This is a genomic window from Bariatricus sp. TF06-38A (genome assembly GCF_027690675.1).
Taxonomy (GTDB): domain Bacteria; phylum Bacillota; class Clostridia; order Lachnospirales; family Lachnospiraceae; genus Allocoprococcus; species Allocoprococcus comes.
On sequence record NZ_JAQFCE010000009.1, the window covers coordinates 57,672 to 108,983 of the forward strand.

The 51,312-nt window shown below is 43.2% G+C and carries 50 protein-coding genes, 2 tRNA genes, 2 pseudogenes and 1 riboswitch (1 of these 55 cut by a window edge); of the genes and pseudogenes, 45 read left to right on the forward strand and 9 right to left on the reverse strand.

Annotated features, from left to right (window positions below):
* The 6 genes and pseudogenes from PG418_RS08995 to PG418_RS09020 form a co-directional block, all read left to right on the forward strand.
* Positions 1–722 carry the 3' portion of a permease gene (locus PG418_RS08995; RefSeq protein ID WP_055249211.1) on the forward strand. 280 nt of this gene lie to the left of the window's left edge, so only the last 722 of its 1,002 coding nucleotides appear in the window; its start codon lies beyond the left edge, outside the window; its stop codon occupies positions 720–722.
* A gap of 205 nt (positions 723–927) precedes the next feature.
* Complete coding sequence (locus tag PG418_RS09000; RefSeq protein ID WP_055249212.1) at positions 928–1,266, forward strand: ArsR/SmtB family transcription factor; 339 nt, start codon at positions 928–930, stop codon at positions 1,264–1,266.
* Complete coding sequence (locus PG418_RS09005; protein WP_055249214.1) at positions 1,263–2,195, forward strand: CobW family GTP-binding protein; 933 nt, start codon at positions 1,263–1,265, stop codon at positions 2,193–2,195. Before PG418_RS09000 ends, PG418_RS09005 begins: the two co-directional genes overlap by 4 nt.
* A 15-nt stretch (positions 2,196–2,210) precedes the next feature.
* Positions 2,211–2,444, forward strand: a complete 234-nt coding sequence (locus tag PG418_RS09010) for a thioredoxin family protein (protein WP_055249217.1) — start codon at positions 2,211–2,213, stop codon at positions 2,442–2,444.
* Positions 2,445–2,505: 61 nt separating this feature from the next.
* The gene (locus PG418_RS09015; RefSeq protein WP_156330657.1) at positions 2,506–2,667 is read left to right on the forward strand and encodes a response regulator; all 162 of its coding nucleotides are present in this window, start codon (positions 2,506–2,508) and stop codon (positions 2,665–2,667) included.
* Between the two features lie 111 nt (positions 2,668–2,778).
* A pseudogene (locus PG418_RS09020) lies at positions 2,779–3,591 on the forward strand (dipeptidase); the annotation flags it as partial.
* 81 nt (positions 3,592–3,672) lie between these two features.
* Here the strand turns inward: PG418_RS09020 and PG418_RS09025 are convergent.
* Positions 3,673–4,164, reverse strand: coding sequence for a GNAT family N-acetyltransferase (locus PG418_RS09025; protein WP_055249220.1), 492 nt, complete (start codon positions 4,162–4,164; stop codon positions 3,673–3,675).
* A gap of 160 nt (positions 4,165–4,324) precedes the next feature.
* On the opposite strand from PG418_RS09025, the gene PG418_RS09030 reads away from it, so the two are divergent.
* Genes PG418_RS09030 through PG418_RS09040 form a run of 3 tightly spaced genes read left to right on the forward strand, consistent with a single transcriptional unit; the run spans position 4,325 to position 5,269 of the window.
* Entirely contained in the window at positions 4,325–4,459 is a 135-nt protein-coding gene (locus PG418_RS09030; protein ID WP_416387062.1) for a helix-turn-helix domain-containing protein, read from the forward strand.
* Positions 4,459–4,761, forward strand: a complete 303-nt coding sequence (locus PG418_RS09035) for a LysR family transcriptional regulator substrate-binding protein (RefSeq protein ID WP_207642810.1) — start codon at positions 4,459–4,461, stop codon at positions 4,759–4,761. Before PG418_RS09030 ends, PG418_RS09035 begins: the two co-directional genes overlap by 1 nt.
* A gap of 13 nt (positions 4,762–4,774) precedes the next feature.
* Entirely contained in the window at positions 4,775–5,269 is a 495-nt protein-coding gene (locus tag PG418_RS09040; RefSeq protein ID WP_055249225.1) for a nitroreductase family protein, read from the forward strand.
* A gap of 159 nt (positions 5,270–5,428) precedes the next feature.
* Here PG418_RS09040 and PG418_RS09045 read toward each other — a convergent pair whose 3' ends face one another.
* Complete coding sequence (locus PG418_RS09045; protein WP_055249227.1) at positions 5,429–6,568, reverse strand: ROK family protein; 1,140 nt, start codon at positions 6,566–6,568, stop codon at positions 5,429–5,431.
* A 248-nt stretch (positions 6,569–6,816) separates the two neighbouring features.
* Between PG418_RS09045 and PG418_RS09050 the strand changes: the two genes are divergently transcribed.
* From PG418_RS09050 to PG418_RS09080, 7 genes and pseudogenes are all read left to right on the forward strand, one after another.
* The gene (locus PG418_RS09050) at positions 6,817–8,433 is read left to right on the forward strand and encodes a mannitol dehydrogenase family protein (RefSeq protein WP_055249229.1); all 1,617 of its coding nucleotides are present in this window, start codon (positions 6,817–6,819) and stop codon (positions 8,431–8,433) included.
* 66 nt (positions 8,434–8,499) lie between these two features.
* Positions 8,500–8,802: pseudogene (locus tag PG418_RS09055) on the forward strand (GntT/GntP/DsdX family permease); the annotation flags it as partial.
* Between the two features lie 9 nt (positions 8,803–8,811).
* Positions 8,812–10,029: a PfkB family carbohydrate kinase gene (locus PG418_RS09060; protein WP_055249231.1), complete on the forward strand. Its 1,218-nt coding sequence runs from the start codon at positions 8,812–8,814 to the stop codon at positions 10,027–10,029.
* Position 10,030: 1 nt separating this feature from the next.
* Positions 10,031–10,423, forward strand: a complete 393-nt coding sequence (locus tag PG418_RS09065) for a VOC family protein (protein WP_022220878.1) — start codon at positions 10,031–10,033, stop codon at positions 10,421–10,423.
* Between the two features lie 16 nt (positions 10,424–10,439).
* Positions 10,440–10,601, forward strand: a complete 162-nt coding sequence (locus PG418_RS09070; RefSeq protein ID WP_008374334.1) for a hypothetical protein — start codon at positions 10,440–10,442, stop codon at positions 10,599–10,601.
* A gap of 570 nt (positions 10,602–11,171) precedes the next feature.
* A complete protein-coding gene (locus PG418_RS09075; protein ID WP_008374340.1) occupies positions 11,172–11,597 on the forward strand; it encodes an Hsp20/alpha crystallin family protein in 426 nt (141 codons plus the stop codon).
* Between the two features lie 105 nt (positions 11,598–11,702).
* Positions 11,703–12,164: an Hsp20/alpha crystallin family protein gene (locus tag PG418_RS09080; protein WP_008374342.1), complete on the forward strand. Its 462-nt coding sequence runs from the start codon at positions 11,703–11,705 to the stop codon at positions 12,162–12,164.
* Positions 12,165–12,783: 619 nt separating this feature from the next.
* On the opposite strand, the gene PG418_RS09085 is transcribed toward PG418_RS09080, so the two are convergent.
* Positions 12,784–13,812, reverse strand: coding sequence for a YeiH family protein (locus PG418_RS09085; protein ID WP_055249234.1), 1,029 nt, complete (start codon positions 13,810–13,812; stop codon positions 12,784–12,786).
* Positions 13,813–14,038: 226 nt separating this feature from the next.
* On the opposite strand from PG418_RS09085, the gene PG418_RS09090 reads away from it, so the two are divergent.
* Positions 14,039–15,763: an ABC transporter ATP-binding protein gene (locus tag PG418_RS09090; protein WP_055249236.1), complete on the forward strand. Its 1,725-nt coding sequence runs from the start codon at positions 14,039–14,041 to the stop codon at positions 15,761–15,763.
* A 142-nt stretch (positions 15,764–15,905) separates the two neighbouring features.
* On the opposite strand, the gene sdaAA is transcribed toward PG418_RS09090, so the two are convergent.
* Both sdaAA and sdaAB read right to left on the reverse strand, forming a co-directional pair.
* Entirely contained in the window at positions 15,906–16,775 is an 870-nt protein-coding gene (gene sdaAA, locus PG418_RS09095) for an L-serine ammonia-lyase, iron-sulfur-dependent, subunit alpha (protein ID WP_022220880.1), read from the reverse strand.
* A 20-nt stretch (positions 16,776–16,795) separates the two neighbouring features.
* Positions 16,796–17,464 carry an L-serine ammonia-lyase, iron-sulfur-dependent subunit beta gene (sdaAB, locus tag PG418_RS09100; RefSeq protein ID WP_022220881.1) on the reverse strand — a complete coding sequence of 223 codons (669 nt, stop codon included), beginning with the start codon at positions 17,462–17,464 and terminating at the stop codon, positions 16,796–16,798.
* A 143-nt stretch (positions 17,465–17,607) separates the two neighbouring features.
* Here sdaAB and PG418_RS09105 point away from each other — a divergent pair, with 143 nt between their 5' ends.
* Positions 17,608–18,489, forward strand: a complete 882-nt coding sequence (locus PG418_RS09105; protein ID WP_055249238.1) for a LysR family transcriptional regulator — start codon at positions 17,608–17,610, stop codon at positions 18,487–18,489.
* Positions 18,490–18,663: 174 nt separating this feature from the next.
* Positions 18,664–19,842, forward strand: coding sequence for an iron-containing alcohol dehydrogenase (locus PG418_RS09110; RefSeq protein ID WP_022220883.1), 1,179 nt, complete (start codon positions 18,664–18,666; stop codon positions 19,840–19,842).
* 100 nt (positions 19,843–19,942) lie between these two features.
* Here the strand turns inward: PG418_RS09110 and PG418_RS09115 are convergent, their stop codons facing one another.
* A complete protein-coding gene (locus PG418_RS09115; protein ID WP_022220884.1) occupies positions 19,943–20,566 on the reverse strand; it encodes a flavin reductase in 624 nt (207 codons plus the stop codon).
* Between the two features lie 92 nt (positions 20,567–20,658).
* On the reverse strand, positions 20,659–21,933 hold the full coding sequence (locus PG418_RS09120) for an MATE family efflux transporter (protein WP_055249240.1): 1,275 nt from the start codon (positions 21,931–21,933) through the stop codon (positions 20,659–20,661).
* A gap of 178 nt (positions 21,934–22,111) precedes the next feature.
* Positions 22,112–22,226: riboswitch (FMN riboswitch) on the forward strand.
* Positions 22,227–22,554: 328 nt separating this feature from the next.
* Between PG418_RS09120 and ribD the strand changes: the two genes are divergently transcribed.
* The 16 genes from ribD to nrdD all read left to right on the forward strand — a co-directional run bounded on the left by ribD (position 22,555) and on the right by nrdD (position 37,382).
* A complete protein-coding gene (ribD, locus tag PG418_RS09125) occupies positions 22,555–23,667 on the forward strand; it encodes a bifunctional diaminohydroxyphosphoribosylaminopyrimidine deaminase/5-amino-6-(5-phosphoribosylamino)uracil reductase RibD (RefSeq protein WP_022220886.1) in 1,113 nt (370 codons plus the stop codon).
* Positions 23,668–24,315 carry a riboflavin synthase gene (gene ribE, locus PG418_RS09130; protein WP_022220887.1) on the forward strand — a complete coding sequence of 216 codons (648 nt, stop codon included), beginning with the start codon at positions 23,668–23,670 and terminating at the stop codon, positions 24,313–24,315. It abuts the gene before it with no gap.
* Between the two features lie 86 nt (positions 24,316–24,401).
* A complete protein-coding gene (locus PG418_RS09135) occupies positions 24,402–25,622 on the forward strand; it encodes a bifunctional 3,4-dihydroxy-2-butanone-4-phosphate synthase/GTP cyclohydrolase II (protein ID WP_055156442.1) in 1,221 nt (406 codons plus the stop codon).
* A gap of 59 nt (positions 25,623–25,681) precedes the next feature.
* Positions 25,682–26,155, forward strand: a complete 474-nt coding sequence (ribH, locus tag PG418_RS09140) for a 6,7-dimethyl-8-ribityllumazine synthase (RefSeq protein WP_008374369.1) — start codon at positions 25,682–25,684, stop codon at positions 26,153–26,155.
* Positions 26,156–26,322: 167 nt separating this feature from the next.
* Entirely contained in the window at positions 26,323–27,321 is a 999-nt protein-coding gene (gene mgrA / locus PG418_RS09145) for an L-glyceraldehyde 3-phosphate reductase (protein ID WP_055249242.1), read from the forward strand.
* Positions 27,322–27,445: 124 nt separating this feature from the next.
* Positions 27,446–27,516, forward strand: a tRNA-Trp gene (locus PG418_RS09150).
* Between the two features lie 495 nt (positions 27,517–28,011).
* On the forward strand, positions 28,012–28,677 hold the full coding sequence (locus PG418_RS09155) for a F0F1 ATP synthase subunit A (RefSeq protein ID WP_081445281.1): 666 nt from the start codon (positions 28,012–28,014) through the stop codon (positions 28,675–28,677).
* 53 nt (positions 28,678–28,730) lie between these two features.
* Positions 28,731–28,949, forward strand: coding sequence for an ATP synthase F0 subunit C (gene atpE / locus PG418_RS09160; protein ID WP_008374373.1), 219 nt, complete (start codon positions 28,731–28,733; stop codon positions 28,947–28,949).
* 33 nt (positions 28,950–28,982) lie between these two features.
* Positions 28,983–29,477 (forward strand): F0F1 ATP synthase subunit B, encoded by a 495-nt coding sequence (gene atpF, locus PG418_RS09165; RefSeq protein ID WP_022220891.1) that lies wholly within the window; start codon positions 28,983–28,985, stop codon positions 29,475–29,477.
* Positions 29,455–29,991 (forward strand): ATP synthase F1 subunit delta, encoded by a 537-nt coding sequence (atpH, locus tag PG418_RS09170; protein ID WP_055249245.1) that lies wholly within the window; start codon positions 29,455–29,457, stop codon positions 29,989–29,991. Before atpF ends, atpH begins: the two co-directional genes overlap by 23 nt.
* 5 nt (positions 29,992–29,996) lie before the next feature.
* Positions 29,997–31,505, forward strand: a complete 1,509-nt coding sequence (gene atpA, locus PG418_RS09175; protein ID WP_022220892.1) for a F0F1 ATP synthase subunit alpha — start codon at positions 29,997–29,999, stop codon at positions 31,503–31,505.
* Between the two features lies 1 nt (position 31,506).
* Entirely contained in the window at positions 31,507–32,400 is an 894-nt protein-coding gene (gene atpG / locus PG418_RS09180) for an ATP synthase F1 subunit gamma (protein WP_055249247.1), read from the forward strand.
* An 8-nt stretch (positions 32,401–32,408) separates the two neighbouring features.
* The gene (gene atpD, locus PG418_RS09185; RefSeq protein WP_022220893.1) at positions 32,409–33,806 is read left to right on the forward strand and encodes a F0F1 ATP synthase subunit beta; all 1,398 of its coding nucleotides are present in this window, start codon (positions 32,409–32,411) and stop codon (positions 33,804–33,806) included.
* 11 nt (positions 33,807–33,817) lie between these two features.
* On the forward strand, positions 33,818–34,231 hold the full coding sequence (gene atpC / locus PG418_RS09190; protein WP_055249249.1) for an ATP synthase F1 subunit epsilon: 414 nt from the start codon (positions 33,818–33,820) through the stop codon (positions 34,229–34,231).
* 227 nt (positions 34,232–34,458) lie between these two features.
* Positions 34,459–35,052 carry an HD domain-containing protein gene (locus PG418_RS09195; protein ID WP_055249251.1) on the forward strand — a complete coding sequence of 198 codons (594 nt, stop codon included), beginning with the start codon at positions 34,459–34,461 and terminating at the stop codon, positions 35,050–35,052.
* Positions 35,053–35,192: 140 nt separating this feature from the next.
* Entirely contained in the window at positions 35,193–37,382 is a 2,190-nt protein-coding gene (nrdD, locus tag PG418_RS09200; RefSeq protein WP_008374382.1) for an anaerobic ribonucleoside-triphosphate reductase, read from the forward strand.
* A gap of 86 nt (positions 37,383–37,468) precedes the next feature.
* On the opposite strand, the gene PG418_RS09205 is transcribed toward nrdD, so the two are convergent.
* Positions 37,469–37,978 (reverse strand): hypothetical protein, encoded by a 510-nt coding sequence (locus PG418_RS09205; RefSeq protein ID WP_227119935.1) that lies wholly within the window; start codon positions 37,976–37,978, stop codon positions 37,469–37,471.
* A 352-nt stretch (positions 37,979–38,330) separates the two neighbouring features.
* On the opposite strand from PG418_RS09205, the gene nrdG reads away from it, so the two are divergent.
* Both nrdG and PG418_RS09215 read left to right on the forward strand, forming a co-directional pair.
* Complete coding sequence (nrdG, locus tag PG418_RS09210; protein WP_022220109.1) at positions 38,331–38,837, forward strand: anaerobic ribonucleoside-triphosphate reductase activating protein; 507 nt, start codon at positions 38,331–38,333, stop codon at positions 38,835–38,837.
* A gap of 73 nt (positions 38,838–38,910) precedes the next feature.
* Positions 38,911–38,981, forward strand: a tRNA-Trp gene (locus PG418_RS09215).
* Between the two features lie 144 nt (positions 38,982–39,125).
* On the opposite strand, the gene PG418_RS09220 is transcribed toward PG418_RS09215, so the two are convergent.
* Positions 39,126–40,445, reverse strand: coding sequence for a hypothetical protein (locus PG418_RS09220; RefSeq protein ID WP_055156452.1), 1,320 nt, complete (start codon positions 40,443–40,445; stop codon positions 39,126–39,128).
* Positions 40,446–40,725: 280 nt separating this feature from the next.
* On the opposite strand from PG418_RS09220, the gene PG418_RS09225 reads away from it, so the two are divergent.
* The 8 genes from PG418_RS09225 to PG418_RS09260 all read left to right on the forward strand — a co-directional run bounded on the left by PG418_RS09225 (position 40,726) and on the right by PG418_RS09260 (position 51,188).
* Positions 40,726–41,901 (forward strand): M20 family metallopeptidase, encoded by a 1,176-nt coding sequence (locus PG418_RS09225; protein ID WP_498837312.1) that lies wholly within the window; start codon positions 40,726–40,728, stop codon positions 41,899–41,901.
* A 37-nt stretch (positions 41,902–41,938) separates the two neighbouring features.
* Complete coding sequence (locus PG418_RS09230) at positions 41,939–43,387, forward strand: MFS transporter (protein ID WP_204576042.1); 1,449 nt, start codon at positions 41,939–41,941, stop codon at positions 43,385–43,387.
* A gap of 281 nt (positions 43,388–43,668) precedes the next feature.
* Complete coding sequence (thiM, locus tag PG418_RS09235; protein WP_055156458.1) at positions 43,669–44,490, forward strand: hydroxyethylthiazole kinase; 822 nt, start codon at positions 43,669–43,671, stop codon at positions 44,488–44,490.
* Positions 44,477–45,115, forward strand: a complete 639-nt coding sequence (thiE, locus tag PG418_RS09240) for a thiamine phosphate synthase (RefSeq protein ID WP_117556911.1) — start codon at positions 44,477–44,479, stop codon at positions 45,113–45,115. Before thiM ends, thiE begins: the two co-directional genes overlap by 14 nt.
* Positions 45,112–46,137, forward strand: a complete 1,026-nt coding sequence (locus tag PG418_RS09245; RefSeq protein ID WP_173687149.1) for a threonine aldolase family protein — start codon at positions 45,112–45,114, stop codon at positions 46,135–46,137. The genes thiE and PG418_RS09245 overlap by 4 nt, the downstream gene beginning before the upstream one ends.
* A 275-nt stretch (positions 46,138–46,412) precedes the next feature.
* Positions 46,413–46,913 (forward strand): MarR family winged helix-turn-helix transcriptional regulator, encoded by a 501-nt coding sequence (locus PG418_RS09250; RefSeq protein ID WP_368276963.1) that lies wholly within the window; start codon positions 46,413–46,415, stop codon positions 46,911–46,913.
* A gap of 32 nt (positions 46,914–46,945) precedes the next feature.
* Positions 46,946–49,339, forward strand: a complete 2,394-nt coding sequence (locus PG418_RS09255; protein ID WP_498837313.1) for an ABC transporter ATP-binding protein — start codon at positions 46,946–46,948, stop codon at positions 49,337–49,339.
* 1 nt (position 49,340) lies between these two features.
* Positions 49,341–51,188 (forward strand): ABC transporter ATP-binding protein, encoded by a 1,848-nt coding sequence (locus tag PG418_RS09260; RefSeq protein WP_498837314.1) that lies wholly within the window; start codon positions 49,341–49,343, stop codon positions 51,186–51,188.
* Positions 51,189–51,312 lie beyond the last annotated feature (124 nt).

The following is a 51,312-nucleotide window of genomic DNA, read 5'->3' on the forward strand; positions in this document are numbered from 1 at the left end:
CACTTCTTGGAACAGTGACACCGTTCTGTTCCTGTTCATCGATTCCGATCTTTATGGGCTTTACCAGCGCGGGACTGCCGCTCGGAGTTACTTTTTCGTTCCTGATCTCATCTCCGATGGTGGATCTGGGATCGCTGGTTCTTCTGATGAGTGTCTTTGGAGGGAAGATTGCATTTGCCTATGTGATCGTTGGACTTGTCATAGCGGTTATTGGGGGGACGATCATTGAGAAGCTGCATATGGAAGACCAGGTGGCGGATTTTATCCGGCAGGCACCGAATGTGGAAGTAGATTCGCCATCACTTACGGTGGCAGATCGTATGGATTATGCGAAAAATCAGGTTGTGGCTACCGTCAAAAAGGTAGCTCCGTATATCGTTGTCGGAGTGATCATTGGGGCAGCCATCCATAATCTGATTCCGGAGCATATTGTTCGCAGCATTCTCGGAAAGCAGACCTGGTACGCTGTGCCACTGGCAACAGCAGTAGGTGTTCCGATGTACGCAGATATCTTCGGAACCATCCCGGTTGCAGAAAGTCTGCTTGCCAAAGGAGCAGGACTTGGAACGATTCTTTCATTTATGATGGCGGTGACGACACTTTCCCTTCCATCTATGGTAATGCTGTCAAAAGCGATCAAGAAAAAACTGCTCGGAACATTCATTGGGATTGTCTGTATCGGAATAATCATTGTAGGGTATGGGTTTAATGTGATAATATAGGATAGCAAACTCATATGCCGTTCGTGCTTGCACGAAAAGGTATATGAATTTGCTACCCGCCGGACATGAGGAAGGAGCGATTTACGAAGTAAATCAGCGGATTCCGAATGGACGGAGGATTGCGAGAGCAGCTACGCTGCGGGGCAATCCGTAATATTATCAAAAGTAGTGGAGCAAAGTAGTACATTACCCGAGGTGACAAAAAATGCAGATAGATTATGAAAAATATGCCCGTATATTTAAAGTGATGTCGGATCCGAAACGTCTGAAGATCATCGACATGCTATCCGAAGGAGAATTATGCGCATGTAAGATTCTGGAAGAATTTCATATCACACAGCCGACTTTATCACATGATATGAAGCTGATGTGTGATCTGGGAATTGTAAAGGCGCGCAAAGAAGGAAAATGGATGCAGTATTCTCTGGACATAGACGTAATGAATGAGGTTTATAAGACAGTGGGGCATCTGATGATTCCGGGAGATTATGCAGGACTTTTAAATTGCAATTGTAGTACGGAAAAAGGAGAAAATGAATCATGAGTAAAATTAAATTATATTTTCTGACAGGGTTCTTAGGAGCTGGGAAAACGACAATCTTGAGAAATCTGCTGGAAAACATGGAAGGAACAAAGGTTGGGGTAATACAGAATGAACTGGGAAAGATCAGCATTGACGGAACGGTGCTTCAGAATAATGATATCCAGATGATAGAATTGAACAGAGGCTCTATTTTTTGCAGTTGCCTTCGTTTATCCTTTGTGGATGCACTGACGCAGATGGCACAGAAAGGTCTGGAATATGTGTTTGTGGAAAGTTCTGGATTCGGGGACCCGTCTAATGCAGAAGAAATTCTTGCAGCCACAGAAGTAATGGCGCCTGGGGCATATGATTTCAGAGGATGCATTTGCCTGGTGGACTGTTATAATTTTCTGGATCAGATCGGGGATTCAGAGACAATTGATCGTCAGCTTAAACACTGCAATCTTGCGGTTCTGACAAAGGTTGATCTGGTGGACAGTGAGCAGATTGAACAGGTGAAAGACAAAGTGCGTGAAATTAATCCGGTATGCCCAATTACAGAGAGTGCGAATGGAAATATTGACCGTTCGTTTTATGATATGGATCTGATGCTGTATAAATGGGCAGAATGTGAGGATACTACGAATTCATCGAAAAATAAACCAAAAACATTTTCCATGGATTTTACGGGAGAGATCCAGAAGGAAAAGCTGGAAGCCTTTCTTGCAAGGATTGAACCGGATGTATTCCGTGTGAAGGGTTTCTTTAAAGTGGAAAAAGAAGGATGGGAAAAAGTTGATGTAGTCGGAAAGAAACGGGATTATGCGCCTTACGAACCACAGCCGAAGTCTCAGCTTGTCTTTATTTCCAAAATCGGAATCGCACTGATCCGAGAAATCGCGGCGGCGTGGGAGGAATGTGTGGGACTTCCTATGAAACTGAACAATTAAATCTGGAGGCGGGATATGAATATAAAAGTAATTGGAAGCGGCTGCGAGAACTGTGATAAGACGAATGCGGTTGTGAAAGAATGTCTGGAGGAACTTGGAATTGATACGGAGATTGAGAGAGTGACAGATCTGGTTGAGATTGTAAAACTGGGTGTGATGACGGCTCCATCGGTTATGATTGATGGGAAACTGGTGGTTGCAGGGCAGGTTCCTTCAAAGAAGCATATGATGAAAATATTAAAAAAATAAAAGTTTTAAGGCTCGACATTTACACAGGAAGCTGAGACGACGAGGATGATGTATTCGGGAAATGAACAGAGAAGATGCGCAGGCAATACCGATATTTGCAATGACGACGAATGCATTTATTGATGATATCAGTCAGAGTCATGTGGTGGGAATGAATGAACATCTGACCAAGCCGCTGAATATGGAAGATGTAATGGCTTTGATTTACCAGTATTGCAGATAAAAATTGAAAAAAAGAGATAGATATTGATCAGAAGCAAAAAGCGGATCATATCTATCTCTTTTTTTATTCGTTTGGATTGTTTTTGAGTTCATTCAAATAACGGTAGATAATCCATTTGCATATGGGATGCGTCTTTTGGATGTTTTCTATAATGAGATGGAAAAGAACAAAGACAGAATTTCATTTGTAAAAAGTTATCAGGAAATAGAAGATAACATGAAAAATGGAAAGATGTCAGCGCTTTTAACACTGGAAGAAGGCGGCGTATGCATGGGAAATATCCGGCTTCTGAGAGACTTTTACCGGCTGGGTGTCCGGATGATGACTCTGACATGGAACTTCCCGAATGAGCTGGGATTTCCGGCAAAGGTAACAGAAGGAAATCTTAAGGGAACTCTTTTTGACGGAGACGAATACGGACTGACAGAAACTGGAATTGCATTTGTAAAAGAGATGGAACGTCTGGGAATTATCATCGATGTGTCACATCTGAATGACGCTGGAATCAGGGATGTGTTAGAGCATACATCCAAACCGTTTGTGGCTAGTCATTCCAATGCGAAAAAAGTGTGTGGACATCCACGAAATCTGAATGATGATTTGATACAGGCAATTGACGAAAGAGGCGGTGTGATTGGTATCAATTACAGTTCTTCTTTCCTGAGGGACTGGGAAGAAGGCGAAGAAGAGGTAAGTCGGATTGAAGATATGGTAAAACATGTTCTTTACATCAGGGATCTTGCCGGAATTGATTGTATTGGTCTTGGATCGGATTTTGATGGAATTGATGGAGAGTTGGAAATTGCTTCACCGGAGGATCTGCCACTTCTGAAAAAAGCATTGCGGGAAGCAGGACTTAAGGAATCGGAAATAGAAAAGATTTTTTATCAGAATGTTCTCCGTCTCTATAAAGATATTTTGTAAATAGTTTGATCATAAATACAGGGCGCATTTGGCGAAAGCTGAATGCGCCCGCCCTCCGTTATGGAGGAGAGGGTGAGGCATTTAGAGAAGGTAGTAATGCGGGATAATGTCTTCATAAGTGCCATCCGGCATCCGGAAACCTCCCGGAATTGTGCCAAGTTTTTTAAACCCAATTCGTTCATAAAGATGCAGTGCGTGGGTGTTGGTAGCAACAACTGCGTTAAACTGCAGAATACGAAATTGTTTTTCTTTTGCCATTTTCAGACAGTCAAGAACCAGCTTTTCACCGATATACAGCCCGCGGATATTTTTCCGGACAGCATAGCTGGCATTACAGATGTGACCACATCTTCCAACATTATTTGGATGCAGGATATAAAGTCCAAGGATTTCATGGGTTTCGGTATCTTCCGCAATACCGGTATAAGTCTGTTCCAGGAAAAAATGGTTAGCCGCGTCAGCTGTCATTTCAGTATCCTGTGGAAATGCATTTCCATCAGCGACAACCTCATTCCATATCTGTGCTGCAAGGGCAGCGTCTTTACTCTGATAAGCTCTGATCTGAATATTCATATTATAAAATCTCCTTTTCTATTTCCTCTTGAAATTATTTTAAAATATAAATATAATAAAGTAAAACTAGTAATTGTGTAAAATGATTATAGTATTACTTAAAATAAAGATTAAAAGCAAGGGGTGAACGGATGTGGAAAGTGCCAGATGCAAGGCCTTTATGTATGCCGCGGATACAGGCAGTTTTACAAAGGCAGCGGAGAGATTAAATTATACACCATCGGGAGTCAGTCAGCTTGTTGGGACTTTGAGAGAGATTATCCGCTTATTAATTGTGAGACAGATTCTTTTATAATGCCGGCACTCGGAAGAGATGATGATGTGGTTTCACTGTTTGACAGAAATGGAATTGTGCCAAATATTCATTTTACAACACTGGAGAATTTTGCAACAATGGCAATGATTGAAAAGGGACTTGGAATGAGTGTGATGAATAATCTGATCACGGAAAAATGGAATTGTGATGTAGTGAAGATTCCGGTAGATCCACCATCAAGGATCACACTTGGACTTGCAGTTCCATCGTATAAACAGGCATCACCTGCGGTGAAAAGATTTATCAAATATGCGGTTGAGAGACTGAAAAAGATAGAATAGAGGAGAACAGAAAATGGCAGATTTATTTCATCGTGTAAGTATCAGAAAATATCAGGACAGACCAGTGGAGAAGGAAAAGATTATGGAAATCCTCCGCGCGGCAATGGCAGCGCCGTCTGCAAAGAACCAGCAGCCGTGGGAATTCTATGTAATTACCAAAAAAGATACACTGGAAAAGTTATCAAAGGCAAGTCCGTATGCAGGGATGACAGCGAATGCACCGGTGGCAATCGTATCAGCATATCGGAAAGACTGTGCAGTTCCATGCTATGCGGATATTGATATGAGTATTGCAATGGAGAACTTATGGCTCAAGACAGATGAGATCGGACTTGGCGGAGTCTGGCTTGGAATTGCTCCGATCGAAGAGCGTATGAAAGAAGTGGAAGAGATTGTTGGGATTCCGGACGATCAAAGAGCATTTGCAATCTTTCCACTTGGATATCCGGCAGAAGAAAGAGCGCAGCAAGACAGATTTGATGAAAGCAGGATTCATTTTGATGCGTAGAAGCTCTGTGAAAATGTTTAGGTAAAACATAAGAAAGCAGGACAGATATTTGATATCCTTATTCCTGAAAATGGGAAAAAAGTGATAGATGATATCTGTCCTGTTTGTGTATACGATGAGCCAAGTGCAGATCGAGTAGGGGGTCAGCCTACTCGATGATTACGACACAACCGGCGTCAGAAACTCCTTGATGTAATAAAGTGCTGCGCCGATTGCTGGTGTGTATTGTCCGTGATTCCCTACCAGAAGCTGATCTTCGGTCATCTGAAAGAGAGAACTTTCATTGACTTTATTTAGCAGATACTGCATATCCGCATCCAGAAAATACGGTGCAAGATATCCACTGATGATTACCGGACTGTCGATCACAAGGTTCAGATTGCGGATCGCAAATGCAAGATGGTCAAGATAGTCTCTCCAGATTTGTGTAAGATTCAGAGAATGTGTCTGATGAAGGAGATTAAAAAATTCTTGGACCGGCATACCGGCAGCAGCTTTCAGAGCATTTGCAGAGCAGTAAGTTTCCAGGCAACCGTGGTTGCCACAATAGCACTCCGGTCCATCTGGATCAATGCAGATATGCTCGATCAGACCACTGCGCATATGATTTCCCTGGTGGACTTCATGACCGGTGATGATCGCACCGCCAAGGTTTGGATTCAGCAGGAAAATGAGTGCACTGTCAAGCTGTGGGTGGTTCCAGAGTTCCAGATCCGCAGCAGCTTTGGAGTCGTGCTCCAGATGGCACGGGTACGGAAGCCGGGAGGAAAAATCCGAGAGCTGCATATTTGCATTTCCCATAATATCGCCGTAGGTTACAACAGTTCCATCCGGGGAGATGATTCCCTGTGTGGCAATCGAAATTCCCACGATTTTCCCGGGATCATAATGATTCGTCTGAATAAACAACTCTACATTTGCAGCCAGAGCGGTATAGTAGGCATCGCTGTTCTCATATGGAAGCTCGATTGTTTCTGTTGCAATTGCATCTCCATACAAATTCACGGCTACGATATGAAACATATCTTTTAATATTCCAAGTCCGATTGAAATACGGAAATCTTCAACAATTCTTATAATCTGGGCTTTCCGCCCTCCGGTTGATTCAAAATATCCATTTCGGCTGATCAGGCCATCATTTTCCAGTTCATTTAAATTCTGACTGACGGTAGAAAGTCCCATCTGCAGATCCTGGACAATCTGAAGTTTGGAAGCTTCTTTCTGATTGTAGATGTATTGATAGACCTTATCACGATTTATTTTTTTCAGAGTGATTGTGGTCATTCCTTTTTCACGCATGTTATTCTCCTTTGCTTACTTATATGTGAATCATACACATAAGATCTGGATTCATTTTAGTATAGATGCTGATAGAAAACAAGTTTACAGATGGACTTTGTGAAAAATATATAAAAATTAAATTATAAAATTGTATTTTTTGTCAATAGACAATTGCATATCCTGGTTATATACTACACTTACAACTTAGATATAAACGTAAGTCAAAAACATAACTAAAAAGAAAAAGTGAATCAGGAGGTAACAAAATGAAGTTAACAATCAAAGGAATCAAAGACCGTGCTGCATGGGAGAAGGCAGGAATTGCACTTCCGGGATATGATGTGGAGAAGATATCTGAAAAAGCAAAAGAAGAACCGGGATGGGTTCATTTTGGAATCGGTAATATTTTCCGTATTTTTATCGGTGGAATTGCAGACGGACTTCTGGAAGAAGGTGTACTGGACAGAGGAATCACCTGTGTAGAGACATTTGACTATGACGTAGTAGATAAAATTTATGATCCATATGACAATCTGGGACTGAGCGTAATTCTGCATGGGGACGGAACACGTGAATATAAAGTACTCGGATCCCTTGCAGAAGCAGTAAAAGCACAGTCTTCTGATTTGGCACAGTGGAACCGCCTGAAAGAGATCTTTACAAGCAAATCTCTTCAGATGGTATCCTTTACAATTACCGAAAAAGGATATGCTCTGCAGAAAGCAGACGGAACCTGGTTTCCATTCGTGGAAGCGGACATTAAGAACGGACCGGACAAAGCGACAGGAGCCATGGCAGTACTGGTAGCAATGCTTTATGAAAGATTCAAAGCAGGAAGATATCCAATTGCACTGGTATCTATGGATAACTGTTCCAAGAATGGTGCAAAACTCCGTGAATCTGTTCTTACAATGGCAGAAGAGTGGAAGAAGCAGGGATTTGTAGATGATGATTTCATTACATATGTAAGTGATGAAAAAGTCGTTGCCTTCCCATGGACCATGATCGACAAGATCACTCCACGTCCGAGCGAACAGATTGCAGATGATCTTGAAGCTCTCGGTGTGGAAAAAATGCAGCCGGTCATCACCGGAAAGAAGACTTACATTGCTCCATTTGTAAATGCAGAAAAACCGCAATATTTGGTCATTGAAGATAGTTTTCCGAACGGACGCCCGGCACTGGAAAAAGGATTTGGAGTTTATATGGCGGACAGAAATACAGTAAATCTTTCGGAACGAATGAAAGTAACGGTATGCTTAAATCCGGTTCATTCAGCCACAGGTCCGCTTGGTGTCGTACTTGGATATGATCTGTTCGCACATATGCTTAATACCAATGAAGATATGATGAAGATGGCAAGAATGGTTGCTTATGACGAAGGACTTCCGGTAGTGGCAGATCCTGGAATCCTTTCTCCACAGGCATTTGTGGATGAACTTTTTAATGACCGTTTTCCGAATGAATATCTGGGAGATACAAATCTCCGTCTTGCAGTTGATGTGTCACAGATGGTTGGTATCCGTTTTGGCGAGACGGTAAAAGCTTATGTGGCAAAATACGGAGATGCATCAAAACTGACAGCAATTCCGCTTGGTATTGCAGGCTGGCTCAGATATATGCTGGCAGTTGATGATGAAGGAAACAAATTCGAACTGGCACCGGATCCGATGAATGAAGAAATCGGAGAACAGCTTGGTGACATCGTAGTTGGAAAGCCGGAGACATTGAAAGACCAGCTGAAACCGATCCTGTCCAATGAACGTCTGTTCTTTACCGATCTTTACAAAGATGGTGTCGGTGAAAAGATTGAAGAAATGTTTCGTGAAATGATCGCAGGACCAGGTGCTGTAAAAGCAACGATCCACAAATATGTTCACTAATCAGGAAGAATACGGGAGGAAATGAAAATGTCAGAAACAGTATTTGCAGCAGATCCGACAAGACTGCTGATCGCAGCTCTGGTAAGAGCATCGGTTGGAGCGGCAGTGGTTGCGATGACGATGGCAGCCGGAATTATGGCATCCATGCCGGCGGTTGCAGGACTTTCGCCATTATACCTTGCAGCGATGGTCTGTGCGATTACCGGTGGTGCAACGGCATTCAGTCATGTGAATGATTCTGGTTTCTGGCTGGTAAGCTCCTTGCTGGAAATTGATGAAAAGACAACCTTAAAATCATGGACGATGATGGAGACGATTATCGGATTTACCGGTCTTATCTGTGCCCTGATTATCAGCATATTTGCTTAGGAGGAAAAAATGATTGCGAAAGTAATATTGGGAACCATGACAAATGCACGGAAACTGGTTAGCATTGCAGAGCGGATTTCCTGTGACGTAGAGCTTTGCAGTGGCAGATATGTGGTCAATGCGAAATCCATGCTCGGTGTTTTAAGTATGCCTAAATTTGAATACGGAGAACTGCATATCCACACGGACGAAGAAAATGAATGCAACCAGGTTCTAGAGAGACTGCTTGAAGAAGGACTTCTTGCAGATACCAATGATGCGGCAAAACGGTCGCTTTACGACATTACAACATTTGGTGAAATCCTGATCGATTTTACCTGGCAGGGAGTAAATGAAGACGGGCAGACACTATTTGCCCAGAATCCGGGTGGCGCTCCTGCAAATGTTGCAGTTGCGGTGGCAAAACTTGGTGGACATACCGCTTTTATCGGGAAGGCAGGAAAGGATATGCATGGAGAGTTTTTGAAATCTGTGCTGGAAAAAGAAAACGTGGAAACGGAAGGAATGCTTCTGGATGAAAAATATTTTACGACTCTTGCGTTTGTAAATATTGATGAGAATGGAGAGAGAACATTTTCTTTTGCAAGAAAACCGGGAGCAGATACCAGAATGGAAAAAGAAGAAATCGATGTTGATATTCTGGATAAGACACATATTTTCCATGTCGGTTCTCTGTCACTTACGGAACAGCCGGCAAGAGATACCACACATTATGCGATCCAGCGCGCAAAAGAAAAAGGAAGTATTATCTCGTATGATCCGAATTACAGAGCCTCTTTATGGAAGAATGAGGAGACTGCAAAGAAACAGATGAGAAGTCTGGTTCCTTACGTGGATATCATGAAAATTTCAGATGAAGAAACGAAGCTTCTGACAGACAAAGAAAGTCCGGAAGAAGCGACAGAAATTTTATTCCGGAAGGGTGTCAAGATCGTTGCAGTCACGCTGGGAAGCGATGGAGCATATCTGTACTGCAAAGAAGGCGGTGTACATATTCCGGGATTTGTGAGCAAAGCGGTGGACACCAATGGGGCAGGAGATTCCTTCTGGGGAGGATTTTTATACTGTATCAGCAAAGCCGGAAAGAGACCGGAAGCATTTACCATGGATGAACTGAAAGAGTATGTACGGTTTGGCAACGCGGTGGCAAGCCTTTGTGTAGAGAGGAAGGGCGCGATCCCTGCAATGCCGGAACTTGCACAGGTTGAAGAAAGGATGGGACGTTAAGATGGATCTGAAAACATATACAACAGGGATTCAGCATATCGGGATTCCGACAAATGATATTGAAAAAACAATTGCTTTTTATCAGAAACTGGGATTTGAGATTGCACTTCAGACGGTGAATGAAGAAGCAGACGAAAAGGTTGCATTTCTGGAACTGGAAACGCTTGTGATCGAGACTTATGAAAATAAGGCTGCAAAGATGGAGAGCGGAGCAATTGATCATGTAGCGATCAATGTGAAAGATATCGAAGAAGTGTATCGGTATATTGAAGCTGAAAAAATGAACACAACGAAGGATACCATTCATTTCCTTCCGTTCTGGGATAACGGCGTGCGGTTCTTTACGATTGAAGGACCGAATAAGGAGAAGGTAGAGTTCAGTCAGTATTTATAAAATTGTAGATTTTTCGATGGCTTATTATGAGCGGATGGATGAAGCAGTGAGATATGGACCGGTTTGCAGAAGAGATATCCGTCTTTATAGTGAACAGGAACAACAAATTTATAAATATGTATTGGAAAATGGCTTTATTACTACTGCTGAAACAGTAGAGATTTTAAGACAGATGTAAAACATCGTAGAGCCAGAGCTGTTTTGCTGAATATGGTTAAGGACGGCTATTTGAGAAAAGAGGGTGCGGCACGAAGCACTATTTATATAAAAAATACAGAAGAGAGATAATGCAGCATGGATACAGAAAAAGTAATTACTGTAAACGGATCATCCGCAGATTTGTCGTAAAATGTGGTCAAATCAAGAAACCTCCGTGCGAAAGCAAGTGAAAAATCCCTGTGAAGCTGAGAGATACGCCATGCACAGCTCGGGAAAGAATTCCCTCGCTGCCGGGCTGTCGCCCTATAAAATAGCAAAAATGGACGCCTTTGCAAGTAAACTTGCAGGGCGTTTATTTTCACCATTTTGCATGGCTCGTAGCGTTCACAAAATTTTCACAAAAGAATTAGCACTCACCTCTTGACAGTGCTAATAATAAGTGTTATATTACAGCTAGAACAAAGGAAGGGGAACAAAAAGAGATGATAAAGATTCCACCGACCGGTGTTTGAGATGACAACAACACTTCAGAGTAAATCCGAATGTGCTAAATAAATTAATAAATGTCTTTTGAAAGGAGATATGACTTATGTTAATGCCTAGTATTTTTGGAGAGAACTTATTGGATGATTTCTTTGGAGAACCATTTGGAGGATATGATTACAGTGAATCCGGACTTATGACAACGGATGTAAAAGATACCGATAAAGGCTATGAAGTAACGATGAACATGCCTGGAGTTAAAAAAGAAGATGTAAAAGCAGAACTGAAAGATGGTTATCTGACAGTCAGTGCTGAGACGAACACGAAGAAAGATGAAAAAGCTGAAGATGGTAAGTACATCCGCCGTGAACGTTACAGTGGATCCTGCAGCAGGAGCTTTTATGTAGGCGACGGTGTCAAACAGGAAGACATCAAAGCCAAATTTGAAGACGGTACATTGAAACTGTTCGTACCGAAAGAAGCAGCAAAACCTGCTGTAGAACAGAAGAAATACATTTCCATTGAGGGATAATCAGAATGCGGATTGTAAGCGTCCGGTTACAAGGCTGCCAGATGAGGCAGCCGCTTAAAAAGAAAGTTAGCTAAATTCAGATAGATTTATAAGGAGGAACGACTTATGTTAATGCCTAGTATTTTTAATGATAACTTATTTGATGATTTCTTTGATTTTCCATTTTATGATGATAAAGCAGATCGTAAGATCCAGAGAAAACTGTATGGACATCATGCAGGCAATCTGATGAAGACAGATATCAAAGAGAAAAAAGATGGATACGAACTGGAGATTGATCTTCCGGGATTCAAGAAAGATGAAGTTACAGCAGAACTGAATGACGGATATCTGACAGTCAGCGCTGCCAAAGGACTGGATCAGGATGAGCAGGAGAAAGAAACTGGTAAGTATATCCGTCGTGAACGTTACGCAGGAGCCTGCCAGAGAAGTTATTATGTAGGTGAAGATATCACGGAAGAAGATATCAAGGCTGAGTTTAAGCATGGTATCCTGAAACTCTTTGTCCCGAAGAAAGAAGTAAAACCGGCAGTAGAAGAGAAGAAATATATCAGTATCGAAGGATAATGACAACACGTTAAAAACTTTCAAATACACCATATGATGAGGGCAGCATACAGGAGCAAAATCCTGTATGCTGCCCTTTTTGCCATCTATATAAATGGAAATTTGAGAAAGTCTGGATAGTATAATGAAGTTAGGATTTGATCTGTATTTTGAGATGTGGAAAAAGGGAGAAATATCTATCAGAAAAGCTGTATAGTAGTGGTGAATCGAAAAATAAAATCTGAGAGAGTTTTCGAATGTGGGAATCGGAGAATTACAGATAATGAAAAATCAACCATGGGAAAGGGAATGTTTAGTGTTATGGCATGGATATTCCCTTTTCTGGACATTCTAATGTGCAAGTAATGCAGTCGGCAGAAAAAATATAGAAGTATAGAGAGCAGTTGTTTGAATATCTGGAATACTATAAACAGGACAGGGGATATTTGTTAAGTTTCAATTTTAATAAAAATAAGAAGCGCGGAATCCAGAACTTGGAGTATCAAGGGAAAAGGATTTTGGAAGTAATTGTATAAGATATAAGGATAATAAGAGGAACAGCTTGCTGGAATCGGCAAGATGTATTATAGAAAAAGCCCTGCTTTATGCAAGGCTTTTGAAGTATGAGAAAGATTTTCATTTACCAGATTCCAAGCACATGTTGCATGGAAAGACTGGCGATCGTGATACCGATCCAACAGCAGAAACCAAGAGCGAGTGGTTTGCCGCCGGTTTTGATCAGCTTGATGATATTCGTATTCAGACCGACTGCACTCATGGCGAGGACGATGAAGAACTTGCTGAGTGTCTTCAGCGGAGTAAATACATCTGCGGATACGCCGGCTGAAGTTGCGATCGTTGTGATCACGGAAGCGAGAACAAAGTAGAGGATGAACATCGGGAAAATCTTTTTAAATTCCACTTTCTTTCCTTCGGCTTTGGAGCTGCGTGTCCGGATAAATGCGAGAACCAGTGTGATCGGGATGATCGCGAGCGTTCTGGTAAGTTTGACCGTAACTGCCTTATCCAGTGTGGCAGAACCGAGGGCGTAGAGCGAATCCCAGGTGGAAGCTGCTGCAGTTACGGAAGAGGTATCGTTGATCGCAGTTCCGGCAAAGATACCGAAGGCTTCCCCGCTTTTGGTTGAAAATCCAAGCAGTGCACCAAGTGACGGGAAGAACAGTGCGGCGAGCATGTTGAAAAAGAAGATAACAGAGATTGCCTGTGCAACTTCTTCATCATCCGCATCAATGACCGGTGCTGTTGCGGCAATTGCAGAGCCTCCGCAGATGGAAGATCCGACACCGACCAGTGTGGAAATATTTCCCGGTACATGCATAACTTTATGTAACAGATATGCAATGATCAGGGACGTTGAAATCGTCGTTACGATAATTGGCAGTGACTGTTTTCCGGTTTCCAGAATCACGGAGAGATTCAGTCCGAAACCGAGAAGGATTACAGCGTACTGAAGAACCTTCTTTGACACAAAAGTAATACCGTCCTGAAACATGGATTTGTCTTTTAATAATAAAGTAATGATCATTCCGGCAAGGATACCGAATACCGGTCCGCCGATGATCGGAAATGTCTGTCCGAGGAACCAGCATGGAACGGCGATGACCAGACAAAGTAAGATGCCTTTCCAGCTTTTTGTTATAAAATTCATAGAAATACCCCTTTCAAGTGAAATAAATAAGTTACTCTCATAACAATCTGTCCTATCATAGCATAAAAACAGCAGAATAAAAAGATGAAGGAAGGAAAATTTCAAAAGTAATTTGAGAATAAGGTGGAAATAATGAAAGATTCCCGATATAATAATATGTGATTTTGGGGACAAGGAGGTAAAGTGTGATAAAACGGGGAATCCGGACATTGCACAAAAGAAAGTGATGCATACACTGAAAAAATTTGTAAAATATTATGCGCCGTACAGGACAGTATTCTTTCTGGATCTGATCTGTGCGGCGATCATCAGTCTGGTGGATCTTGCATTTCCACAGATTTTAAGATCACTGACAAAGACTTTATTTACAGAGGATCCGTCACAGATCCTTGGAGCACTTCTGCCGATCGGACTGGCTTTGCTTGTGATGTATATCATACAGACATTTTGTAAATATTATGTCAGTTATCAGGGCCATATGATGGGGGCACATATGGAACGGGATATGCGCCAGAAGTTATTTGATCATTATGAGAGACTTTCTTTTTCTTATTATGACCAGAATAATTCCGGACAGATGATGAGCAAGCTGGTGTCGGATCTGTTTGATATTTCCGAGTTTGCGCACCATGGACCGGAGAATTTATTTATATCCGTAATTAAAATCGTTGGTTCGTTTACATTTTTGTTTCTTATTAACTGGAGACTGGCGATTCCGCTGCTTGTGATGGTTGTATTTATGCTGATCTTTTCTTATAAGCAGAACCGTCAGATGCAGGAGACTTTTATGGACAACCGGAGAAAGATCGGGGATGTCAATTCCAGTCTGCAGGATACACTTGCGGGAATCCGTGTGGTGCAGTCTTTTGCAAATGAAAAGATTGAACGGGAGAAATTCGAGAAAAGCAATGAAGGATTTCTGGTATCCAAGGATGCAAACTATCATTGTATGGGAAGCTTTATGAGTGGCAATCTTTTCTTCCAGGGAATGATGTATCTGATCACATTAGTGTTCGGCGGATGGCTGATTGCACATGGGAAAATGGAAGCTGCCGATCTTGCCATGTATGCGCTTTACATCGGAATTTTTATCAGCCCGATCCAGATTCTTGTGGAGCTTACCGAGATGATGCAGAAAGGTCTTTCCGGTTTCCGGCGCTTTCTGGATGTTGTGGAGACGGAGCCGGAGATTGTAAATGCACCGGATGCGGAGCTACTTGAAAATGTAAAGGGTGAAGTGGAATATAAAAATGTTTCTTTCCATTACAGCGATGATGATACGCCGGTACTGGATCGGGTATCTTTTAAGATCCCGGCTGGCAGATCCATTGCCCTTGTGGGACCGTCGGGAAGTGGAAAGACGACGATCTGTTCCCTGCTTCCAAGATTTTATGATGTGACCGGAGGTGTGATCACGATCGACGGGCAGGATGTAAGAAAGCTGACACTGGAAAGTCTGAGAAGCCAGATCGGACTGGTACAGCAGGATGTCTATCTGTTCTGTGGATCGATCAGGGAAAATATTGCTTATGGAAAACCGGGGGCATCGATGGAAGAAATTATCGATGCGGCGAAGAAGGCAAATATCCATGAATTTATCATGTCCCTGCCGGATGGATATGACAGCTTTGTAGGAGAACGAGGAACCCGTCTGTCGGGTGGACAGAAGCAGAGGATTTCGATTGCAAGAGTATTTCTTAAGAACCCGCCGATATTGATTTTGGACGAGGCGACCAGTGCGCTTGACAATGAGAGTGAGCGCTGGATCCAGCAGAGCCTGGAAGAGCTTGCGAAGAACCGGACCACGATCACGATCGCACACCGGCTTTCTACGATCCGCAATGCGGATGAGATTCTTGTGGTTGCAAATAATGGAATTGCTGAACGGGGAAATCATGATGAATTGCTTGAGCAGGGTGGAATTTATGCGCATTATTATGAGATGTCATAATAGTAAGTGAGAAAATCAAAATAAGTAAACAAAAAAGCTTCTTTTCAGAAAAACAGGAGGGCCGTTTCTGAAAAAGAAGCTTTTTATATCGTAAAATTGTAAGCAGTGTGTGCTGGTCTATATTTGCAAAACATTACACAGCTTAGTCACACATATGGCAGGCTGCGCATGCAGACGGTGTCGTTGCGCATCCGCCGAGAGCTGTCTCCCGAAGCTCTGCCGGAAGACGCTTTCCTACAGTGTACACCGCTTCCAGCATTTCATCGAATGGAATCAGCTGGCGTACTCCGGAAAGGGCGATCTCTGCAGCAATCGTTGCATTTGCCACACCGGCAGCATTACGGTTCTGGCAAGGATATTCGACCAGCCCGCCGACCGGATCGCAGACCAGACCGAGCATATTCATAAGAACAGTGGATGCTGCGGCAAGGGATTGTTCCGGGGATCCGCCCATCAGTTCAACGGTTGCAGATGCCGCCATTGCAGATGCGATTCCGACTTCTGCCTGACATCCACCGACTGCTCCGGCGACAGTTGCATTGCGCATAGCAAGATAACCAATCGCGCTGGCATTATAAAGTCCCTGCTTGATCTGTTCATCGGAAAGATTATAGGTTTCCTGGAGGGCAAGCAGAAGTCCCGGAACGATACCGGCAGATCCGGCAGTCGGGGAAGCTACGATCACACCCATGGAAGCATTGGTTTCCAGAGTTGCCATCGCGTAAATGACAGCTCTTTCCAGAAGATCTCCGCAAAGACCTTTTCCGGTATCTTTGTGATCTGAAATCTTTTTTGCTTCGCCACCGATCAGTCCACCCATGGATTTGACCGGGGTATGGATCGGAGTAGAAGCGGCTGATTTCATGATCTCAAGAACACGATCCATTTTGCGGTCTGTCTCTTCCGGATCCTGTTCTCCCTCTGTGAGCTCTCTCTGAAGCATCACAGCAGAAATTGAAAGGCCTTGTTCCTGACAGACTTTTAATAATTCTTTTGCATTTCTAAAATCCATAATCTGTATTCTCCTTCCAATTACATCTGAACAACCATAACGTTGTATACATTTTTGTTTCTTCTGATTGTATCTGCGATATCTTCCGGTACCAGATCATCGGATTCTACGATGGTATAAGCGGTATTTCCTTTGGATTCGCGGAACAGACGCATGAATGCGATATTGATTCCAAGTTCACTGAGGCATTTGGTAATGTAAGCAACAACGCCCGGTGCATCTTTCTGGACGACGACGATCGAGCTGTATTCTCCGGTAAAATCAACCTCCACACCATTGATCCGGCACAGGCGGGCTTTTCCGCCACCGAGAGATTCTCCGCGGATCATCATCTCCTGCCCTTCTTCATTTACCATCAGGATATCGACGGTATTCGGGTGTACGTCGGTTTCTACGTTGTTCGGAATGAAAGAATATTCGATTCCGTTGTCTGTCGCGATCTGGAAGGAATCGCGGATGCGCACGTCATCGGTGGCAAATCCCATAATACCGCCGAGAAGAGCACGGTCCGTACCATGACCGTGATAGGTTTTGGCAAAAGATCCATAAAGGGTAAATTCTACTTTTTTAAGAGAACCGGTGAGAAGCTTTCTTGCAAGCAGAGCGATTCTGGCAGCTCCCGCAGTATGGGAGCTTGATGGTCCGATCATATTCGGTCCCATGACATCAAAAACACTGATAAAGGACATAGTAAACCTCCTGTAAAATAATTGTTTTACGTAAGTAAAAAGGATTGACGTCTTATTAGTTATATTGTACCATCAACTTATGAGTGAAACAAATTCATAGATTTTATGAAGACGTTGAAAATTTTTCATAATGGAGTCAGAAGATGGAATTACGTCAATTACAGACTTTTACACAGATCGCGCAGATGCAGAGCTTTTCCAGAACGGCAGAGATGCTGGGGTATTCGCAGTCGGCAGTGACGGTTCAGATCCGCCAGCTGGAAAACGAACTTGGGAAAAGGCTGTTCGACAGGACAGGAAAGAAAGTGGTGCTTACCCCGCAGGGGGAAGAATTTCTGGAGCATGCCAACCGGATTCTTTATGATGTTCATCAGGCGAAAGCATCCATGAATGATACGGATGAATTGAAAAATCCACTTCACATTGGGACGATCGAGTCTCTGTGTACGGTGAAATTTCCAAAGATCATAAGGAAATTCAGGGAACAGTATCCCAGGGTTTCTATCCGGATTACGGTAGATTCTCCGGAAAAGCTGATCCAGATGATGGAACATAATGAACTGGATCTGATCTATATTCTGGATACACCAAGATGGGACAGCAACTGGATCAAGGTGATGGAGAAGGCAGAACCGGTTATGTTTGTGACATCAGTCAGTCACCGGCTGGCAAAAGAAAGAAATTTATTGCTTGATGATCTGCTGAAAGAGTCTTTTTATCTTACAGAGCGCAATGCCAATTACAGGCAGGCACTTGATGGTCAGCTGGCGTTAAGAAGAAAAGAGCTTTCTCCGATGCTGGAGATCAGTGATACTGCATTTATCAAAAAAATGCTGATGCGTGGGGGAGGCGTTTCATTCCTGCCACGTTTTGCAGTGGAAGATGATATTGAGAAAAAGAAACTCACACTTTTGGATGTGAAAGATATAGAAATTACGATGTATCGTCAGATTTTCTATCATAAAAATAAGTTCAAGACAAAAGAGATGGAGAAATTTGCAGAGTTTGCACTGGAGGACAACTAAGAGAAAATACGGCTATGGATAAGAAAAATACTGATTTTGGCTTGGATGTATTACGAAAATTTATCTGAAGAGCAGGGAGAGCATAATATTTTCTACGTCATCTTGCGAAGTCTCAAAAAAGGATTTATACTAAAAATTAACAGAAAATCATAAGAGGAAAGAAGGAAATAAAAGATGGAAAATTTCACATTTTATGCACCGACTTATTTTGCTTTTGGTAAGGATACAGAAAATGATACCGGAAAGTATGTAAAACGTTTTGGCGGCAGTCGTGTACTGCTCCATTATGGCGGAGGTTCTGTCATTCGTTCCGGACTTTTGGATCGTGTTAAGAAATCTCTGGACGGAGAAGGGGTTTCTTATGTAGAATTAGGCGGCGTAAAGCCAAATCCGAGAAGTGGTCTTGTATATGAAGGAATCGATCTGTGCCGGAAAGAAAAAGTAGATTTTGTACTGGCAGTCGGAGGCGGAAGTACAATTGATTCCGCAAAGGCAATTGCGGCAGGTGCAGTATACGATGGAGATTTCTGGGATTATTATGAAGGAAAGCTTGTCGAGGAAGCACTTCCGATCGGAACAGTTATTACGATTTCAGCTGCAGGAAGTGAAGGATCACCGGACTCTGTTATTACAAAAGAAGAAGGAATGTTCAAAAGAGGGGCAACCGGAGAAGCATTCCGTCCGAAATTCACGATCATGAACCCGGCACTTACACAGACACTTCCGGCATATCAGACAGCTTGCGGAATTACAGATATTATGGCACATCTGTATGAGCGTTATCTGACCAATACCGAAGAAGTAGAAGTGACAGACCGTATGATCGAAGGGCTTCTTCTGACGATGATCCATGAAGGACCGAGAGTCATTGCAGACCCGGATAATTATCAGGCAAGAGCAAACATTATGTGGGCAGGTATGATGGCACACAATAATTCCTGCGGAGTAGGACGTACACAGGACTGGACAAGCCATAACATCGAGCACGAATTATCTGCATTGTATGACTGCGCGCACGGTGCAGGGCTTGCGGTTGTTATGCCGGCTGTATTTACTTATACACTGGAACACAATGTGATGCGTTTTGCACAGGCTGCAGTCCGTGTCTGGGGCTGTCAGATGGATTTTGCAGATCCAAAGAGAACGGCACTGGAAGGAATTGAGGCACTTCGAAACTTTTTAATTTCGATTGGGATGCCAAAGAATTTTGCAGAGCTTGGAGCCAAAGAAGAAGATATTGAAAAGCTGGCACATACCTGCTGTTATGGAGATGTAAATACTGGTACAGTGGAAGGATTTGCAACTCTTGATCAGAAAGATGTGGAAAATATTTATAAACTGATGGTATTTTAGAAAAAGAAATATCGGAAAACAGGAAATTTGGAAGAGGGAGTGTGTGACTTAAACTCAAGTCATACACTCCCTCTTTTTGAAACGTCTATTTTCCAACAGGCTATGCATTTTCATAAATCGGTTCGAAATCATCTGCGCCGTGTCCACAGAGCGGGCAGGTGAATTCTTCCGGAAGATTGCTTCCTTCGTATACATAATTGCAGATCTTACAGCGCCATCCGATAATCTTCTTATCCTCTTTTTTCTGTTCTGGTTTTGGCTTTACATGTGCCTGATAATCTGCGTAAGTCAGAGGCGGATTGTCACTTAAAAGTTTCGCATCGGTTACTTCAGCAATAAAAAGGGTATGTGTTCCAAGATCCTGTCTGGAAACTACTTTTGCGCTGAGAACAGAACAAGTCTGCCATCCGAGGTAAGGAACTGCATTTTCATCTGCAGGTGCAGTGATATTTGCGAATTTATCAACATCTCTGCCGGACTGGAAACCGAAATGCCGGATCGTTTCAAAAGAGCAGGTCTGGTCAAGCAGGCTTAACGTAAAAATGCCGCTCTCTTTGATCAGATCACAGGTATAGTTGCTATTCAGCACAGAGATTGCGATCCGTACCGGATTATTCGCAACCTGGATGCAGGTGTTGGTAATACATCCGTTTACTACATTCCCAGAGCGTGTTGCAAGCATAAATACTCCATAAGATAAATTATAAAGTGCTTTTTTATCCATATAACATTCCTCCTGACTTTCAAAACTTGATAATAAGAATCATTACTATAATTAAAGAATACATGATAAAAGAAAAATTGTCAATTATAAAATCAAGATTTCCGGAAAATCAGAATCACAAAAAATGTGATGATTTCTGATCCTAAGAAGGAAAGCCAGATTCCATTCAGCCCCAGAATCTGTGAGAACAGGATTGCACAGAAAGCAATTGCGATAATGCCGCGCATAACAGAACCAAGGACGGCAGGACGTGCCCGGTCGATTGCGGAAAAATAGGCAACCAGCACAATATTGATACCGGCGACTAAAAAGCCCAGGAAATAAAGCCTAAGACCAGTATGGGCGTAAGCAAGCAGCTGGAGATTATGTTCGCTGTTAAAGATACTGATAAAGGTATCCGTAAATCCGTAGATCAGTACAACGATCACAAGCTCGATCAGAAGTGCTGCAGCAAGAGACCAGTTGAGAAATTTACGGACTAGATCATGTTCACCCTTTCCGTAACTCTGGCTGATCAGCGGCTGTGCACCCTGGGCAAGTCCGTTTAGGATCGCCATTGCGACCAGTGAAATATTTGCAACTACGCCGTAGGCTGCGATCCCGATATTTCCCGCAATGCGCAGGATCAGCATGTTAAATATAATCGTAATGACAGCGGAAGAAATTTCAGCAAAAAATGCAGAAACACCAAGCTGGCAGCATCCGATGATCCGGCGAAGAGAGGGCTTGCGCCAATGAAACTCTACATGGTTATTCTTTCCAAGATAATGTGTCGAACATACCAGCATCGTCACAACCGGTGAAAGAGCGGTTGCAAGTGCAGCCCCCAGAAATCCAAGATTCAAAGAGAACATGAAAATATAGTCAAATAAAATATTAAAGAAGCTTCCGGAAATGGAACCGATCATGGCGATAGAGGTCGCATGGTCATTCCTCGCAAATGCCGTGAAGGTATAGTTTGACATAAAAAACGGGGTAAAGAGCAGGACGATACGCATATAATTACGTCCAAGCCGGATGAGCCCGGCATCTGCCCCTAAAAGTGCAAGTGCTTTATGCGGAATGAAGATTCCGGTGAGCATAAAAGGAATGCTGCATATGAGACACCAGAAGATGGACTGGGTAAAATAGTAGTCCGAAGGTGAACCTTTGGCTGTGCTGATATTGTATCGTGTGGCGGAGCCGATTCCGATCATCGAACCGATTGCGAAGACCAGACCGAACACCGGCAGGATCAGATTCAGGGCAGCAAGTCCATCTGCACCGCATTTGTAAGAGATAAAAAAGGTATCTGCCAGAATGTAGACGGAGACACCGATCATTCCGGAAATACTCTGGAAAATGTATTTTAAAAATTTATGAAACATGTTTTTGAATTCCTCGTCTTTCTTAAAGCCAGATTAAATGAAATAACCATCTGTACCAGCCTGGTAATAGGCGGACTCTGATATCTCCATATAAGAATAGCATAAACATACTGGTTTGTCGAAAAAATAATCTTGCAATTACTGCGGTAACGTGCTATAGTAAGTTTTGTAAAACAAAATAATGCTTCAGGGCGGGGCGAAATTCCCCACCGGCGGTAAAGCCCGCGAGCCGTAAGGCATGAACTGGTGAGATTCCAGTGCCGACAGTAAAGTCTGGATGGAAGAAGTTGAATCGTTGCTGATAGAAGCGGTTTCTATCATATATGCAGGAATAAAAAGTAAAACGCTCTGGAATGGGAATCATTCCAGAGTTTTTATTTTCCGGAAAATAAAATGCCGAGGCCAGATTCGATGAGAAAATGGTATTTCCGAGAAGTATGACAGAGCGTACAGCGATATAACTGAGAAAGAAAGCCCTGACAGGTAAGAGAATCTGTCAGGGCTTTTCCTATATGCCAAAGCACATTTTTTGAAAAGAGACTTATCCGGCAACATACCTAAAATGTTTAGCAGAGTACATTTCCAGGGGGCTTTTCCGGGAGAGATGAGAAAGGAGAAAAAATGACAGATGAATTTTACATGCGCCGTGCAATTGAACTGGCAAAAAAAGGACGTGGATGGACAAATCCAAACCCGATGGTTGGTGCCGTGATCGTAAAGAATGGAAGCATTATCGGGGAAGGGTATCACGAAAAATGTGGTGAGCTTCATGCAGAACGGAACGCAATCGCATCCCTGACAGAAAGCGCCGAGGGAGCAACACTTTATGTGACGCTGGAGCCGTGCTGCCATTATGGGAAGACACCACCATGTACGGAAGCGATTCTGGAACAGAAGATTGCACGGGTTGTGATCGGATCGAGAGATCCGAATCCGAAAGTGTCCGGCAAAGGAGCAAAGATTTTACGCGAGGCAGGCGTCCGGGTGGAAGAGGATTTCCTGCGCGAAGAATGTGATGCGTTAAATCCGGTCTTTTTCCACTATATCACAACAGGGCTGCCCTATGTGGTGATGAAATACGCAATGACGGCAGACGGAAAGATTGCGACAAAAACAGGAGCATCAAAATGGATATCCGGTGAGGAAGCAAGAAGTCTGGTACATGAGATGCGCCATGACTATATGGCAATCATGGCAGGAATCGGAACGGTTCTGGCAGATGATCCGATGCTGAATGTGCGTCTGGAGGGAAAGAAAAGTCCGGTCAGAATTATCTGTGACAGTATGCTCAGGATCCCACTGGACAGTCAGATCTGCCAGACAGCAGGGAGATACCGGACGATTGTTGCATATGCCGGTGAAAAGGGGAATGCGATTTATTTAGAAGAGAAAAAACGCAGTCTGGAAAAGCTTGGAGTCGTGCTTCTCAGAGTTCCTTCGGAAAAAGGGGAGATCAATCTGCAGCTTCTGATGAGAAAGCTTGGAGAGCTGGGAATTGACAGTGTACTTATTGAAGGCGGTGGAACTTTAAATGAGGATGCCCTGCAATCCGGTATCGTAAATGAGGTGAAAGCTTTTATCGCACCGAAAATTTTTGGCGGAAGAGGCGGCAAGACTCCGGTGGAAGGCTTTGGAATTGAGAAAGTAGACGATGCCATCAAGTTACAGCTTATGAGAATCTCGCAGGTTGGAGAAGATATTCTGGCAGAGTATAAGGTTTTGGAGGAAATGTAAATGTTTACAGGAATTGTAGAAGAAACCGGATCTATCCGGTCACTCCGACTTTCTGGATCATCCGGGAAGATTGCGATCCGGGCAAAAAAAGTACTCGGTGGAACCAGGATCGGAGACAGTATTGCGGTAAATGGTGTCTGCCTGACGGTGGTTTCTCTGGAAAAGGATGGATTTACCGCAGATGTGATGGCGGAAACAGTGAGAAGAACCAATCTTGGTGATACGAAGATCGGTGAGAAAGTGAATCTGGAACGCGCGATGGCGGCAGATGGCAGATTCGGTGGACATATCGTTGCAGGACATATTGACGGGACCGGAATGATTGAAGAACTCAGAAAGGAAGAAAATGCGGTATGGGTAAAAATCCGGACAACGCCGGAGATTCTGGAACTGATCGTAGAAAAAGGTTCAATCTGTATTGACGGGATCAGTCTGACAGTGGCAGAAGTAAGTGAAAAAAGCTTTCAGGTATCAGTCATTCCTCATACCGGAGAGGAAACCACACTGCTGAAGAAAAAAGCTGGGGACAGGGTGAATCTGGAAAATGATATTGTAGGGAAGTATATTAAAAAGTTTCTTACACCATCGGAACCGGCTGGAAAATGTGGTGGACTTACCATGGAATTATTAGAGGAGTATGGAATTTGATGCGAAGAAATTCCGGGACCGGAATGGAGAGCATACAGAAGAACAGGATAAAAATGAGTTATAGATCGGACAGGAGGAAGTAACAAATGGAGAAACAGTATCAATACAATAGCGTAGAAGAGGCACTTGAAGAATTGCGCCAGGGAAGGATCGTTCTGGTAACGGATGATCCGGACCGGGAAAATGAAGGAGATATGATCTGCGCGGCGGAATTTGCAACTCAGGAGAATATCAATTTTATGGCATGCCATGCGAAAGGGCTGATCTGCACACCGATGAGTGCAGCGCTGGCCGGACGGCTTGGGCTTTCACAGATGGTCTCCGAAAATACAGATAACCATTCGACTGCATTTACGGTATCCGTTGACCATGTGGATACGACAACGGGAATTTCAGCAGCAGAGCGAGGATATACTATGCGCAGCCTGACAGAAGAAGGAACGAAACCGCAGGACCTTCGAAGACCGGGGCATGTATTTCCGCTGGTGGCAAGGCATGGAGGTGTGTTGGTAAGAAATGGTCATACCGAGGCAACGGTTGATCTGATGCGTCTTGCCGGACTGAAAGAATGTGGAATCTGCTGTGAAATCATGGAAGAGGACGGAACGATGATGCGGACAGAGAATCTCTGGAAGCTGGCGAAGAAGTACGACCTGAAATTTATTACGATCAAAGATCTGCAGGATTACTGCAGGATCCATGAAAAACATGTCGTAAGGGAAGCATGTGCAAAGATGCCAACCCAGTATGGAGAATTTCAGATTTATGGGTATGTGAATGACATCACCGGTGAACATCATGTGGCATTGGTGAAAGGTGAGATTGGCGATGGGGAAGATGTTCTGTGCCGTGTACATTCCGAGTGCCTGACCGGCGATACTTTTGGATCTCTCCGCTGCGATTGTGGAAAGCAGCTGCAGTCGGCGATGCAGCAGATCGAGAGAGAAGGAAGAGGAGTTCTTCTGTATATGCGACAGGAGGGAAGGGGAATCGGTCTGATCAACAAGCTGAAAGCGTATGAACTTCAGGAACAGGGATACGATACCGTGGAAGCCAACATCCGTCTGGGATTTGCGCCGGATCTTAGGGAATACTGGGTAGGGGCTCAGATTTTATCGGATCTGGGAGTAAAATCACTCCGGCTTCTTACAAATAATCCGGAGAAGGTATATGGACTTTCCGGTTTCGGGCTTGCAATCCATGAGAGAGTACCGATTGAAATAGCACCGCAGAAATTTGATGCATTTTATATGAAGACGAAGCAGGAAAAGATGGGACATATCTTTAAAGAAATCAAATTTCAGTAAAAAGAGAATAAACAGTATTTATCATAGAAGAAACACTTTAATTACAGGAGGAAAAAAACATGAGACAGATTAATGTATTAGAAGGAAAAGTAGTAGCACCAGAAGGAATGAAAGTAGGAATTGTTGCTTCAAGATTTAATGAGATTATTGTTAATAAACTACTTGGTGGTGCGGTAGACGGGCTGGTACGCCATGGCGTGGAGGATGAAAACATAACGGCAGCATGGGTACCGGGAGCATTTGAGATTCCGACAGCAGCTTCTAAAATGGCGGCATCCGGAAAGTATGATGCGGTGATCTGTGTGGGAGCAGTGATCCGTGGAGACACGACGCATTATGATTATGTCTGCAATGAGGTATCCAAAGGGATCGCACAGGTCGGACTTGCAACCGGAGTGCCGGTATTATTTGGTGTGATCACGACTGAAAATATCGAGCAGGCAATTTCAAGAGCCGGAAGTAAAGGCGGAAATAAGGGATATGACTGTGCACTTTCTGCAATCGAAATGGTAAATCTTCTGAGACAGATGTAATTTCCGGCTGACGGTTACAAAAAGAATCCCGTTTTCCGGCAGAAAAAGGGCAGATGCCGGGATTTACTGGACATTTATGCAGGAAAAAGGTATCATATCTGATAAGAGAAATCTGTAAAAGAAATAGTAAAGTTTCAATTCAGAGATAATGAAGGAGAAAATGAATTATGTATACAGCATCATCTGAGAGATATGATACCATGGTATATAACCGTTGTGGGAAAAGCGGGCTTTTGCTGCCGGCAGTTTCTTTAGGACTTTGGCACAATTTTGGAACCAATGCGGATCCGGAGAATATGAAGGCAATGTTGAGGACAGCATTTGATCTGGGAATCACCCATTTCGATCTTGCGAATAACTATGGACCGGAATACGGAAGTGCTGAGACGAATTTTGGGAAGATTTTAAAAGAAGACTTTGCACCATACAGGGACGAGATGATCATCAGTACCAAGGCAGGCTATGATATGTGGCCGGGACCTTACGGGAACTGGGGAAGCAGGAAGTATCTGATCGCAAGCCTTGACCAGAGCCTGAAGAGAATGGGGATGGATTATGTAGATATCTTCTATCATCACAGAATGGATCCGAATACCCCACTGGAAGAAACCATGGGAGCACTCGATTCCATCGTAAAGAGTGGGAAGGCACTTTATGTCGGAATTTCTAACTATGATGGTCCGACAATGGTACGTGCAGCGGAGATTCTGGAAGATCTGAAATGTCCGTTTGTCATTAACCAGAACCGGTATTCCATTTTTGACCGGACGATTGAACAGAACGGCTTGAAAAAGACGGCGAACCAGATGGGAAAAGGAATCATTGCATTTAGTCCGCTGGCACAGGGGCTTCTGACAGATAAATATCTGCACGGAATACCGTCAGACAGCCGGATTGCTGTGGATGGAAGGTTTCTACATGCCGATGCATTGACGAAAGAAAAGCTTGCGCAGATCGAGGCTCTGAACAAGATGGCAGGTGAGAGAGGACAGTCTCTTGCACAGATGGCACTGAGCTGGATCCTGAAAGATGAGGATGTGACCAGTGTGCTGATCGGAGCGTCCAGACCGGAGCAGATCATTCAGAATGTGGAGATTGTGCAGAATACGAAGTTCACCTGGGAAGAACTGAAAAAGATCGATCAGATCAGCAGGGGCGATCTGTAAGTGAAACCTGCGCGAAGAAATTATTTGCAAAGGACGCAAAGGAAATATTGAATAAATGATTGACAGGAAGCAGCCATTGTGTTATTATAGTCCATGGTTGCTTCAGCAATCAACAATTTCATATAGGGGATTGGTCAAATGGTATGACAGGAGTCTCCAAAACTCTTAGCGGCAGTTCGATTCTGTCATCCCCTGTAACTTGAAGGACTCAGTTTGAGTTCTTTTTTTATCTAATGGACCAAGTGCGGAATGGTGATAGCGCAAGTCCAAATCAACTCTTCATTTCCCAAAACAAAATAATCATCCCGCTAGATATATATATTCGACATAGTCACTATACATAGTGCATAAAAATAAAAGAAAATAATTGTAAAAAATGCCAAAAATTCAACTGTACGAAAGCACAAAATCCGTCAAAAAAGAATCTCAAATGCTACAAACTAAAAAAAGTGTCAAAAAATAGAAGTAAAAACAGCTAAAGAAAATAAAAGAAAAACAGATGAAGATAGTGAAAATAGATAAAAAAATTGGTTTTTTTACTGTACAATCTACAAAAGCTGAAAATATTGACAAAGAAAAAGTGTGAGCGTAATATAAGCATGACTTTTAGAGGACGCTCTGAAAAGTACTATAAAATAAGAATAAATAAAACGAAAGGGAGGGAGCGATACGGAACATTTAACAGAGACTCTGTTAGAAGAGCTGAACTGCGAGACAGTGTTTACGATCCCGATATTCGGCGGAATACCGGTAAAAGAGTCGGTCGTAGTTACCTGGATCATCATGGCGGTAATCGTAGGACTTTGTATCATATTTGTCCGAAGCTTGAGCGTCGAAAATCCGGGAAAGGTTCAGCTTTTATTGGAATCCGCAATAGGAAAAGGACTGGACTTCTTTGAAGACATCATGGGAAAAGAAAACAGGAAATATATTCCGTATCTGATTACAGTGCTTATCTATATTGGGATAGCCAATATCATTGGTCTGTTCGGATTTAAGTCACCGACAAAAGACCTCAATGTAACAGCAGCACTTGCAATCATGAGTATGTGCCTGATTGAATTTTCCGGAATCCGGAAGAATGGATTTAAGCATTGGGCGGCGCATTTTGCAAAGCCGGTACCATTCGTAGCACCAATTATGGTTCTGGAGATTGTGATCAGACCATTATCACTTTGCATGCGTCTGTTCGGTAATGTATTGGGAGCGTTTGTTATCATGGAGCTTTTAAAAGCAGTGGCTCCGGTTCTTATCCCGATACCATTTAGTTTTTACTTCGATATTTTCGATGGATTCCTGCAGGCATATGTATTCGTATTCCTGACAGCACTTTTCATGAATGAGGAGCAGGAATAATCCCGAAATGACAGAAGAAACACAAATCTATAAGAAAAAAGGAGATTAAGATTATGTTAGTAGCAATTGGAGCAGCAGTAGCAGTTTTAACAGGTTTAGGAGCAGGACTTGGAATCAGCCTTGCAACAGGTAAAGCAGTAGATGCGATCGCAAGACAGCCGGAAGCAGAAAGCAAGATCAGCAAGAACCTGATCCTGGGTTGTGCACTTGCAGAGGCAACCGCTATTTACGGTTTCATTATCGGACTTCTTATCATCTTAATGCTGAAATAAGAAAAGTAAAATGAAGAAAGGCAGGTGGGACAGGTGATACAGTTTAATGTAAGCCTTCTCTTTACGATCATCAACCTGATTGTCTTTTATCTTTTGCTGAAAAAATTCTTATTCAAACCAGTAATGGGAATTATGGAAAAACGTGAAAAAATGATTGCTGACGGACTGAAAAATGCCAGTGATAGTCAGGAAGAAGCGGCGAGACTGAAAGCGGAATATGAAAAGGCTCTGGAAGGAGCAAAGGCAGAATCCATTCAGATCGTGGAAAAAGCTAAGAAAACTGCAGCCGGAGAATCAGAGCGTATCCTTCAGGAAGCCAATACGGAAGCCGTAGGAATCCTGAAAGATGCCAGAAAGACGATTGAAAATGAACGCAAACAGACCATGAATGATCTGCAAAGTGAGATCGCAGGACTGGCAATGCAGGCAGCACGTAAGATTGTGGATGACACAAAAGGAAATCAGGATATATATGATCAGTTTCTGAAAGGTGCAGGTGATGCTCATGTCAATAAAGAGGTTAAATAAAGAGTATTGCTGTAGCCCTTCGGCAAAACAGTATGCACATGTTTTATATGAGCTTGGAATTTCAAAAGAAGCGGTAGGAGAGACTGAAAAGCTTTTTAAAGAAGTACCGGTGCTTGAAGAAACATTTGCAAGTCCGGTGGTACCGATGCGGGAAAAATTAAGTTCGATCGACAAGATTTTCCCGGAAGAAATAAAAAACTTTCTCAAGGTTGTATGCCGTAATCAGAGAATGAGCGAGATCAGTCAGATTCTTTTTGCTTATGACAGATACTGTAAAATGCAGGAAGGAATCCAGATGGCAACGCTTACCTGTGTGGAAGCACCAGATGAAAAGCGGCTTGAGAAAATCAGAGAATTTCTTTGTGAGAAGTACCATAAGACAGATGTGAAGATCGAGATAGTCAAAGATCCGGCATTACTTGGTGGATTTATCTTAAAGACCGGTGATGATGAATATGACTGGAGTCTGAAAGGAAGATTATCGAGATTAGAGCAAAAATTGACCTGGAGGTGAACAAAGTGAGTTCAATTAGCTCAGATGAAATTATTTCTATTCTGAAAAATGAAATAGAGAACTTTGATCAGATCAGTAAAGACAGCGAGGTCGGTACGGTTGTCTCTGTCGGTGACGGAATTGCAAATATCTATGGAATAGAGCATGCAATGTACGGAGAAATCGTGACATTTGAAAATGGACTGAAAGGTATGGTTCAGGACATTCAGAAAGATACGATCGGCTGCATCCTGTTCGGATCAGATGTAGAGATCAAAGAAGGTACGAAAGTGATGCGTACCAAAAAGAAAGCCGGAGTACCGGTTGGCGATAAATTTATCGGACGTGTCGTAAATGCACTTGGAGCTCCGATTGACGGAGCGGGAGAAATCGAAGCAGAAGATTACAGACCGATTGAAAATGAAGCACCAGGAATTGTAGACCGTAAATCCGTCAGCGTTCCAATGGAAACAGGAATCCTTTCTATCGATTCTATGTTCCCGATCGGACGTGGACAGAGAGAGTTGATTATTGGAGACCGTCAGACAGGAAAGACTTCCATTGCTACAGACACGATTTTGAATCAGAAGGGTAAGGATGTCATCTGTATCTATGTAGCAATCGGTCAGAAAGCATCAACGATCGCAAAGGTTGTCAATACTTTTAAAAACGGCGGCGCAATGGATTACACCATCGTAGTAGCATCAACAGCAAGTGACTGTGCACCGCTTCAGTATATTGCACCATATGCAGGAACCGCGATTGCAGAACATTTTATGCATAAAGGAAAAGATGTCCTGATCGTTTACGATGATCTTTCAAAGCACGCAGTTGCATACCGTGCGCTGTCCCTGCTTCTTGGACGTTCACCGGGACGTGAAGCTTATCCTGGAGATGTTTTCTATCTGCATTCAAGACTGCTTGAGAGATCAAGCCGTTTAAGTGATGAAATGGGAGGCGGTTCGATCACAGCACTTCCAATCATCGAGACACAGGCAGGAGATGTATCTGCATACATTCCGACCAACGTCATTTCCATTACAGATGGACAGATCTTCCTGGAAAGTGATCTGTTCTTCTCAGGAATGAGACCGGCGGTTAACGTAGGTCTTTCCGTATCCCGTGTTGGTGGTGCAGCACAGACAAAGGCAATGAAGAAGGCAGCCGGAAGTATCCGTATCGATCTTGCACAGTATCGTGAGATGGAAGTATTCACACAGTTCAGTTCCGATCTGGATGCAGCAACAAAGGAACAGCTGGAATATGGATCTGGTCTGATGGAACTTCTGAAACAGCCACTCGGACATCCAATGTCCATGCATGAGATGGTCATCACCCTCTGCGCAGCACGAAATAAAGTGCTTCTGGGAATTCCGGTAAAAGAGGTTAAGAAATTCCAGATGGATATGCTGAATTATTTTGCAACAGTTCATCCGGAAATCAGTGAAGAGATTGAGCAGACAAAGGCTCTGTCCGATGAACTGGCTGCAAAGATTGTGGAAACAGCGAAGGAATTCAAAGACAGCAGGTGTTAATATGGCAAATATCAGAGAAATACAGACTCGAATCAACAGCGTCAAAGATACGATGAAGATCACGAACGCCATGTATATGATCTCGTCTACCAAGATGAGACAGGCGAAGAAAAAGCTGACAGATTCAGAGCCGTACTTTTACGGACTTCAGGGAGAGATTTCCAGAATCCTGAGGCATATTCCTGAGATCGAGCACCGGTATTTTGATGCGCGGGAAGAGATTCCAAAAGAGAAACGAAAGATAGGTTCCATTGTCATTACTGCGGATAAAGGACTTGCAGGAGCTTACAACCACAACATTGTCAAGGTGGAGGATGAGATCCTGGAGGAGCCGGGAGCGCATAAGCTGTTCGTAGTCGGTGAGCTTGGCAGACACTATTATGCGAATAAGGGTGTGGAAATTGACACCAATTTCCTCTATACTGTGCAGAAACCGACCATGCACAGGGCAAGAGATATCGCGGAAGTGATTCTTTCCCAGTATGAGAGAGGTGAACTGGACGAGGTCTACATCGTTTACACCAGAATGGAAAATTCGATGCTGACAACGGTTGAAAAAATGAAGATCCTGCCGCTTGAGAGATCTTCATTTAATGAAATGAAAATGCCGCTTAGCATCCATAGAGAGGCGATCGCGCTTTATCCATCAGCAGAGGCGGTTCTGGACAGCATCGTACCAAACTACGTGGTTGGTATGATCTATGGATGTCTGGTAGAGGCATATGCAAGCGAACACAATGCGCGAATGACAGCAATGCAATCAGCAACAGACAGCGCGCAGGAAATCATCAAAGATCTTTCTATTATATATAACAGGGCAAGGCAGGCTGCAATCACACAGGAAATTACTGAAGTTTGTGCAGGTGCCAAAGCCCAGAAACGGAAAAGGAAGTGAAAACAGGTATGAATAAAGGACGTATTGTACAGGTCATGGGACCAGTTGTTGACGTTGTATTTGAAGACGGAAATCTGCCGTGTATCAAAGATGCCCTGCAGGTGGAGAACAACGGAAAAACCTGTATTATGGAAGTTGCGCAGCATCTGGGAAATGATGAGGTTCGTTGTCTGATGCTGGCAGCAAGTGAAGGACTTTGCAAGGACATGGAAGTAACCGCTACCGGTTCTGGAATTAAAGTACCGGTTGGAGAGCAGACCCTTGGACGTCTGTTCAACGTACTTGGAGAAACCATCGACAATGGCGAAGAAATCAAAGAAGATACCGAACACTGGGTGATCCACAGAGATCCGCCGTCATTTGAAGACCAGAGCCCGGTTGTAGAAATCCTGGAAACCGGAATCAAGGTTATCGACCTGCTTGCACCTTATGCAAAAGGTGGTAAGATCGGTCTGTTCGGCGGTGCCGGTGTAGGTAAGACTGTACTGATCCAGGAACTGATCCGTAACGTAGCCACAGAGCACGGCGGATATTCCATCTTTACCGGTGTTGGAGAACGTTCCCGTGAAGGTAACGACCTCTGGACAGAAATGAAAGCATCCGGAGTTCTGGATAAGACAGCCTTAGTGTTTGGTCAGATGAACGAACCACCTGGAGCACGTATGCGTGTCGCTGAGACAGGACTTACAATGGCTGAATATTTCCGTGATAAAGAACATCAGAATGTGCTTCTTTTCATTGATAATATTTTCCGTTTTACACAGGCAGGTTCCGAAGTATCCGCACTTCTTGGACGTATGCCATCAGCCGTAGGTTATCAGCCGACACTGGCAACTGAAATGGGTGAACTGCAGGAGAGGATCGCATCTACAAAGAATGGTTCTGTCACATCCGTACAGGCTGTTTATGTCCCTGCCGATGACCTTACAGACCCGGCTCCGGCAACTACATTTGCTCATCTGGATGCAACAACCGTACTCTCCCGTAAGGTTGTAGAACAGGGTATTTACCCGGCAGTTGATCCACTGGAATCTAACTCCCGTATTCTGGAGGCGGATATTGTCGGAGAAGAACATTATGAAGTTGCAAACCGTGTAACAGAGGTTCTGCAGAAATACAAAGAGCTGCAGGATATCATCGCAATTCTTGGTATGGAAGAGCTTTCCGATGAAGACAAGGCAACGGTTATGAGAGCAAGAAAGATTCAGAAATTCCTCTCCCAGCCATTCTTCGTTGCAGAGACATTTACCGGAGTTCCGGGAAAATATGTACCTCTGAAAGAGACGATCCGAGGATTTAAGATGATCCTCGACGGAGAAATGGATGAGTATCCGGAGAATGCATTCTTCAATGTAGGAACGATTGATGAAGTCATCGAGAAGGCAAAGGCTGAAAAAGCAGAATAGAGGTGCCAGGTATGGATACATTTGGACTTAAAATCATTTCCAGTGACCGGGTATTCTATGAAGGACGTTGCAGAAAGATGATCGTGCCGGTACCGGACGGCGGTGGAATGGAAATTCTTCCGCACCATGAAGATATGGTGATCGCTGTGGTGATCGGTGAGGCAATGCTTCAGTTTGAAGAAGGCGAATGGGTGAACCTTGCGGTCGGAACCGGATTCCTTGAGATCGTCAACAACCGTGTGACGATGCTGGTGCAGACGGCAGAGAAACCGGAGGATATCGATGCCAGACATGCCCAGGAGCAGATGGAGTATGCAGAAGAAAAGCTTCGCCAGAAACAGAGTATACAGGAATATTACCGGACACAGGCTTCGCTTTCAAGGGCGATGAACCGGTTGAAGGTGTCGAAGCGAAAAAAATGGTAAATAGGAAACAAATTTATGTGGAAGCGCGTAATCTACTACAGATTGCGCGCTTTTTCAATACGGAATTTTTGACAAAATTTATTGGGAAAAATGGTACAATCTTTTACAAAATAAAAGTTCCGATACAGGGTAGTTTGTGGTAGAATATATAACAGTGTGCGTGTACTGAGAAAAAGGATTTTGAGGTGTTCAAATAGAGTGTATTTCATCATAGAAGGAGCAAAAACGTGGAAAAAGAGGAACTTACGCAATTATTTAATTTCTTTCGGGAGATTGATAAGGAAAAATTTATTGGAAGGCAGACATATCTGACGGATGGGGTGCGTAAGGAGAATGACGCGGAGCATGCGTGGCATATGGCGATCATGACGGTTCTGCTTGCGGGATATGCCAATGAGAAGATCGATGTTCTTAAGACAGTGACGATGCTTTTGATCCATGATATTGTAGAAATTGATGCGGGGGATACCTATGCCTATGATGAAGATGCGAAGAAGACGCAGAGGGAACGGGAAGTGAAGGCTGCGGACCGGATTTTCGGACTTCTTCCGGAAAAGCAGGGAAAGGAATTTCGGGCGCTCTGGGAGGAATTTGAGGCACAGGAGACTGCTGAGTCGAAGTTTGCCCGGACGATGGACAATATCCAGCCGATCATGTTAAATGCGGCTACAGACGGCAAAGCGTGGGAGGAACACGATGTTCATATTGAACAGATCCTGAACCGTAACCGGAATACGGCAAAAGGCTCAGAAGCGATCTGGGAGTATGCGAAAGAAGAATTCTTAAGACCGAATCTGGAAAATGGCAAGATAAAAAAATAACATAAAAAAAACAAAAATCCCCCTTTTCATTTTCGTGAATATGGGGTATCATATACTACAGAGCGCAAAATATAGTGGAGAAACTTAAAAGTGACACTATATTTTGTGGAGCGATGGAACAAAGTTAGGAGAAAGTTGGGATGGATTTGGAAGTAAAGACGAGAGTAATCAAAAGAAACGGTGAGGAAGTAGACTTCCGGCTGGAAAAGATTGTGAATGCGATCAAAAAAGCGAATGAAGAGGTTGAGAACATCCACAGGATGAATGACTTTCAGATCATTGCAATTGCGGAGAAGATTGCACAGCAGGCAGAGGAATTTACGCATGCAGTGAATGTGGAGGACATCCAGGATATGGTTGAGACCGGCATTATGGAGATGCGTGGTTATGAGGTTGCCCAGAAGTATGTCCGCTATCGCTATAAGAGAGAATTAACCAGAAAGTCGAATACAACGGATAACGGAATTCTTGCATTGATCGATCATATGAACGAGGAAGTAAAGCAGGAGAACTCCAATAAGAATCCTGTGATCAATTCTACACAGAGAGATTACATGGCAGGAGAGGTCAGCAAGGACCTTACCAAGAGAGTCCTTCTTCCGGAGGAAATCGTCCGTGCACACGAAGAAGGAATCATTCATTTTCATGATATGGACTATTTTGCGCAGAAAGAGCACAACTGTGATCTGATCAACCTGGAGGATATGCTCCAGAACGGAACTGTCATCAGCGAGACGATGATCGAGAAACCACATAGTTTCTTTACCGCGTGTAATGTGACCACACAGATCGTTGCGCAGGTTGCAAGTAACCAGTATGGCGGACAGTCATTTACTCTGTCACATCTTGCACCATTCGTAGATGTAAGCCGTCAGAAGCTCCGCAAGAGTGTCATTGAAGAAAGAATAGAATCCGGAGAGGTTCTGGATGATGCGATCATCGACAAGATCACAGAGAGAAGGCTTCGTACCGAAGTACAGAGCGGAATCCAGACGATCCAGTATCAGCTGATCACACTGATGACCTGTAACGGACAGGCACCTTTCGTAACGGTGTTTATGTATCTGGATGAGGTCCCGGAAGGAAGAACCAGGGATGACCTTGCGATGATCATCGAAGAAGTGATGAAGCAGCGTATGCAGGGTGTTAAGAATGAAAAGGGTGTATGGATCACACCGGCGTTCCCGAAGCTGATCTATGTACTGGATGAAGATAATATTACCGAGGATTCCAAATACTGGTATCTGACTGAGCTGGCTGCAAAATGTACGGCAAAGCGTATGGTGCCGGATTATATTTCTGCAAAGATCATGAAAGAACTGAAAAACGGAGATGTTTATCCGTGCATGGGGTGCCGCTCATTCCTTACCGTAGAAGATTCCCAGAGAAATGCAGACGGAAGTCATAAGTTCTATGGACGTTTCAATCAGGGGGTTGTAACGATCAACCTGGTTGACGTGGCATGTTCAGCAGAGGGCAATATGGAACGTTTTTGGGAAATCCTGGATGAGAGACTGGAGCTTTGTCACAGAGCACTCCGGTGCAGACATGAACGCCTTCTCGGAACCGTTTCAGATGTTGCACCGATCCTGTGGCAGAACGGGGCACTTGCCCGTTTGAAAAAGGGTGAGACGATTGACAAGCTGTTATTTGACGGATATTCTACCATTTCTCTTGGCTATGCAGGACTTTATGAGATGTGTATGCGGATGCTTGGCAAATCCCATACAGATCCGGAGGCGAAGCCATTTGCACTGGCAGTTATGCAGCGCCTGAATGATAAATGTAAAGAATGGAAAGAAGCAGAAAATATCAGCTATTCCGTATACGGTACACCGATGGAATCTACCACATACAAGTTCGCGAAATGTCTGCAGAAGCGTTTCGGAATCATTCCGGGCGTTACAGATAAGAACTATATTACCAACAGCTATCATGTACATGTTACCGAAAAAATTGATGCGTTCAGCAAATTGAAATTTGAATCGGAATTTCAGAAGCTTTCACCGGGTGGGGCGATCAGCTATATCGAAGTACCGAATATGCAGACCAATATTCCGGCGGTACTTTCCGTATTACAGTACATTTATGAGAATATCATGTATGCAGAGCTGAATACCAAGAGTGATTTCTGTGAAGTCTGCGGTTATGACGGAGAGATTAAGATCATCGAGGACGAGACCGGAAAGCTGGTATGGGAATGCCCGAACTGTGGCAACCGGGATCAGGATAAGCTCTTTGTAGCGAGAAGAACCTGCGGATATATCGGAACCCAGTTCTGGAATCAGGGAAGGACCCAGGAGATTAAGGACAGGGTACTGCATCTGTAAGGATGGAAATGTTTTTGAAAAAATAGTGAGAAGATATAATAAAGGACACGGCTTTCGCTTGGCGAAGCCGTGTCCTTTATTATAAATTATTTAAAATTAATTGGATAAACGTCTTTTATCAAACCATCCTGGTCATAAGAAAAATAGATTTTTTCGACCATTTCTTCTTTATTGATCTTAAAAGTCACAAGAACTGTTTCAGAATCATCTGTTTTGGAGTCAAGCGAAATATCTTTTACAGCTATTTGGGTATTATTAACAGCTGCCTCTGACAGATAGGTCTGACCATAGGTTGAAACAAAATATTCTAATCGGTCGCGCTCAAAATATTTTCCTACAAGCTTGTTCCAGTTCTCAAGAATTTTCTCAGAATTGGCGAAAGCATCATCAGAATTTGCATCAGTATTTTCACCGATTACATTAGAAGCATCCGGAGAGTATAATTCTTCATTTGGCGCAGTAAACATTGCAGTAATTACTGCTTCGGCTTCCGGACTTACGGCTGATTCAGATGCCTTTTTGTCTGAGCAGCCAGTAAGCAGAATAAACAAAAGTAACAGAATAAAATAAATTTTTGGCGTTGCTTTTTTCGTCATGAGAATCCCTCCTTTGCTTGTGGGGGCAGTTAAAATAGTTTTCCTGCCATTGGATTGATCTGCCTTTCACATTTTGGGTGTTTATAAGTATAGTATAATGGAGCTGGCTGTAAAACGCTAATATTATTTTTACAAAAAGGCAGTTGCTTGGGCGAATGTATGCGGACAAATCATAGCAGCACTTATCACAGCATTTGGAGGAGTCAAAAGACCGCCGGAGCGGTTGGAATCGTACTTTATCGGAGGACAATAGTAGTTGATTTTCAGGTGTGATTTGCTATAATTGATAAGAAGAGTAAGAATGGACAGCAGAGTAGTACTGCTATAATGAGAAAAAGGGAAGTATAAAGATATGAATTACGGAACAATCAAAAATTACGATATCGCAAATGGAACCGGCGTCAGGGTCAGCCTTTTCGTATCCGGCTGCCGGCATCATTGCAAAGGATGCTTCAATTCCGAAACCTGGGATTTCAATTACGGCAATCCATATACCAAAGAAGTAGAAGCAGAGATCCTCGAAGCACTTAAACCGGCATATATCCAGGGATTTTCCCTCCTAGGCGGCGAACCCTTCGAACCGGAGAACCAGAAAGAGCTCGCAGGACTCCTGCAAAAGATCAAAGAAAGCTACCCGGAGAAAAATGTCTGGTGCTACACCGGATATCTCTATGATGTAGACCTCATCCCCGGCGGAAAAGTCTACACCGAATACACTGATAAGATGCTCGCCTGTATCGATACCCTCGTAGACGGCGAGTTCATCGAAGCCGAAAAAGATCTCACCCTGGAATTCCGCGGAAGTCGCAACCAGAGAATCCTTCACCTTGATGAAATCCGCCAAAATGCGAAAAACTAAAATAATTCATTGACAAAAAAAGACCACTGTGATATAAATAACAAGTGGTCTTTTTTAGATCATAAAATCAAATAGGGGATTGGTCAAATGGTATGACAGGAGTCTCCAAAACTCTTAGCGGCAGTTCGATTCTGTCATCCCCTGTAGAAACCTCTCGGAAGTAGTTCCGGGAGATTTTTTATACTCTATAATTCCCACCAGATTCAATTGTTTGCACAAAGAATCTGGTGGGAATTATTTTTGTCTGATGTTGACACAACCTATATTTTTGTAAATCAATATATTTCTTTAGAAATTAAAATAAAGTTCGTATACCTTAACCGGCCGCCCCTTCGCATTGGTCGTCTGCGTATAAGCGAGCTTCGCGACTCCTCCATTTTCCAGATTCTGAATAATCCGGTTCGCATTTCTCACCGTACTTCCCATACGTTCGGCAAGCTCGTGCGTTGTAATCTTATTTGATCCGGCAGCATGCGTACTGGCAAGGACTTTCTTGATCGTAACCGGTGAAAGATTACACTGCTTTGCAATCTTTCCAAGATTCTGCACATACTGATTCTGGATCACTCTTCGGTCGGATGAACCAAGGGGTCCGATCATATCTCCGTTTTCATTCTGGATAAAACTTTTTCCAAACTGAACAGCCTCTTTGCGGGCATTTACAGAATTACGGATCGCATTGTCAAAATTTGCCCCGATTCCGTATCCTACAGCACATTCAAAATGCAGTTTGTCGGTGAGAAATTCATTCAGTTCGCAGACCTTGTTATTGTGTGTAATATGCTGCAGCATTTCCACAGTGGTCAGGGCACTGCAGTGATTATCCACTTTCTGAGAGATACAATTCATCAGATTCTTTTTAAAGAAATCTTCCATACAGACATAGATCTGCTGGATATTTTCCGGTGTGTTATCTGTCGAACTACGGGGAGATACATTGATGATAACCGGAAGGTTGGAACGCATGTGCTCCAGCTCGATCGTGGACAGAAGTTCATTTGCAAGATCCCGGATATGGCTGACACTTGGCAGCGGATAGATTGTCGGGATCCCGTGCGCACGAAGCTCCGGCAGGATATTACTGTACTGACAGAGAACCATATCCATTTCATTGTTGTTCCACATACGGATCAGCTCTGAAAGGACATGATTTTCAATCGTACTGATACTGGTACGGGTCAGTGCCTTGGTCCAGTTGTTAATATGTGGTGGAACTGTATCAATGTCCAGCTCCTTAAGGAAAGCGGTTGCAGTACAGCCGCCATCGATCGGAATCAGGAAATCCAGAATAATCCGGTCCATATCCAGATCCCGGTTGGAAATCAGCAGATTCAAAAGAGCACGGTACAGACCGGCTATATCAATTTCAAAGGATACAATCGGACGGTTATAAGCGTGCGCAGTTGACTCAATGGCAGCTTTTGCGATCTTACCACTGATAAGAAATCCGTCAGTGTCCCCGGCGTAAGAATCGTAAACTTCTGATATTGTGTCAAATTTGTTGTAGGAAACCACCTGGATGTCGCAGTTTAGTTTTAGTTCTGAGACGATCTGCGAGATAGGTTCCTTTAAGTACTGGCTGGTAATAGCCACAATTTTTCTTCTCATTTTCTTTCACCTCTCAAAAAGTATCATATAAAATTATCTTCCATAAATCAACCATAATATTCTGAAAATTAAAAAAATAACGATTAAATAGGTAAAAACAACGAAAATCAAGAATATTCTGTAATATTATTGACTAAAATTTTAGAAGTTGGTATTATGTAATCGTGATAACTATTCTGTAAATGTTCCAAAAACTAATAAAAATGTTCTGTAAATATTCTAAAAGTAGAACAGTATTTTTAATGTAAATGGCAGGAACAAAGTTAAAGGAGGGCTTAGTATGAATTACTATGAAAGAGCATTGGAATTAAAGGATGAAACAATTGCAAACCGCAGACACATCCACAAAAATGCTGAAACTGGTCTGGATCTTCCAAAGACCAAAGCTTATGTTATGGAAAAGCTGACAGAATACGGACTTGAGCCGAAGGATTGTGGCTACGGGGTAACAGCTACACTCGGCAAAGGGGGAAAGGTTCTTCTTCTGAGAGCAGATATGGATGCACTTCCGATGTCGGAAGAAAGCGGAGAAGAATTTGCATGTCCTACAGGAAAAGAAGCACATACATGCGGACATGATTTCCACGCTGCAATGCTTCTTACAGCAGCAAAGATGCTGAAAGAAAAAGAAGATACACTGGAAGGAACTATCAAATTCATGTTCCAGCCGGCAGAAGAGACTTTTGAAGGAAGCAAGAATATGATCGAGAATGGTATTCTTGAGAATCCTCCGGTTGATGCAGCACTTGCATACCATGTATCACCGGGAAAAATGCCAATCGGACTTTTTATGTACAATGATAAGGATACGATGATGTATTCTGTAGATGGATTTAAGATCACCATCCATGGAAAAGGATCCCATGGTGCTTATCCACATGTAGGAGTTGACCCGATCAACATCGGAGTTCATATCCATCTTGCATTGCAGGAACTGATCGCAAGAGAAAGTGATCCGACACATTCCTGTGTACTTACAATCGGACAGTTTGCAGGCGGAACTGCAGCAAACATCATTCCTGAGACCGCTGTTCTCCAGGGAACGATTCGTACCAACAAGCCGGAAGCAAGAGAACTTCTGGTCCGCAGGATGAAAGAAGTCGCTGAAAAGACAGCAGCTGTATATAACGGAACCGTTGATATTGAGATGATCTCAGAAGTTCCTCCGCTGATCTGCAATCCGAAGCTTACCGACGAAGTGGTTGGATATATGCAGGAGCTTGGAATTCCGGGACTCACACCATATCCGGGAATTTCTGCAAGTGCTTCTGAAGATTTCGCAGTGATCGCTGAAAAGGTTCCAAGTACATTTATGTATCTGTCAGCAGGATATCTGGATGAAAGAGGACAGTATCCGGCACATCATCCGAAAGCACAGTTTAATGAGGATGTTTGCCCGATCGGAGCAGCTTGTCTTGCCCATTGCGCTTCACAGTGGCTTAAAAATAACAAATAGAGAGTAAAGGTTTCTTTAGGAACAGGAGGAAAAGAATATGAGTAAAGAACAGCAGGCTCAGGAACAGCCACAGGTTGCGATTCCGCTTCCGAAGGCAAAGAAAAACTTGGTTCAGATCGGATGTATCTGCATGATGCTTTCCGTAGCAATGTATGGACTGGTATTTGCAACGTTAACAGCACCTATCCTTGAAAAAGTTGATGCGATGGGATATGTAGGACTCTTCTCTATCGTAGGTGCGATCGGTGTATCGATTATGACTCCGATCGGAGGAAAATTAGGTGACCTTATTGGTAGAAGAAACATTGTAGTGATTCCTGGAATTATCTGTGCACTTGCAGGTTTTGCATTTGCATTTGTGAGATCTCTGATTCCACTTATGATCCTCAGACTGATTGTCAGCCTTGCACAGGGCGCATTTACAGCAGCACCATACATTATCGCAGGTCTTATCAATGAAAGAAAAGATGTACCAAAGGCAATGGGTATGCTTGCAACCGCAATCGCTGTTGGTGGATTTGGAGGAAGTATCATCGCAGGTATTTTAACAGATATGGGATTATTGACTGTGGCAATCCTTATGCCGGCAATTCCACTTATTCTTGGTATAGTACTGATTGGAATGAACATGCCGAATCAGAAAAGAGAAGGAAAGGTTACGATTGATGTTCCGGGGATGATCGCACTCATCATATCACTTTGCGGAATTCTGCTTGCACTGAACTTTGGATCTTCTATGGGATGGACAAATCCAATGATTCTTGCAGGTCTTGTAATTGGTATCATTGCTCTTATTGCACTTGTTAAGATTGAAAATAAAGCTGCAGAGCCGTTGATTCCAATGAAATTATTTAAAAATAAAAACTACACAGTACTCCTTATTGTAGGATTTATCTGCTATTTCTATCAGAATGCCATGAACTATTATGCACCGATCGGTGCCATGCAGGTTATGGGAGCATCCACGAGTGCAGCAGGTGCACTGCAGATGCCGCGTACACTGATTACAATCATTCTTCCTACTATCGCAGGTGCATGGGTAGGAAAGAAAGCTGCCAATGCATGGAAAGCAATGGTAATTGGTACAAGTCTTGCAATGATCCCGATGGCTGTGATGGCGTTGGTAACAAATTCAGGTGCTTCGATCATGATTTATTTTGTAGCACTTGCAGTTACAGGTATCGCTGAAAGCTTCCGTGCTGTATCCATTACGCCAACAGCACAGGCAATGCTGGCACCGGAAGATATGGGAATCGGAACTTCTCTGGTTAACTTCGCAAACTCACTTTCAGGAACAATTGCAGTTGCAGTATTTGCAGTCGCATATAATGCAAGTACATCAGCTGATCCGACCAATGTAGCACTGATCCAGAATGGTGTAAAATCTGTATTCTGGACAGCAGCAGTCGTTACTCTGATTGGACTTCTTCTGGTAATCTTCATTGTAAAACCGGAGATGAGCAAGAAAGCAGCAGAAAGCAAATAGAATATTGAAATCCATGTGAACATGTGAATAAGAAGCCGGGGCGGATGTGAAAAAACATCTGTCCCGGTTGTTATCTGGAGAAGTCTTTTATAGATCTGCCGGATACAGGGATGAGAATGGAAATGACATATGTTTCAGGTAAATGCAGATTGCATTTCAGAAAATCAAGAGTATAATAAGAAATAGTGAAAAGAAGAAAGGCAGACATATATCTGTCTTTTTATAATTATAGAGACAATTTTAAAGATATAAGAAATAATTTGATTTACCGGAGGAAAAGAATGCTTGGAAACTATCTGGATGAAGTACGAAAAAAAGCACCACTGATACACAATATCACCAATTATGTGACGATCAATGATGTGGCAAATATGGTTCTTGCCTGCGGTGCAAGTCCGATTATGTCGGATGAGCCGACTGATATTGAAGAAATCACATCCATCTGTCAGGGACTGAATATCAATATGGGAATGCTGAATCCGCGTAAGATTGAAAGCATGCAAAAAGCAGGAAAGAAATCCAATGAACTGTATCATAAAGTACTGTTAGATCCGGTTGGAGCAGGATCGAGTTCGTTCCGAACAGAGGCGGCACTGAATCTGATACGTGATATTCAGTTTGATGTGATCCGGGGAAATATTTCTGAGATCAAGACCTTAGCAGCAGGACATGGTACAACGAGTGGTGTGGATGCAGACGAGGCAGATACACTGACGGAGCAGAATCTGGAGAAAATGATTTCGTTTATAAAGGATTTTTCCAGAAGGACAGGTTCCGTGATTGCTGTGACTGGAGGAATAGACCTTGTAAGTGATGCAAAGAGGTGCTTTGTGATCCGGAACGGTCGTCCGGAGATGGGACGGATCACCGGAACCGGGTGTCAGCTTTCCGGGATGATGACGGCATTCCTTGCGGCGAATCCGGAGAATAATCTGGAAGCAGCGGCAGCAGCGGTCTGTGCCATGGGGCTTGCCGGTGAGACTGGCTGGAAATATATGCAGCCGGGAGATGGAAACGCAACCTACCGTAATCGGATCATCGATGCGATTTATAATATGGAAGGAAAAGAATTGGAAGAAGGTGCAAAATATGAGATTAGATAAGAAAGATATGGTTCTGTATGCGGTAACAGACCGCCACTGGCTGAATGGAGAAAGCCTGTACAGCCAGGTGGAAAAAGCGCTGAAAGGTGGGGCTACATTTATCCAGCTCAGGGAAAAAAATCTGGGTGAGGAAGAGTTCCTGGCAGAAGCAAAAGAGATTGCCAGACTCTGCAAATCCTACCATGTACCATTTGTGATCAATGACAATGTAGAGATTGCAAAGAAGGTAGATGCCGATGGTGTGCATGTGGGGCAGAGCGATATGGAAGCTCTTGATGTGCGGAAAACACTGGGCGAGGACAAGATCATCGGTGTTACGGCAAAGACGGTCGAGCAGGCGCTAAAGGCGCAGGCACATGGAGCCGATTATCTGGGAGTCGGTGCAGTCTTTGGCACGACATCAAAGGCAGATGCAACAAAGCTGGATCATAAGGTTTTAAAGGAAATCTGCGAGACGGTGGACATTCCGGTTGTGGCAATTGGGGGAATCACGGAAGAGAATGTGACAGAGCTTGCCGGAAACGGAATCTGTGGAGTTGCCGTGATCAGTGCAGTTTTCGGACAGCCGGATATTGAGCAGGCTACAAAAGAATTAAAAGAGAAAGTAGAGGGGATGTTGAAATGATTTTGTTTACTAGCGATTACACAGAAGGGGCACATCCGAGAATTATCGAGAAGCTTGCCGAGACCAATATGGAGCAGACAGTAGGATATGGGGAAGATCCTTACTGTGAAGAAGCGAGAGAAGCAATTAAGAAGGTGTGTGAAGCACCGGAGGCAGATGTTCATTTTCTGGTGGGAGGAACCCAGACGAATTTTACAGTAATTTCTTCTATTTTACGCCCGTTCCAGGGAGTGATCTGTGCAGATAGCGGACATATCAATGTCCATGAGACCGGGGCTGTAGAAGCGACCGGACACAAAGTTCTGGCACTTCCTTCAAAGGAAGGAAAAATCACAGGACAGCAGATAAAGGAATATTACGACCTGCACTGGAGTGATGAGTCTCATGAACATATTGTACAGCCAAAGATGGTTTATATTTCACATCCGACAGAGGTAGGAACATTGTATACAAAGAATGAACTTGAAAATATTTCTACTGTATGTAAGGAATGTGGACTTTATCTTTTCCTGGATGGGGCAAGAATGGGTTATGGACTGATGGCACCGGGGACAGATGTGACACTTCCGGATATTGCAAAGTGTTGTGATGTATTCTATATTGGAGGAACAAAGGTCGGTGCATTGTTCGGAGAAGCTGTGGTAATCACAAATCCATGTCTAAAGCAAGATTTTCGTTACTGCATTAAACAAAAAGGTGGAATGCTTGCAAAAGGAAGACTGCTTGGCGTTCAGTTCCTGGAGCTTTTTAAAGATGGTCTTTATTTTGAAATCTCCAAACATGCGATTGATATGGCAATGCTTTTGAAAGATGGACTGAAAGAAAAAGGATATGAATTCTTCATGGACAGCAATACCAACCAGCAGTTCATTATTGTGGAAGATGCCAAATTGCAGGAAATCCGCCAAAAATATGGCGTAACTTATCAGGAAAGGTACGATGAGACCCATAGTGTGATCCGATTATGCACTTCCTGGGCGACAAAAGAGGAAAATGTGAAGGCATTCCTGCAAGATATGTAATTTGTGAAAAATTGAATAAAGCTTTACAGGTAAGGCAGATATGGTAAATGATAAGGACTTTTTTGCACAGAAAATGGCAGAAGAGTCCTTTTTTGCTTTTCGTAGTGTTTTAATATGAGAAAATAATAGTTAGGCATTTAATTATTTGTTTGTGAAAAATATTATAAAAATATAAATTATTGAGAATAAATGTTGACTTATGTGTGTGATACGCATAAAATAACGATTAGACTTCTAATGAATAGATATCTAATCAAATTGCGGGAGGTGAAAGGGTGAAGTCGGATAAATTTGAGTGTGGGGATTTTACCAGGGAGAATATGCCGGTACAACTTCTTCTTGCACAGGTCGGACATATGTATAAATGGTATGTGACGAACCAGATGAAGGATACAGAGCTGAAAGCCGGACAGGCAGGAATTCTTGCAATATTGCAGATGGTAGGACCGATGTCACAGAGAGAGCTTGCAGATCATATTCATATTACGCCGCCATCGGTGAATGTAGCAGTTCAGAAACTGGAAAAGCTCGGATATATTAGAAAAGAGCAGGACGAAAAAGACCAGCGGATGACAAGGATCCATCTGACAGAACGAGGAGAGAAGATTCTTGGCAACATGCATGAGATTCTCCGAAGCACGGAAGATACACTCCTGAAGAATATGAGCACAGAAGAGAAAATACTGTGCAGAAGACTGCTTTTACAGATGAGTGACAATCTTTTCCAGGAAAAAGAATTCCGTGATATGCCATGTAAAAATCCATTTAAGGAATAAAAATAGTTACTAAGAAAGGAAATAATTGCTATATGAGAAAGTTATTCAAACATTTGAAGCCTTATGCAGCAACTATAGCAGCGATTGTTGTTATCCTGATCGTTCAGGCGTACTGCGATCTGTCATTGCCTTCTTATACTTCAGACATTGTCAATGTCGGAATCCAGCAGGGAGGAATTGATGAGAAGATTCCGGATGCAATCGCAGAGGAAGAGATGAATAAGCTGTTGCTTTTTGTGGCAGAAGAAGACCAGCAGACAGTGCTGGATGCATATGAGAAAAAGGAATCCGATTCGGATTATAAGTATGATGGAGCAATTTATGTTCTGAAGGATTCCGTGAAAAAAGATGAAGAAAAGTCAGGAAAGGTATTTGAAATCCTTGGAAAGCCGATGCTTCTGACTTATGGATTTGAATCTGGAAGCGATACAACAAAGAAGATGGAAGAATCCATGAAAGAGAATATGATTTCTTCTATAAAGGAACAGGCTGAGAAACAGGCAGAGAGTATGCAGTCCCAGATGACAGATGAGCAGAAAGCAGCACTTGCGGCAAATCCGGAGCTTGCCAAGAAACAGCAGGATGAAATGCAGAAAAACATTGATGAACAGGTGAAAAAGATCGAAAATGCAGATATCTTTGAGATCCTGAACATGATACCGGATGAACAGAGAGCAGACGTTATTGATAAAATATCAGAAAAAATGGACGATATGCCGGATACCATGCTGGAACAGGCAGCAACTTCATATATTAAAGAAACCTACAGTGTTCTGGGCGTGAATACAGATAAGATCCAGAACAGATATATTTTAACAACTGGCGGTAAGATGCTTGCACTTGCATTTCTTGGAATGCTCGCAAGTGTTACCGTAGGACTTCTTGCTTCCAGAGTGGCAGCAAGTACGGGACGTGATCTGAGAGGAAAGGTATTTAAAAAAGTTGTTGGATTTTCCAATGCAGAATTTGACCGTTTTTCAACTGCATCACTGATCACAAGAAGTACCAATGATATCCAGCAGATCCAGATGCTTGCAGTTATGCTTCTGAGAATGGTGATGTATGCACCAATCATGGCAATTGGAGGTATTTTCAAGGTTCTCCATACGAATGTCAGCATGTCATGGATCATCGTACTTGGGGTAATCCTGATCGTGATGGTTGTTGCTGTATTATTTATTGTGGCAATACCAAAATTTAAGATTCTGCAGAACCTGGTTGACAGACTGAACCTTGTTACCCGTGAGATCCTTACCGGACTTCCGGTTATCCGTGCATTCAGTACAGAAAAGCATGAAGAAGAACGATTTGATAAAGCGAACAGAGATCTGACAAGAACCAATTTATTTGTAAACCGTGCCATGACATTTATGATGCCGATGATGATGCTGATCATGAACGGAATTACCATACTGATCGTATGGAGCGGCGCACATGGTGTCAGTGACGGGCAGATGCAGGTTGGTGATATGATGGCATTTGTCCAGTATACAATGCAGATCATCATGTCCTTCCTTATGATCTGTATGATTTCTATTATGCTTCCAAGAGCAGCTGTTGCAGCAGACCGTGTGGATGAGATCCTGACAAGCAGGACAGCGATCGAAGATCCGAAAACACCGGAAAAACTGGAAGAATCCAGAAAAGGCGAAGTAAAATTTGACCACGTATCCTTCCGTTATCCGGGAGCAGAAGAAGACGTACTTCATGATATCAGCTTTACAGCAAAACCGGGACAGACAACGGCGATCATCGGAAGTACCGGTAGTGGTAAATCTACGATGATCAACCTGATCCCAAGATTTTATGATGTAACAGAAGGTACGATCACATTGGATGGAAAAGATATTCGTACCATTTCCCAGCATGATCTGCGGGATGAACTTGGATACGTTCCACAGAAAGGTGTACTTTTCTCAGGAACAATCGAGTCCAATATTCTGTATGGCAATCCGGATGGATCCGAAGCCGAGATGAAGGAAGCCGCAGAAATCGCACAGGCAACCGAATTTATCGAAGAAAAACATAAAAAATACGAAAGTCCGATCGCACAGGGCGGTTCCAACGTATCCGGCGGTCAGAAGCAGCGTCTTTCTATCGCACGTGCGATTGCAAAGAAACCAAAAGTTTATATTTTTGATGACAGTTTTTCAGCACTGGATTATAAGACAGACGTAACCCTTCGTGTTGCATTGAAAGAAAAGACACAGGACAGCACAGTGATCATTGTAGCACAGCGAATCAGCACCATTTTACATGCGGAGCAGATCATTGTGCTGGATGATGGAAAGATTGCGGGAATCGGAACACACAAAGAGCTTCTGAAATCCTGTGATGCATATTATCAGATTGCGTCATCGCAGCTTTCTGAAGCAGAGCTTGCGAGAGACTTAAATAACGAAAATGACGGAAAGGAGGAAGCATAGTATGAGTAATCAGCCAAGAAGAAGAGGACCTATGGGCGGTGGACATGGAAGAATGGGAACCGGCGAGAAGGCAAAAGACTTCAAAGGTACCATGAAGAAACTTTTTACTTACCTTAGTGAATATAAAATCGGTATTTTCTTTGTTATGATATTTGCAATCGGAAGTACGGTTTTCAATATTATTGGACCAAAGGTTCTCGGAAAAGCGACGACCGAAATTTTCAAAGGTCTGGTCGGAAAAGTATCCGGCGGCAACGGAATTGATTTTACAAAGATTGGTAAAATCCTGTTAACTTTATTGTGTCTGTACGTGATCAGCGCATGTTTCTCCTTTATCCAGGGATATATCATGACAGGCGTATCACAGAAGCTGACCTATCGCATGCGAAAAGAAATTTCTGAAAAAATCAATCGTATGCCGATGAATTATTTTGATACGACTACACACGGTGAGGTACTTTCCAGAGTAACCAATGACGTAGATACTCTGAGCCAGAGCCTGAACCAGAGTGCAACCCAGATGATCACATCCGTGACAACGATCATCGGTGTACTGATCATGATGATCAGTATCAGTCCGCTGATGACTGTGATCGCACTTCTGATCCTGCCGGTATCTATGGTACTGATTTCTGTAATCGTAAAACACTCACAGAAATACTTCAAAAGCCAGCAGGAATATCTGGGACATATCAATGGTCAGGTAGAAGAAGTATATGGCGGACATAATATTGTCAAAGCATTCAATAAAGAAGAAGACGTGATCCGCGAATTTGATGAGACTAATGATATCCTGTTCCGTTCTGCATGGAAATCACAGTTCCTTTCCGGAATGATGATGCCGATCATGCAGTTTGTCGGAAACCTTGGATATGTAGGAGTTTCTATCTTAGGTGGTTACCTTGCAATCAAACAGACCATCGAAGTTGGAGATATCCAGTCCTTTATCCAGTATGTAAGATCCTTTACACAGCCAATCCAGCAGGTTGCACAGGTAGCAAACATGCTCCAGTCGACAGCCGCTGCATCAGAGAGGGTATTTGAATTTCTGGACGAAAAAGAAGAAGATCAGTTTGCTGAAAATCCAGTATCTGTAGAAGGATTACAGGGAAATGTAGAATTTGAACACGTACACTTTGGATACAATCCGGAGCATATCATCATCAATGATTTCTCTGCAAAAGTAAAAGAAGGTCAGAAGATCGCCATCGTAGGACCGACTGGAGCCGGAAAGACAACCATGATCAAACTGCTGATGCGTTTCTATGATGTCAACAGCGGGGCAATCAAGATCGATGGACACAACATCAAAGACTTCAACCGGAGCGAACTCAGACAGATGTTTGGAATGGTACTTCAGGATACCTGGCTGTTCAGCGGAAGCATCGAAGATAACATCAAATACGGCAAACTCGATGCAACCCACGAAGAAGTCGTAGCCGCAGCCAAAGCTGCCCACGTACATCGTTTCGTCCAGACTCTTCCAAGCGGATACAACATGATTCTCAACGAAGAAGCCAGCAACGTATCCCAGGGTCAGAAACAGCTCCTCACGATCGCCAGAGCCATCCTGGCTGATCCAAAGATTCTGATCCTAGACGAAGCCACCAGCTCCGTAGACACCAGAACCGAAGTCCAGATCCAGAAAGCCATGGATAACCTCATGAAAGGCAGAACCAGCTTCGTAATCGCCCACAGACTCTCCACCATACGAGACGCAGATCTCATCCTGGTAATGAAAGACGGCGACATCATCGAACAGGGGAACCATGAAGAACTACTTGAGAAGAATGGGTTTTATGCGGAATTGTATAATTCGCAGTTTGAAAACGCTACAAGCTGTGCATAAAAATGGAAAGATGGGGATGTGAAAAAACTCGATTGAGTTTTTTTACATCTCCCTTTTTGTACCTGTTGTGTATAAATGACTGAAATCATGCGCAAAGAAAGTGCACTTCCCCTACCCCATAGAA

What these genes read in the sequence shown, in the direction of transcription:
- ribD (WP_022220886.1), top strand. Translation starts at nt 22,555, where the DNA reads ATGACAGATGAATTTTACATGCGCCGTGCAATTGAACTGGCAAAAAAA.
- PG418_RS09225 (WP_498837312.1), top strand. Translation starts at nt 40,726, where the DNA reads ATGAATTACTATGAAAGAGCATTGGAATTAAAGGATGAAACAATTGCA.
- PG418_RS09110 (WP_022220883.1), top strand. Translation starts at nt 18,664, where the DNA reads ATGGAAAATTTCACATTTTATGCACCGACTTATTTTGCTTTTGGTAAG.
- PG418_RS09025 (WP_055249220.1), bottom strand. Translation starts at nt 4,164, where the DNA reads ATGAATATTCAGATCAGAGCTTATCAGAGTAAAGACGCTGCCCTTGCA.
- PG418_RS09120 (WP_055249240.1), bottom strand. Translation starts at nt 21,933, where the DNA reads ATGTTTCATAAATTTTTAAAATACATTTTCCAGAGTATTTCCGGAATG.
- nrdG (WP_022220109.1), top strand. Translation starts at nt 38,331, where the DNA reads ATGAATTACGGAACAATCAAAAATTACGATATCGCAAATGGAACCGGC.
- PG418_RS09090 (WP_055249236.1), top strand. Translation starts at nt 14,039, where the DNA reads ATGCATACACTGAAAAAATTTGTAAAATATTATGCGCCGTACAGGACA.
- mgrA (WP_055249242.1), top strand. Translation starts at nt 26,323, where the DNA reads ATGTATACAGCATCATCTGAGAGATATGATACCATGGTATATAACCGT.
- PG418_RS09135 (WP_055156442.1), top strand. Translation starts at nt 24,402, where the DNA reads ATGGAGAAACAGTATCAATACAATAGCGTAGAAGAGGCACTTGAAGAA.
- thiE (WP_117556911.1), top strand. Translation starts at nt 44,477, where the DNA reads ATGAGATTAGATAAGAAAGATATGGTTCTGTATGCGGTAACAGACCGC.
- PG418_RS09260 (WP_498837314.1), top strand. Translation starts at nt 49,341, where the DNA reads ATGAGTAATCAGCCAAGAAGAAGAGGACCTATGGGCGGTGGACATGGA.
- sdaAA (WP_022220880.1), bottom strand. Translation starts at nt 16,775, where the DNA reads ATGGATTTTAGAAATGCAAAAGAATTATTAAAAGTCTGTCAGGAACAA.
- PG418_RS09245 (WP_173687149.1), top strand. Translation starts at nt 45,112, where the DNA reads ATGATTTTGTTTACTAGCGATTACACAGAAGGGGCACATCCGAGAATT.
- PG418_RS09015 (WP_156330657.1), top strand. Translation starts at nt 2,506, where the DNA reads ATGAACAGAGAAGATGCGCAGGCAATACCGATATTTGCAATGACGACG.
- thiM (WP_055156458.1), top strand. Translation starts at nt 43,669, where the DNA reads ATGCTTGGAAACTATCTGGATGAAGTACGAAAAAAAGCACCACTGATA.
- atpE (WP_008374373.1), top strand. Translation starts at nt 28,731, where the DNA reads ATGTTAGTAGCAATTGGAGCAGCAGTAGCAGTTTTAACAGGTTTAGGA.
- PG418_RS09050 (WP_055249229.1), top strand. Translation starts at nt 6,817, where the DNA reads ATGAAGTTAACAATCAAAGGAATCAAAGACCGTGCTGCATGGGAGAAG.
- PG418_RS09075 (WP_008374340.1), top strand. Translation starts at nt 11,172, where the DNA reads ATGTTAATGCCTAGTATTTTTGGAGAGAACTTATTGGATGATTTCTTT.
- atpH (WP_055249245.1), top strand. Translation starts at nt 29,455, where the DNA reads ATGTCAATAAAGAGGTTAAATAAAGAGTATTGCTGTAGCCCTTCGGCA.
- nrdD (WP_008374382.1), top strand. Translation starts at nt 35,193, where the DNA reads ATGGATTTGGAAGTAAAGACGAGAGTAATCAAAAGAAACGGTGAGGAA.
- ribH (WP_008374369.1), top strand. Translation starts at nt 25,682, where the DNA reads ATGAGACAGATTAATGTATTAGAAGGAAAAGTAGTAGCACCAGAAGGA.
- PG418_RS09080 (WP_008374342.1), top strand. Translation starts at nt 11,703, where the DNA reads ATGTTAATGCCTAGTATTTTTAATGATAACTTATTTGATGATTTCTTT.
- PG418_RS09040 (WP_055249225.1), top strand. Translation starts at nt 4,775, where the DNA reads ATGGCAGATTTATTTCATCGTGTAAGTATCAGAAAATATCAGGACAGA.
- PG418_RS09255 (WP_498837313.1), top strand. Translation starts at nt 46,946, where the DNA reads ATGAGAAAGTTATTCAAACATTTGAAGCCTTATGCAGCAACTATAGCA.
- PG418_RS09005 (WP_055249214.1), top strand. Translation starts at nt 1,263, where the DNA reads ATGAGTAAAATTAAATTATATTTTCTGACAGGGTTCTTAGGAGCTGGG.
- PG418_RS09070 (WP_008374334.1), top strand. Translation starts at nt 10,440, where the DNA reads ATGGCTTATTATGAGCGGATGGATGAAGCAGTGAGATATGGACCGGTT.
- atpD (WP_022220893.1), top strand. Translation starts at nt 32,409, where the DNA reads ATGAATAAAGGACGTATTGTACAGGTCATGGGACCAGTTGTTGACGTT.
- PG418_RS09065 (WP_022220878.1), top strand. Translation starts at nt 10,031, where the DNA reads ATGGATCTGAAAACATATACAACAGGGATTCAGCATATCGGGATTCCG.
- PG418_RS09085 (WP_055249234.1), bottom strand. Translation starts at nt 13,812, where the DNA reads ATGAATTTTATAACAAAAAGCTGGAAAGGCATCTTACTTTGTCTGGTC.
- PG418_RS09060 (WP_055249231.1), top strand. Translation starts at nt 8,812, where the DNA reads ATGATTGCGAAAGTAATATTGGGAACCATGACAAATGCACGGAAACTG.
- ribE (WP_022220887.1), top strand. Translation starts at nt 23,668, where the DNA reads ATGTTTACAGGAATTGTAGAAGAAACCGGATCTATCCGGTCACTCCGA.
- atpG (WP_055249247.1), top strand. Translation starts at nt 31,507, where the DNA reads ATGGCAAATATCAGAGAAATACAGACTCGAATCAACAGCGTCAAAGAT.
- PG418_RS09205 (WP_227119935.1), bottom strand. Translation starts at nt 37,978, where the DNA reads ATGACGAAAAAAGCAACGCCAAAAATTTATTTTATTCTGTTACTTTTG.
- PG418_RS09010 (WP_055249217.1), top strand. Translation starts at nt 2,211, where the DNA reads ATGAATATAAAAGTAATTGGAAGCGGCTGCGAGAACTGTGATAAGACG.
- PG418_RS09230 (WP_204576042.1), top strand. Translation starts at nt 41,939, where the DNA reads ATGAGTAAAGAACAGCAGGCTCAGGAACAGCCACAGGTTGCGATTCCG.
- PG418_RS09030 (WP_416387062.1), top strand. Translation starts at nt 4,325, where the DNA reads ATGTATGCCGCGGATACAGGCAGTTTTACAAAGGCAGCGGAGAGATTA.
- PG418_RS09035 (WP_207642810.1), top strand. Translation starts at nt 4,459, where the DNA reads ATGCCGGCACTCGGAAGAGATGATGATGTGGTTTCACTGTTTGACAGA.
- PG418_RS09220 (WP_055156452.1), bottom strand. Translation starts at nt 40,445, where the DNA reads ATGAGAAGAAAAATTGTGGCTATTACCAGCCAGTACTTAAAGGAACCT.
- PG418_RS09115 (WP_022220884.1), bottom strand. Translation starts at nt 20,566, where the DNA reads ATGGATAAAAAAGCACTTTATAATTTATCTTATGGAGTATTTATGCTT.
- PG418_RS09105 (WP_055249238.1), top strand. Translation starts at nt 17,608, where the DNA reads ATGGAATTACGTCAATTACAGACTTTTACACAGATCGCGCAGATGCAG.
- PG418_RS09000 (WP_055249212.1), top strand. Translation starts at nt 928, where the DNA reads ATGCAGATAGATTATGAAAAATATGCCCGTATATTTAAAGTGATGTCG.
- atpC (WP_055249249.1), top strand. Translation starts at nt 33,818, where the DNA reads ATGGATACATTTGGACTTAAAATCATTTCCAGTGACCGGGTATTCTAT.
- PG418_RS09045 (WP_055249227.1), bottom strand. Translation starts at nt 6,568, where the DNA reads ATGCGTGAAAAAGGAATGACCACAATCACTCTGAAAAAAATAAATCGT.
- sdaAB (WP_022220881.1), bottom strand. Translation starts at nt 17,464, where the DNA reads ATGTCCTTTATCAGTGTTTTTGATGTCATGGGACCGAATATGATCGGA.